The organism is Kitasatospora sp. NPDC059146 (genome assembly GCF_042786665.1).
Taxonomy (GTDB): domain Bacteria; phylum Actinomycetota; class Actinomycetes; order Streptomycetales; family Streptomycetaceae; genus Kitasatospora.
In genome coordinates, this window is sequence record NZ_JBHZCY010000022.1 from 1 (window position 1) to 55,476 (window position 55,476).

General features: G+C 73.1%; 47 protein-coding genes and 2 pseudogenes. 14 read left to right on the forward strand and 35 right to left on the reverse strand.

What is annotated here, in order from left to right; all coding sequences use genetic code 11:
- A partial coding sequence (locus tag ACFXPX_RS12605; RefSeq protein WP_380640956.1) for an ATP-binding protein occupies positions 1–280 on the reverse strand: 280 nt, incomplete at its 3' end.
- 229 nt (positions 281–509) lie between these two features.
- Here ACFXPX_RS12605 and ACFXPX_RS12610 point away from each other — a divergent pair.
- The 12 genes and pseudogenes from ACFXPX_RS12610 (at position 510) to ACFXPX_RS12665 (ending at position 12,999) form a co-directional block, all read left to right on the forward strand.
- Positions 510–1,328, forward strand: a complete 819-nt coding sequence (locus ACFXPX_RS12610) for a hypothetical protein (RefSeq protein ID WP_380528380.1) — start codon at positions 510–512, stop codon at positions 1,326–1,328.
- A 181-nt stretch (positions 1,329–1,509) separates the two neighbouring features.
- Positions 1,510–2,265 carry a YcnI family protein gene (locus ACFXPX_RS12615; protein ID WP_375895249.1) on the forward strand — a complete coding sequence of 252 codons (756 nt, stop codon included), beginning with the start codon at positions 1,510–1,512 and terminating at the stop codon, positions 2,263–2,265.
- 73 nt (positions 2,266–2,338) lie between these two features.
- A complete protein-coding gene (locus tag ACFXPX_RS12620; protein WP_380640958.1) occupies positions 2,339–3,007 on the forward strand; it encodes an SCO family protein in 669 nt (222 codons plus the stop codon).
- Positions 3,007–3,504 (forward strand): copper chaperone PCu(A)C, encoded by a 498-nt coding sequence (locus ACFXPX_RS12625; RefSeq protein ID WP_375895254.1) that lies wholly within the window; start codon positions 3,007–3,009, stop codon positions 3,502–3,504. Before ACFXPX_RS12620 ends, ACFXPX_RS12625 begins: the two co-directional genes overlap by 1 nt.
- A gap of 13 nt (positions 3,505–3,517) precedes the next feature.
- On the forward strand, positions 3,518–5,584 hold the full coding sequence (locus ACFXPX_RS12630) for a FixH family protein (RefSeq protein WP_380640963.1): 2,067 nt from the start codon (positions 3,518–3,520) through the stop codon (positions 5,582–5,584).
- Positions 5,581–6,861 carry an iron uptake transporter deferrochelatase/peroxidase subunit gene (gene efeB / locus ACFXPX_RS12635; RefSeq protein WP_380640965.1) on the forward strand — a complete coding sequence of 427 codons (1,281 nt, stop codon included), beginning with the start codon at positions 5,581–5,583 and terminating at the stop codon, positions 6,859–6,861. The genes ACFXPX_RS12630 and efeB overlap by 4 nt, the downstream gene beginning before the upstream one ends.
- Positions 6,862–7,000: 139 nt before the next feature.
- Positions 7,001–7,936 (forward strand): prephenate dehydratase, encoded by a 936-nt coding sequence (pheA, locus tag ACFXPX_RS12640; RefSeq protein ID WP_375895263.1) that lies wholly within the window; start codon positions 7,001–7,003, stop codon positions 7,934–7,936.
- Between the two features lie 550 nt (positions 7,937–8,486).
- Positions 8,487–8,860: pseudogene (locus ACFXPX_RS12645) on the forward strand (serine--tRNA ligase); the annotation flags it as partial.
- Positions 8,861–8,959: 99 nt separating this feature from the next.
- Positions 8,960–9,907, forward strand: a pseudogene (gene serS / locus ACFXPX_RS12650) (serine--tRNA ligase); the annotation flags it as partial.
- Positions 9,904–10,737 carry an HAD family hydrolase gene (locus ACFXPX_RS12655; RefSeq protein ID WP_375895269.1) on the forward strand — a complete coding sequence of 278 codons (834 nt, stop codon included), beginning with the start codon at positions 9,904–9,906 and terminating at the stop codon, positions 10,735–10,737. The pseudogene serS and the gene ACFXPX_RS12655, both read left to right, overlap by 4 nt.
- Before the next feature lie 111 nt (positions 10,738–10,848).
- Positions 10,849–11,580: a FadR/GntR family transcriptional regulator gene (locus ACFXPX_RS12660; RefSeq protein ID WP_375895271.1), complete on the forward strand. Its 732-nt coding sequence runs from the start codon at positions 10,849–10,851 to the stop codon at positions 11,578–11,580.
- Positions 11,581–11,733: 153 nt separating this feature from the next.
- On the forward strand, positions 11,734–12,999 hold the full coding sequence (locus ACFXPX_RS12665; protein ID WP_380528393.1) for a CynX/NimT family MFS transporter: 1,266 nt from the start codon (positions 11,734–11,736) through the stop codon (positions 12,997–12,999).
- A gap of 68 nt (positions 13,000–13,067) precedes the next feature.
- Here the strand turns inward: ACFXPX_RS12665 and ACFXPX_RS12670 are convergent, their stop codons facing one another.
- The 7 genes from ACFXPX_RS12670 to ACFXPX_RS12700 form a co-directional block, all read right to left on the reverse strand.
- On the reverse strand, positions 13,068–13,784 hold the full coding sequence (locus ACFXPX_RS12670) for an ABC transporter permease (RefSeq protein WP_375895275.1): 717 nt from the start codon (positions 13,782–13,784) through the stop codon (positions 13,068–13,070).
- Positions 13,785–13,836: 52 nt separating this feature from the next.
- Complete coding sequence (locus tag ACFXPX_RS12675; RefSeq protein ID WP_375895278.1) at positions 13,837–14,754, reverse strand: ABC transporter ATP-binding protein; 918 nt, start codon at positions 14,752–14,754, stop codon at positions 13,837–13,839.
- A gap of 9 nt (positions 14,755–14,763) precedes the next feature.
- The gene (locus ACFXPX_RS12680; RefSeq protein ID WP_375895281.1) at positions 14,764–15,663 is read right to left on the reverse strand and encodes an ABC transporter permease; all 900 of its coding nucleotides are present in this window, start codon (positions 15,661–15,663) and stop codon (positions 14,764–14,766) included.
- The gene (locus tag ACFXPX_RS12685) at positions 15,647–16,696 is read right to left on the reverse strand and encodes an ABC transporter ATP-binding protein (RefSeq protein WP_375895284.1); all 1,050 of its coding nucleotides are present in this window, start codon (positions 16,694–16,696) and stop codon (positions 15,647–15,649) included. Before ACFXPX_RS12685 ends, ACFXPX_RS12680 begins: the two co-directional genes overlap by 17 nt.
- Positions 16,697–16,848: 152 nt before the next feature.
- A complete protein-coding gene (locus ACFXPX_RS12690) occupies positions 16,849–17,430 on the reverse strand; it encodes a hypothetical protein (RefSeq protein WP_375895287.1) in 582 nt (193 codons plus the stop codon).
- 108 nt (positions 17,431–17,538) lie between these two features.
- On the reverse strand, positions 17,539–18,426 hold the full coding sequence (locus tag ACFXPX_RS12695; RefSeq protein WP_380592117.1) for an LLM class flavin-dependent oxidoreductase: 888 nt from the start codon (positions 18,424–18,426) through the stop codon (positions 17,539–17,541).
- A gap of 55 nt (positions 18,427–18,481) precedes the next feature.
- Positions 18,482–18,670, reverse strand: coding sequence for a hypothetical protein (locus ACFXPX_RS12700; protein ID WP_375895290.1), 189 nt, complete (start codon positions 18,668–18,670; stop codon positions 18,482–18,484).
- 198 nt (positions 18,671–18,868) lie between these two features.
- Here ACFXPX_RS12700 and ACFXPX_RS12705 point away from each other — a divergent pair, with 198 nt between their 5' ends.
- Positions 18,869–19,723, forward strand: a complete 855-nt coding sequence (locus tag ACFXPX_RS12705; RefSeq protein WP_375895292.1) for an HAD family hydrolase — start codon at positions 18,869–18,871, stop codon at positions 19,721–19,723.
- Between the two features lie 5 nt (positions 19,724–19,728).
- On the opposite strand, the gene ACFXPX_RS12710 is transcribed toward ACFXPX_RS12705, so the two are convergent.
- The 23 genes from ACFXPX_RS12710 to ACFXPX_RS12820 form a co-directional block, all read right to left on the reverse strand.
- Positions 19,729–20,505 carry a phosphate ABC transporter ATP-binding protein gene (locus ACFXPX_RS12710; RefSeq protein WP_375895339.1) on the reverse strand — a complete coding sequence of 259 codons (777 nt, stop codon included), beginning with the start codon at positions 20,503–20,505 and terminating at the stop codon, positions 19,729–19,731.
- 154 nt (positions 20,506–20,659) lie between these two features.
- On the reverse strand, positions 20,660–21,556 hold the full coding sequence (locus ACFXPX_RS12715; protein WP_375895294.1) for a sortase: 897 nt from the start codon (positions 21,554–21,556) through the stop codon (positions 20,660–20,662).
- On the reverse strand, positions 21,553–23,325 hold the full coding sequence (locus tag ACFXPX_RS12720; RefSeq protein ID WP_380640968.1) for a substrate-binding domain-containing protein: 1,773 nt from the start codon (positions 23,323–23,325) through the stop codon (positions 21,553–21,555). Before ACFXPX_RS12720 ends, ACFXPX_RS12715 begins: the two co-directional genes overlap by 4 nt.
- Before the next feature lie 65 nt (positions 23,326–23,390).
- On the reverse strand, positions 23,391–24,680 hold the full coding sequence (gene pstA / locus ACFXPX_RS12725; protein WP_380640970.1) for a phosphate ABC transporter permease PstA: 1,290 nt from the start codon (positions 24,678–24,680) through the stop codon (positions 23,391–23,393).
- A 127-nt stretch (positions 24,681–24,807) separates the two neighbouring features.
- A complete protein-coding gene (gene pstC / locus ACFXPX_RS12730) occupies positions 24,808–25,839 on the reverse strand; it encodes a phosphate ABC transporter permease subunit PstC (RefSeq protein ID WP_380640972.1) in 1,032 nt (343 codons plus the stop codon).
- A gap of 417 nt (positions 25,840–26,256) precedes the next feature.
- Positions 26,257–28,833 (reverse strand): hypothetical protein, encoded by a 2,577-nt coding sequence (locus tag ACFXPX_RS12735; protein ID WP_380640974.1) that lies wholly within the window; start codon positions 28,831–28,833, stop codon positions 26,257–26,259.
- Positions 28,834–29,094: 261 nt separating this feature from the next.
- A complete protein-coding gene (locus ACFXPX_RS12740; RefSeq protein WP_380528411.1) occupies positions 29,095–29,691 on the reverse strand; it encodes a hypothetical protein in 597 nt (198 codons plus the stop codon).
- A 46-nt stretch (positions 29,692–29,737) separates the two neighbouring features.
- Positions 29,738–30,784: a substrate-binding domain-containing protein gene (locus ACFXPX_RS12745; RefSeq protein WP_380640976.1), complete on the reverse strand. Its 1,047-nt coding sequence runs from the start codon at positions 30,782–30,784 to the stop codon at positions 29,738–29,740.
- Positions 30,785–30,869: 85 nt separating this feature from the next.
- A complete protein-coding gene (locus ACFXPX_RS12750) occupies positions 30,870–31,904 on the reverse strand; it encodes a PstS family phosphate ABC transporter substrate-binding protein (RefSeq protein ID WP_380640978.1) in 1,035 nt (344 codons plus the stop codon).
- Between the two features lie 383 nt (positions 31,905–32,287).
- Entirely contained in the window at positions 32,288–32,692 is a 405-nt protein-coding gene (locus tag ACFXPX_RS12755) for a hypothetical protein (RefSeq protein ID WP_375895314.1), read from the reverse strand.
- The gene (locus ACFXPX_RS12760; protein ID WP_380640980.1) at positions 32,682–33,239 is read right to left on the reverse strand and encodes a DUF1508 domain-containing protein; all 558 of its coding nucleotides are present in this window, start codon (positions 33,237–33,239) and stop codon (positions 32,682–32,684) included. The genes ACFXPX_RS12755 and ACFXPX_RS12760 overlap by 11 nt, the downstream gene beginning before the upstream one ends.
- 91 nt (positions 33,240–33,330) lie before the next feature.
- On the reverse strand, positions 33,331–35,184 hold the full coding sequence (locus ACFXPX_RS12765) for a GAF domain-containing protein (RefSeq protein WP_380528417.1): 1,854 nt from the start codon (positions 35,182–35,184) through the stop codon (positions 33,331–33,333).
- 49 nt (positions 35,185–35,233) lie between these two features.
- The gene (gene cydD, locus ACFXPX_RS12770; RefSeq protein ID WP_380640982.1) at positions 35,234–38,752 is read right to left on the reverse strand and encodes a thiol reductant ABC exporter subunit CydD; all 3,519 of its coding nucleotides are present in this window, start codon (positions 38,750–38,752) and stop codon (positions 35,234–35,236) included.
- A gap of 4 nt (positions 38,753–38,756) precedes the next feature.
- Positions 38,757–39,794, reverse strand: coding sequence for a cytochrome d ubiquinol oxidase subunit II (cydB, locus tag ACFXPX_RS12775; protein WP_375895323.1), 1,038 nt, complete (start codon positions 39,792–39,794; stop codon positions 38,757–38,759).
- A 46-nt stretch (positions 39,795–39,840) separates the two neighbouring features.
- Positions 39,841–41,385 carry a cytochrome ubiquinol oxidase subunit I gene (locus ACFXPX_RS12780; RefSeq protein WP_375895324.1) on the reverse strand — a complete coding sequence of 515 codons (1,545 nt, stop codon included), beginning with the start codon at positions 41,383–41,385 and terminating at the stop codon, positions 39,841–39,843.
- A 378-nt stretch (positions 41,386–41,763) separates the two neighbouring features.
- Complete coding sequence (locus ACFXPX_RS12785; RefSeq protein WP_380640984.1) at positions 41,764–43,131, reverse strand: oxygenase MpaB family protein; 1,368 nt, start codon at positions 43,129–43,131, stop codon at positions 41,764–41,766.
- Positions 43,124–43,705, reverse strand: a complete 582-nt coding sequence (locus tag ACFXPX_RS12790) for a Uma2 family endonuclease (protein ID WP_380526190.1) — start codon at positions 43,703–43,705, stop codon at positions 43,124–43,126. Before ACFXPX_RS12790 ends, ACFXPX_RS12785 begins: the two co-directional genes overlap by 8 nt.
- Positions 43,706–43,970: 265 nt before the next feature.
- Complete coding sequence (locus ACFXPX_RS12795; RefSeq protein WP_380640986.1) at positions 43,971–44,900, reverse strand: LAETG motif-containing sortase-dependent surface protein; 930 nt, start codon at positions 44,898–44,900, stop codon at positions 43,971–43,973.
- Between the two features lie 185 nt (positions 44,901–45,085).
- Complete coding sequence (locus ACFXPX_RS12800) at positions 45,086–46,597, reverse strand: sensor histidine kinase (protein WP_380526186.1); 1,512 nt, start codon at positions 46,595–46,597, stop codon at positions 45,086–45,088.
- An 11-nt stretch (positions 46,598–46,608) separates the two neighbouring features.
- A complete protein-coding gene (locus ACFXPX_RS12805) occupies positions 46,609–47,397 on the reverse strand; it encodes a response regulator transcription factor (protein ID WP_375895337.1) in 789 nt (262 codons plus the stop codon).
- A 269-nt stretch (positions 47,398–47,666) separates the two neighbouring features.
- Positions 47,667–48,143, reverse strand: coding sequence for a carboxymuconolactone decarboxylase family protein (locus tag ACFXPX_RS12810; RefSeq protein WP_375895897.1), 477 nt, complete (start codon positions 48,141–48,143; stop codon positions 47,667–47,669).
- An 88-nt stretch (positions 48,144–48,231) separates the two neighbouring features.
- Positions 48,232–48,975 carry a helix-turn-helix domain-containing protein gene (locus tag ACFXPX_RS12815; RefSeq protein ID WP_375895900.1) on the reverse strand — a complete coding sequence of 248 codons (744 nt, stop codon included), beginning with the start codon at positions 48,973–48,975 and terminating at the stop codon, positions 48,232–48,234.
- Positions 48,976–49,271: 296 nt separating this feature from the next.
- Positions 49,272–51,440, reverse strand: a complete 2,169-nt coding sequence (locus tag ACFXPX_RS12820; protein WP_380640988.1) for an alkyl/aryl-sulfatase — start codon at positions 51,438–51,440, stop codon at positions 49,272–49,274.
- Between the two features lie 215 nt (positions 51,441–51,655).
- Here ACFXPX_RS12820 and ACFXPX_RS12825 point away from each other — a divergent pair, with 215 nt between their 5' ends.
- On the forward strand, positions 51,656–51,961 hold the full coding sequence (locus tag ACFXPX_RS12825) for a hypothetical protein (RefSeq protein WP_375891969.1): 306 nt from the start codon (positions 51,656–51,658) through the stop codon (positions 51,959–51,961).
- Positions 51,962–51,978: 17 nt separating this feature from the next.
- Here the strand turns inward: ACFXPX_RS12825 and ACFXPX_RS12830 are convergent, their stop codons facing one another.
- The 4 genes from ACFXPX_RS12830 to ACFXPX_RS12845 form a co-directional block, all read right to left on the reverse strand.
- Positions 51,979–52,464, reverse strand: coding sequence for a DUF3995 domain-containing protein (locus ACFXPX_RS12830; RefSeq protein ID WP_380526177.1), 486 nt, complete (start codon positions 52,462–52,464; stop codon positions 51,979–51,981).
- Between the two features lie 96 nt (positions 52,465–52,560).
- Positions 52,561–53,460, reverse strand: a complete 900-nt coding sequence (locus ACFXPX_RS12835; protein ID WP_380640990.1) for a DUF1963 domain-containing protein — start codon at positions 53,458–53,460, stop codon at positions 52,561–52,563.
- A gap of 82 nt (positions 53,461–53,542) precedes the next feature.
- Positions 53,543–54,571, reverse strand: a complete 1,029-nt coding sequence (locus tag ACFXPX_RS12840) for a methyltransferase domain-containing protein (protein WP_380640992.1) — start codon at positions 54,569–54,571, stop codon at positions 53,543–53,545.
- Positions 54,568–55,368, reverse strand: a complete 801-nt coding sequence (locus ACFXPX_RS12845; RefSeq protein WP_380640994.1) for an ATP-dependent carboxylate-amine ligase — start codon at positions 55,366–55,368, stop codon at positions 54,568–54,570. The genes ACFXPX_RS12840 and ACFXPX_RS12845 overlap by 4 nt, the downstream gene beginning before the upstream one ends.
- Between the last annotated feature and the right edge of the window lie 108 nt (positions 55,369–55,476).

Consider the following 55,476-nt stretch of genomic DNA (forward strand, 5'->3'; position numbering starts at 1 on the left):
GTGACGGTGACGGCGGTGCCGCTGCGGCGCACCTGGTGCGGCGAGCCGACGGAGTACGAGGCGAGCGCGAGCCCGGCGCTGGGGCCTGGAAGCCGTCGTCGGGCCGGCCGGTGGCGCCGTGTTCGACGGCGTTGGCGCAGGCCTCGGTGAGGGCGACGCCGAGGTCGTCGGCGATCTGGGGGTCGACGCCCGCGGTCGCCATGGCACCGAGCAGGATGCGCCGGGCCAGCGGAACGCTGGCCGGGTCGCGCTTGAGGTGCAGAGTCCACCAGATGTCCACGGGAGGTCCCTCCTGGCTGCGGCTCCACATACAACTAGGTATCTCCGGGCGATTCGGCGGTGAACCGTGCCCGGGGGCGGCTACCGCCCGTTCGGCGGATGGACTGGGGACGGGGTCTGTGCCGAAGGGCGCATGCGGTGGGGTGCACGCCGCGGCCGAACGGGGCATTCGTAGGGATTTCCCACCCTGCCCGTGTCGGCGGTGTACGCGATGAGATGATGGCCCGGCCATGACTGCCCTCCCCGCCGCCCCGTTCCAGGGCACCCCTGTCTTCGAGCGAGCGCAGCCGGCTCGGCCGGTGGGGGCCGCCTGGGACCTGCGGCTTGCCCGGGCGGTCCCGTTCGCGCTGGTGTGCACGCTGATAGCGGCCGCCGGGCACGCGCTGGCGGGTGGCGGGAACGTGCCGCCGGTCGCGCTGGCGACGGGCTTCGCCGCGGTGCTGGTGCTCGCGGTGGCGTGCGGCGGGCGGGAGCGTTCGCTGGTGGCCATCTCCGGTGCGCTGGGCGCGGGTCAGCTGGGGCTGCACTGCCTCTTCCACGGCCTGGGCGGCCACGGGATGCACGACGGCGTGCCGATGAGCGTGCCGCAGGCGGCCGGGCGGCTGATCTGCAACGAGGCCCGGCCGGGCACCCTGGTGGGCCTGCCCGCCGGCACCTCGCCGGAGCAGCTGGTCTCCTCGGCGGGTCTGGACCCGCACGCGTACGCCGCCGTGCCCTGGTGGCAGCAGGGCGGAGTGCTGGGGATGACGCCGTCGATGCTGGCCGGGCACCTGGCCGCCGCGCTGGTGGCGGGCTGGTGGCTGCGGCGCGGCGAGGCGGCGCTGTGGCGGCTGCTGCGGGTGGCGGCGTCGGCGGCCCGGGAGCACTGGGCGGAGCCGCTGCGCTCGGCGCTGGTGCTGGTGGCCGCGTTGCTGGGCGGTCTGTTCGGCGTGGCCGGTCCGGTCCGCCGGTTCGGTGCGGGGGGCGGCGGGAGCCGGCTGCCCGCGGGCGCGGTGCTGCGGCACAGCGTGGTGCGGCGCGGGCCGCCGTGCGGGGCCTTCGCGTACTGATCCGGCGTTGGCGCGCACCCCGAGGAGGGGTGTCGGCCGACCGGGTGCGGTGCGCGGTGTCCGGGCCGTTCCGTCCGTCCACGGCGACGGCGGCCCCTGGTCCTGCCCCCCACGTCCGCGCGTGCAGCCCGCCGCCGAGAGCGGCGGTCACGTGCCGAGCTCCGATCGGAGACCCCCCATCATGCGTTCCCTTCCCACCCGCCGTCTCGCCGCCGTCGCCCTGACCGCCGCCGCCTCGGTGGTGGCGCTGGCCGGCCCCGCCTTCGCGCACGTCACCGTGAACCCGGGTTCGGCCGCGCAGGGCGGCTACACGGCCGTCGACTTCCGGGTGCCGAACGAGAGCGACACGGCGAGCACGGTGAAGCTGGAGGTCAACCTGCCGCTGGACCACCCGCTGGCCTCGGTCCGGACCCTGCCGCTGCCGGGCTGGACGGCCGCCGTCGAGAAGGCCAAGCTCGACAAGCCGATCAAGGTGCACGGCAGCGACGTCAACGAGGCCGTCTCCAAGATCACCTGGACCGCCGACCCGGGCACCAAGATCGCCCCCGGCCAGTTCCAGGAGTTCCGGGTCTCGCTCGGCCCGCTGCCGACCGACGCCGACAGCATGGTCTTCAAGGCCCTGCAGACCTACGACAACGGCGACGTGGTCCGCTGGATCGACGAGGCCGCGGCCGGCCAGCCCGAGCCGGCCCACCCGGCCCCGGCCCTCAAGCTCACCAAGGCCGCCGGTGACGACCACCACGGCGCCTCCGCCACCGCCTCCCCGGCCGCCGGCGCCCACGGCGACAGCTCCGACCACGCCGCCTCCGCCGGCGACGCCAAGTCCAGCGACGGCACCGCCCGTACCCTCGGCGTGGTCGGCATCGTCGTCGGCGTGATCGGCACCGCCGTCGGCGTGCTCGGCCTGCGCCGCAGGAACAGCGGCTCCGCCTCCTGACCCCTCGCCGGCGGGGCCGTACCCCTCCCGGTACGGCCCCGCCGGCGGTCCACCGCGTCCGATCGGAACCACCATGCCCCGCACCGCCCGCTCCACCCGACTGGCCGGCGCCGCCGCCCTCGCCTTGGCCGCCGCGCTGACCCTGTCCGCCTGCGGCTCCTCCGGCGGCGGTTCGACCGCCGCCAAGGTGACCCAGCAGAAGGAGGACACCCCGTACCAGGGCACCAAGCTGGCCAGGAACTTCGAGAAGCCGGACCTCCAGCTGACCGACACCTCCGGCCAGCCGTACGACCTGCGGCAGCAGACCAACGGCAGGGCCACCCTGCTGTTCTTCGGCTACACCAGCTGCCCGGACGTCTGCCCGACCACCATGGGCGACATCGGGGTCGCGATGAAGGCCCTCCCGGCGGAGGACCGGAAGAAGGTCAACGTCGTCTTCGTCTCCACCGACCCCCAGCGCGACACCCCCAAGGTGCTGCGCACCTGGCTGGACTCGATGGGCACCGACTTCATAGGCCTCACCGGCGACCTGGCGAAGGTGAAGACCGCGGCCAAGTCGCTCGGCATCATGATCGAGGACCCGGTGGTCAACGCGGACGGCACCGTCACCTCCACCCACGGCGCGCAGGTGCTGGCCTTCCTCCCCTCGGACGACAAGGCGCACGTGCTCTACATGAGCGGCACCGAGGAGAAGACCTACGAGCACGACCTGCCGCTGCTCGCCAAGGGGGTCGCGGCGTGATGGCGGCGAACCGACGGTTCCGCCGCTCGGCCCTGGCCGGGGCGGTGCTGGCGACGGTCCTCGGCGGCGGCGCGATACTCGCCGCCTGCGGGACGGGCGGCCCGGACGGCGGCCCGTCGGACGCCGGTCCGGCGAAGCTGAGCGTGGCCGACTCCTACATCCCGCTGCCCCCGGCGGGCGGGATGGGCGCCGGCTACCTGACCGTCCGCAACGACGGCGGGCCGGACCAGCTGCTCAAGGTCACCAGCCCCGCCGCCGGGTCGGTCACCATGCACCGCTCGACCGCCTCGACCATGGAGCAGGTCAACAGCCTGGACGTGCCCGCGCACGGCGCGCTGCAGCTCGCCCGCGGCGGCACCCACCTGATGATCATGGACTGGCAGAAGGCCCCCGCCCTGGGTGACGAGCTGGAGCTCGACCTGACCTTCGCCAAGTCCGGCACCATCTCCGTCAAGGTGCCGGTCAAGGAGCTCACCTACCGCCCCGGCCAGAGTTAGGGGACCCGCCAGCATGGAGAAGGCCGCCCACCCCCGCAGCGCGTCACGGCCGCCGGCCGCGCGCCGCCGGAGCGTCCCGCTGCGCATCGCCGCGGCGCTGGGAACGCTCGGCACGCTGCTCGCGCTGATGCTCGCCGGCGCCGCCCCGGCGTCCGCGCACGCCACCCTGGACTCCACCGACCCGTCGCAGAACTCGGTGGTCGCCACCGCCCCGCCGGCGGTGACCCTGACCTTCAGCGAGGCGGTGTCGCTGTCGAGCGACTCCGTCCGGGTGCTCGACCCGGCCGGCAAGGCCGTGGACACCGGCAACCCGGCGCACGCCGACGGCAAGGGCAACACCGCCCGGGTCGGCCTCAGCAGCGGCCTCGCCAACGGCACGTACACCGTCGCCTGGCGGGCCGTCTCGGAGGACTCCCACCCGGTCGGCGGGGCGTTCACCTTCTCCATCGGCGCACCCTCGGACACCTCGGTGTCCACCACCGCGCTGCAGGGCGCCAAGGCCGACGGCTTGGTCGCCGCCCTGTACGGCACGGGCCGCACCGTCGCGTACGCCGCCTTCGCGCTGCTCGCCGGGGTCGCCGCCTTCGTCCTGGTCTGCTGGCCGGCCGGCGCCGCCCGGCGCCCGGTGCAGCGGCTGCTGATGACCGGCTGGACGGCGCTGCTGGCCTCGACCGTCGCGGTGCTGATGCTGCGCGGCCCGTACGAGCGCGGCTCCGGCGTCGGCCAGGCCCTCGACCTGTCGCTGGTGCGCGCCACCCTGGACGAGCGGATCGGCACCGCACTGGCGGCCCGGCTGCTGCTGCTCGCCGCGGCCGGGATCTTCCTGTCGCTGCTGGTCGGGCAGTTGGGGCAGCCGCCCAAGCCGGTCGCGACCGCGGGCTCGGGCTCGGGCTCGGGCTCAGGCACGGACGCGGACGCGGAACCGCACGACGACGACACCGAGGCCGCCGAGCTGCACGAGCTGGAGCAGCGGGCCGCCGCACGGCCGCAGCGCGAGGCCCGGATCGGCCTGGGCGTGGCCGGACTGGTGCTCGCGGTGGCGCTCTCCGCGACCTGGGTCGGCGCCGACCACGCCTCGGTGGGCATCCAGGTCTGGCTGGCCCTGCCGTTCGGCATCCTGCACCTGATCGCGATGGCGCTCTGGCTGGGCGGGCTGGCCTCGCTGCTGGTCGCGCTGCGCGAGGGCGTCGGCGCCGAGGTGGTGGACCGCTTCTCCCGGATCGCCTTCGGCTCGGTGGCCGTGCTGGCCGTCACCGGGGTCTACCAGTCCTGGCGGGGCCTGGGCAGTTGGAGCGCCCTGACCGGCACCGAGTACGGGAAGCTGCTGCTGGTGAAGACCGGCTGCGTGGTCGTGATGCTGGGCGTCGCCTGGATCTCCCGCAGCTGGCTGGCCCGGCTGCGCTCGGCCCCGGCCGAGGCGGCGGAGGTCGAACGGGCCGAGGTGCCCGAGCCGGTCGGCGCCGTCGCGCACGGCGAGGACCCGGTCCGGCGGGCCCAGTTGGAACGGCAGCGGGCCGCCGCGCGCACCGCCGGCCGCGAGCGCGGGCTGACCCCGACCAGGGCCGGGCTGCGCCGCTCGGTGCTGGTGGAGGCGCTGGTCGCGGTGGCGGTGCTGGTGGTCACCACGATGCTCACCAACTCCCCGCCCGGGCGGGTCGCGGGCGAGGTCAAGGCGGCCGGCAACGCCGCCCCGGCGGCGGCCGGATCGGCGCCCGCCCCGCAGACCGAGCCCGGCCGCACGGTGGAGCTCAAGCTGCCGTACGACACCAAGGGCCGGACGCCGAACGCCAAGGGCACCGCGACCGTCACCCTCAACCCGGCCCGGACCGGCCCGAACGAGGTCAAGCTCGCGCTGGACGGCGCGGACGGCAAGCCGGTGGACGTCCCCGAGGTGCAGCTGGCCTTCACCCTGCCGGACCGCGACCTCGGCCCGCTGCCGGTCGCGCTCACCGCGGAGGGCACCGGGCGCTGGAGCGGCACCACCCAGCTCCCGCTGGCCGGCACCTGGGTGGTCTCGGTGCAGATCCGCTCCTCGGACATCGACCAGACCACCCCCACCCAGCAGTTCAAGATCGGATGAGCGCGGTGGAGCACGACGAGACGACGAGCCCGGCGGGCTTCACCCGCCGCGCCCTGCTCGGCACGGCCGGCGCCGGACTGCTGGTCGGCACCGGGGCGGGCGCGGCCGGGGCGGTCGCCTACGACGACCGGCCGGGCGCCGGGGCGGGGGCGTCCGGCGGCGCGGCCGGCGCGCTCGGCGCGGGCCGGGTGCCGTTCCGCGCCGAGCACCAGGCCGGCATCCTCGAACCCGCCCAGGCCCGCGTCCAGTTGGCCGCCTTCGACCTGGTCGACGGGGCCGGCCGGGACGGGCTGCGCGCCCTGCTGCGGCGCTGGACCGGGGCGGTCGAGCGGCTGACCGCCGGGGAGCCGGCCGCGGAGTTCGACAACCAGGTCGCCCTGGACGCCGGGCCCTGCTCGCTCACCGTCACGCTCGGCTTCGGCGCCGCGCTGTTCGACAAGGCCGGGCTGGCCGACCGCCGCCCGGCCGCCCTCGAACCGCTGCCCGCCTTCACCGGCGACGCGCTGGACCCGGCGCGCGGCGACGGCGACCTGTTCGTCCAGATCGGCGCCGACGACGCGCTGGTGACGCTGCACGCCCTGCGGACCCTGCAGAAGCTGGCGGCCGGCACGGCGGCCCCGCGCTGGCAGTCGGCCGGCTTCGCCCGCACCCCCGGCGCCGCCGCCCGCCCGGTGACCGGGCGCAACCTGATGGGCCAGATCGACGGCACCAACAACCCCAGGCCCGGCGAGGACGGCTTCGCCGCCAAGGTGTTCTGCGCCCCGGGCGGGGACCAGCCGGCCTGGCTGGCCGGGGGCTCGTACCTGGTGTTCCGGCGGATCCGGATGCTGCTGGACCACTGGGAGGAGCTGCCGGTGGACCGCCAGGAACGGGTGATCGGCCGGCGCAAGTCGGACGGTTCGCCGCTGAGCGCGCCGGCCGGCTCGGGCGAGGGCACCCCGGTGGACCTCGCCGCCCAGGGCCCGGACGGCGCTCTCGCCGTCCCCGCCGACGCCCACGTCCGGGTCGCCGCCCCGGCGGGCAACGGCGGGGCGGCGATGCTGCGGCGCGGCTTCTCGTACCACGACGGGGCGCTGCCGGACGGCTCGCCGGACGCCGGCCTGCTCTTCCTCGCCTTCCAGGCCGACCCGCGCAGGGGCTTCACCCCGGTGCAGCGCAAGCTCTCCCGGGGCGACGGGCTGTCCCGCTTCCTCCGGCACGAGGCGAGCGGGCTGTACGCCGTCCCCCCGGGGGTGCCGGCCGGGGGCTACCTGGGGCAGCAACTCCTGGACGGGTAGCGCCCGCGCGCGAGGAGCGGTCCCGGCCACCGGAACGCGGTCATGCCGGGGCCGCGGACTCGTTATGGTGACTGCTTCGGCACCACCCCGCTCGGGCAGCACCCGGCTCGGGCACCACCCCCCTGGCAACGGAGGCGTCATGTCGGCCACCCGCTACACCTACCTCGGCCCGGCCGGCACCTTCACCGAGGCGGCGCTGCACACCCTGCCCGAGGCGGCGACCCGGGAGCTGGTGCCGCTGTCCTCGGTGGCGCTGGCGCTGGAGGCGGTGCGCGCCGGGGAGGCCGCCGGGGCGTTCGTGCCGATCGAGAACTCGGTGGAGGGCGCGGTCACCGCGACCAACGACGAACTGGCCGCCGGCGCACCGCTGATGATCTACCGCGAGGTGCTGCTGCCGATCACCTTCGCGCTGCTGGTGCGGCCGGGCACCGAGCTGTCCGGGGTCAAGACGGTGACCAGCCACCCGGTGGCCCAGCCGCAGGTGCGCAAGTGGCTGGCGGCCAATCTGCCGGACGCGGTCTGGGAGTCGGCCGCCTCCAACGCGGACGGCGCCCGGCTGGTCGCCGAGGGCCGGTACGACGGGGCGTTCGCGGGCGAGTTCGCGGCGCCGATCTACGGGCTGGACCCGCTGGTCAAGGAGATCGCGGACGCCCAGAGCGCGACCACCCGGTTCGTGCTGGTCGGCCGTCCGGGGCGGGTCTCCTCGCCGACCGGGGCGGACAAGACCTCGATGGTGGTCTGGCTGCCGGACGACCACCCGGGTGCGCTGCTGGAGCTGCTGCAGGAGTTCGCGGTGCGCGGGGTGAACCTGATGCGGATCGAGTCCCGGCCGACCGGCGAGGGGCTGGGCAGCTACTGCTTCCTGATCGACTGCGAGGGGCACCTGTCGGAGCGGCGGGTGGCCGAGGCGATGATGGGGCTCAAGCGGATCAGCCCGCAGGTCCGGTTCCTCGGCTCCTATCCGCGCGCGGACCGGCAGGTGTCCAAGCACCGGCGGCCGGGCACGTCGGACGAGGATTTCACCGCGGCGGCGGACTGGCTCTCCCGGGCACTCGACGGGCGCGGGGACATCTGATTCCCCGAGGTGGGCCGGCTCCGGACAGCCGAGCGTCATCTCGTGTCTTTCCGACCTTTTCCGACCGTTATCGACCGGCCCGACCGAACGCGGCGGGTGACCGTACCGTCATCCACAGGAACGCCGCGCTCCGGGGGCCACTGTCCACAGGCGTCCCCGCTGTCCACAGCCGGAAGTTATCCACAGGCCTGGGGATGAGTCGACAAACCGGTATAGCCATTGCCCAGAACTGGTCGGACCATCGGTTTGCGTCGCAGAGATGACTTATCGGACCAGAGTCACCCGCTTGCCTGCAAATCACCCGTGCGAGTGCTTCAATTCCCTCACCCGAGAAGGTTCATTGAGGTTTGAAACCTCAATTCCCTGGTTTCGATCAGCGGATCCCGATCCCCGCCCCCCATCCACAGGCCCGGGGCCGGGCCTGTGGATAACCCGCCCCCGGCCTGGGGGCGGACGGTTCTCCACCGGAGTTATCCACAGGAACCGGTGGGTTATCCCCAGGGGAAAACCGGTACCGGTGGAGGAACGGCCGCCCGGTACGCTTGGGCCTGTGATTGACCTTCGCCTGCTTCGTGAGGACCCTGACCGAGTGCGCGCCTCGCAGCGCGTCCGTGGCGAGGACGTCGACATCGTCGACGCCCTCCTCTCCGCCGACGAACGGCGCCGGTCCTCGGGCAGCCGCTTCGACGAACTGCGCAACGAGCAGCGGGTGCTCGGCAAGCAGGTCGCCCAGGCCAAGGGCGACGAGAAGACCGCCCTGCTGCAGCGCACCAAGGAACTGGCCACCGAGGTCAAGGCCGCGGACGCCGAGCAGAGCGCGGCCAAGGAGGAGGCGGACCGCCTGCTCCGCTCCCTGGCGAACCTCATCGACCCGGCCGCCCCGGTCGGCGGCGAGGAGGACTTCGTCACCCTGGAGGTCGGCGCCGCACATCATCGAGGGCCACCTCTGCTTCGCGTCCGGCGTGCTCGGGTTCGTCCAACCGGGCTTGCCGGCCGCTGACGGCGAAGTCCATGAGCCCGGCCGCCCCGGTCGGCGGCGAGGAGGACTTCGTCACCCTGGAGGAGATCGGCACCCCGCGCGACTTCGCCGCCGAGGGCTTCGAGCCCCGCGACCACGTCGAGCTGGGCCAGCTGCTGGGCGCGATCGACACCGAGCGCGGCGCCAAGGTCGCCGGTGCCCGCTCCTACTACCTGACCGGTCCCGGTGCGCTGCTGGAGCTCGCCCTGGTCAACATGGCGATCGCCCAGGCCACCGCGGCCGGCTTCATCCCGATGATCACCCCGGCCCTGGTCCGCCCGGCCGCCATGGACGGCACCGGCTTCCTCGGCCAGGCCGCCGAGAACGTGTACCACCTCCCCGAGGAGGACAAGTACCTGGTCGGCACCAGCGAGGTCCCGCTGGCGGCGTACCACATGGACGAGATCATCGAGGCCGACAAGCTGCCGCTGCGCTACGCCGGCTACTCGTCCTGCTTCCGCCGCGAGGCCGGCACCTACGGCAAGGACACCCGCGGCATCATCCGGGTCCACCAGTTCGAGAAGGTGGAGATGTTCGTCTTCACCACGCCCGAGGACGCGGAGAACGAGCACCGCCGCCTGCTCCAGTGGGAGAAGGACTTCCTCAACGCGCTGGAGCTGCCGTACCGGGTGATCGACGTCGCCTCCGGCGACCTCGGCTCCTCGGCCGTGCGCAAGTTCGACATCGAGGCCTGGATCCCGACCCAGGGCAAGTACCGCGAGGTCACCTCGACCTCCAACACCACCGAGTACCAGGCCCGCCGGCTGTCGATCCGGATGCGCGAGGACGGCAAGACCCGCCCGCTCGCCACCCTGAACGGCACCCTGGTCGCCGTGCCGCGCACCATCGTGGCGATCCTGGAGAACCACCAGCAGGCCGACGGCTCGGTCGTCGTGCCCGAGGCGCTGCGTCCGTACCTCGGCGGGCGGACCGTCCTCGAGCCGGTCAAGTGACCTCCTCCACCCACCTGATCGGTGGCGACCTGCCCTACCGGCTGGTCGCCACCGACCTCGACGGCACCCTGCTCACCAGCGCGGAAACCGTCTCCGAGCGCACCCGCGCCGCGCTGGCCGCGGCCACCGGCGCGGGCGCGCTGCACATCGTGGTGACCGGCCGCTCGGCCGTCTGGGCCCGTCCGGTCTTCGACGAGATCGGCTACACCGGGATAGCGGTCTGCGGCCAGGGCGCCCAGGTCTACGACGCCGGCGCCCACAAGCTGCTCACCTCGCTCACCCTGGACCGCCGGCTCGCCGCGGTCGCGATCGAGAAGATCGAGGCCGAGACCGGCCCGCTGGCCGTCGCCGCCAACCAGGACGGCCTGGACGGCCAGGTGCTGGCCGGCCCCGGCTACGAGCTGCTGATCGGCTCCGACCTCCCGGTCGTCCGGGCCGAGCGCGGCGAACTCTTCGCCTCCCCGCTCAGCAAGCTCTACATCCAGCACCCCGGGCTGACCGACGACGGCCTCGCCGAGGCCGCCCGGCGCGCCGCCGGCGACCTGGTCGGCGTGGTGATGGCCGGCCCCGGCGTGGTCGAACTGCTGCCGCTGGGCCTGTCCAAGGCCACCGGCCTGGCCGTCGCCGCCCGCCGCCTGGGCGTGCGCGCCGCCGACACCATCGCCTTCGGCGACATGCCCAACGACGTGCCGATGTTCGGCTGGGCGGCGCACGGCGTGGCCATGGCCAACGCCCACGAGGAACTGCTCGCCGTCGCCGACGAGGTCACCGCGGGCAACGACGAGGACGGCGTCGCGGTCGTCCTGGAGCGCCTCTACCCGACGCGCTGAGCGCCCCCCGGGACACGTTCACGGACGGTTCACCCCCAGTTGTAGGATGACCGGGCACGTGGTTGTAGGATGACCGACGACCGATGAGCGGTGTGCGAAGGGAGGCCCGGCATGAGCGGCGACGGCAACGGCCTGCAGGCGGCCGGGCGGCGTTCCCTGGTGGACACCGCGATCGACCGGCTGCGCGAGCAGCTGGCCGGCGGAGCCTGGCCGGTGGGGTCGCAGATCCCCACCGAGCACGAGCTGGCCGAGCAGCTGCAGGTCGGCCGCAACACCGTGCGGGAGGCCCTCCGGGTGCTGGTGCACGCCGGGATGCTGGTCTCCCGGCAGGGCGAGGGCACCTTCGTACGGTCCACCAGCGACCCGGCGGCGGTGCTCCGCGGCGTCCAGCGCTCGGGCATCCGGGACGTCCTGGAGGTCCGCGCCGCGCTGGAGACCGAGGCCGCCCGACTGGCCGCGCTGCGGCACACCCCCGAGGACGTCCGGCGGATGCGGGCCGCGCTGGCCCGTGAGGCCGAGGTCTTCGCCCAGCACTCCGAGCGGGCCGGCCGCCAGGCCACCGTCGAGCACGACCTGGAGTTCCACACCGCCATCGTCGAGGCCGCGCACAACCCGGCGCTGGCCGAGGTGTACCGCTACTTCGGCGCCTCCGTGCGCGAGGCGATGACCTCAGCCTTCGGCGACCACGAGATGCCCGAGGCGGTCGTGGCCACCCACGAGGCGCTGGTGGACGCCATCGAGAGCGGCGACCCGGACCGCGCCGAGGCGGCGTGTCGGGCGCTGCTCGCCGAGCCCACCGCGGCCGTCGAGCAGCTCCTCGCGGCCATCGCGGCCCGGAAGTAGGACGGCGCAAGCCCCGCTTCCGCACGCAGCCCCGCTGCCTGCTCCCTCCCGTCCTGCCCTCCCGTCCTGCCCTCCCGTCCTGCCCGCGGCCGGTGGAGGCCTCCTCCCGCCGTGCCCGCGCCACCCCCGAGCCCCGGAAAGAACAGCACACCCATGGCCGTCACCCGCGCCCCGCAGCCGGTTGTCACCACTGCCGCCCCGCTCCCCGTCCGCAGCCGGCTGGCCCACCCCGCGCTGCTGCTGACCGGCATCCTGCTGGTCGCGCTGAACATGCGCGCCTGTCTGGCCGCGATCTCCCCGATGGTCGGCGAGATCCAGCGCACCTTCGGGCTGTCCGCCACCGCGGGCGGGCTGATCACCACCATCCCGGTGCTGTTCCAGGGCGTCGGCGCCCCGCTCACCCCCCGGCTGACCCGCCGGTTCGGCACCGAGCGGGTGGTGCTCGGCGCGGTGCTGGTGCTCGGCGCCGGCGTGCTGCTGCGGGTGCTGCCCTCGGTGTTCGCGCTGTACGCGGGCTGCGTGGTGATCGGCGTGGCCATCGCGGTGCTGAACGTGTCGATGCCGGGCCTGGTCAAGCGGGAGTTCCCGGACCGCGCGGCCACCATGACCGGCGTCTACTCGACCACCATGCTGGTCGGCGCCACCCTCGCGGCCGGCACCTCCGTCCCGCTGGAGCACGCGCTCGGCGGCGGCTGGCGGGCCTCGCTCGGCGCCTGGTCGCTGCTCGCGCTGATCGCCGCGGTGGCCTGGCTGCCGCAGGTGCTGCGCTCCCGGCAGGCGAAGGCCGGGGCGGCCGCCCCCGCCCGGGACGACCGGCCCGGAGGGGCCGCCAGGGCCGGCAAGCCGATCGAGGGCATCTGGAAGTCCCCGCTGGCCTGGCAGATCAGCCTGTTCATGGGCATCTCCTCGCTGCTGGTCTACACCCTGGTCGCGTGGATGCCGACCATCCTGGCCGACCACGGCATGGACCGCGGCCGGGCCAGCCTGGTCTTCGCCTACTCCAACCTGGTGCAGGTGGCCGGCGCCTTCCTGGTGCCGCTGATGGCCGGCCGGATGACGAGCCAGCGCGCCCTCGCCGTCACCATGGCCGTCCTGAACGGGCTCGGCATCGCCCTGCTGCTGGTCGCACCGGTCTCCGGCGCCTGGGTGTCGGCGACCATCCTCGGCCTGGCCCAGGGCGGCTCGCTCGGCCTCGGCCTGGCCTTCATCGTGCTGCGCACCGGCACCGCGGCCGGCGCCGCCCAGCTGGGCGGCATGTCCCAGGCGATCGGCTACCTGGTCGCGGCGGCCGGCCCGGTCGGCGCCGGGGCGCTGCACCAGCTCACCGGCGGCTGGGACGCCACCCTGGTGCTGATGCTGGTGCTGGTCCTGGTGGTCGGCGCGGCCGGTCTCGGCGCCGGACGGAACCGGACCCTGTAGGACGCCCCCGCAACGCCGACCGGGCCCGGACTCCGTGGGAGTCCGGGCCCGGTCGCGCGAGGCGCGGCCTACTCCTCGGCGGCCAGGGTCAGCCCGGCCAGCTTCACCGAGGCCAGCACGGTCGCCCCGACGGCGACCACCAGCAGCAGCGGGACGGCCGCCCCGAGCGACACGTCGGCGCCGATCGCGTTGTCCCCCGCGACCGCCTCGGCGACCGCCCGGCCCCACTGCTGGACGCTCAGCGTGCGGGCGCCCTCGACGAAGTTGCCGATCAGCGACTCCCAGATCAGCGCGTACGCCAGCCCGGCCACCACCGCGTGCCGGGTGACCACGCCGAGCAGCAGGAACAGCGCGCTGTACACGGCCCCGGCGACCAGCACCGCGACGGTGTAGCCGAGCGCCACGCCGTCCTTCGTCCCGTACAGCAGCAGCCCGGCGAGCAGCGTCGGGACGGCGGCGAACACCCAGGTGGTGCCGATCGCGACGGCCAGCTTGGTGGTGATGATCTGCCAGCGCGGCAGCGGCTTGGCCAGCAGGTAGACGATCGAGCCGTCGTCGATCTCGGTGGCGATCACCCCGGTGCCGATCACCAGGCCGAGGATCGGCAGCAGGGTGCCGAGGTCCAGCTGGCCGAGGATCTTGACGGTCAGGCTGTGCGCGTCGCCGCTCGACCCGGCGGCGATCGCCGCGACGATCAGCAGCAGGGCCGGGGCCACCAGCAGCAGCGCGCCGCGGCGGCGGCCGAGCAGGCCGCGCAGGGTCAGCCTGGCGACGGTCGGGTTCATGGTCGGTCGACCCCTTCCTGGGTCCGGTGGGTGGCGCGGGTGGGGCCGGGGGTCATGCCGAGACCAGGTAGGAGAAGACGCTCTCCAGCGACTCGTCCGCCGGGGACACGGTGTACAGCCGGATGCCGGCCTCCCGGGCGACCCTGGGCAGCAGGGTGGTGAAGCCCTGGAAGTTCACCGCCTCGATCCGCAGTGCCCGTTCCCGCTCGTCCACCTCGATGCCGGTGGTCGAGCCGTCGGCGATCAGTGCGGCGGCGAGCCGGCGGTCGTCGCTGGAGCGGACCAGGTAGCGGTGCGGCCGGTCGGTCATCAGCCGCCGGATCCGCCGGAAGTCGCCCGAGGCGGCGTGCCGTCCGGCCACCACCACCTCGATGTGCCGGGCCAGTTGCTCGACCTCCTCCAGGATGTGGGAGGAGAACAGCACCGTCCGGCCGTCCGCGCCGAAGCGGCGCAGCAGCTCCATCAGCTGGAGCCGCTGGCGCGGGTCCATGCCGTTGAAGGGCTCGTCCAGCAGCAGCACGGCCGGGTCGTGGACCAGCGCCGAGGCCATCTTGACCCGCTGCTTCATGCCCTTGGAGTACGTCCCGGTGCGGCGGTCCTTGGCGGGCGCCATCTCGACCAGGTCGAGGGCGCGCCGGGCGGCGGCGCCGGGCTGCGGCAGGCCGTGCAGTTCGGCGTTGGCGAGGACGAACTCCCAGCCGGTCAGGTAGTCGTACATCGACTCCCGCTCGGGCACCAGGCCGATCTGCCGGTACACCTGCTGGTTGCGCCAGATCTGCGCGCCGTCCAGGGTGACCGCGCCGCTGGAGGGGGCGAGGAAGCCGCTCATCATGTGGATGAGGGTGGACTTGCCCGCGCCGTTCGGCCCGAGCAGCCCGGTGATGCCGGGGCCGATCGACATGGAGATGTCGTTGACCGCGACCACGTTCCCGAACCAGCGGGAGACCTTGTCGATGGTGATGGTGGCCATGCCGCCCTCTCAGACCTTCTCGTAGCGGCGCAGCAGGAGGCGGTAGGAGCCCGCCACCATCGCCGCGGCGACGAGTGCGAACACCAGCGTGCCGAGCGCCCCCGGGGCGTGCCGGCGGTCGATCCCGGACCCGAGGTCGAAGACCTGGTTGACCAACGCCTCCACCAGGCCGTTCGGCGAGATCAGCGACGTCCACTGGGCCGCGTCCGAGCCGCCCGGGCCGGGGCTGCTGATGCCGACCACGACCGCGGCGAGGGTCGAACTCACCACCAGGTAGCCCATGATGGCGGCCACCCCGAAGCCCCGGCGCGGGGTGCTCGCGGCGATCACCAGGGCCACCGAGGTGGGCACCAGGGCGTAGAGCACGGCCGCCACCAGGCCGTAGAGGAACTGGCCGGTGTTGTGCCCGAAGTCCATCCCGGCGAGCAGCGCGCCCGCGTACAGCACCAGCAACGGGGCTGCCATCAGCAGGAACTGGGCGCAGGCCATGGCGCCGAACTTGGCCCGGACGTAGTCGGCGCGGGTGATCGGACGGGAGAAGTACAGCGGGACGGTGTGGTAGCGGAGGTCCCGGGAGAGCAGCACCGGCGCCTGGGCGGCGAGGAAGATCGACACCACCAGGCCGAGGCTGGAGAGGTAGCCGGCGTACTCGACCGGGAGTTCGTCCCGCTTGAGGTAGACCGCGCCCGCGACGAAGATCATCGCCGGGACGGTGACCACGCCCAGCAGCAGCATCGGCAGCACCTTGGACTTGCCGGAGCGGCCCAGGCCGTAGGCGGCGCGCAGGCTCTGGGTGAAGAGCGAGCGGGTGGCGTAGGCGCGGCCGAGGCGCGGACCGGTGTAGCCGCGGTAGCCGATGTCGTGGATGACACCGGTGTCGGCGGCCCTGGTGTCAGGAGGCTGCGGCATCGTCCGTCCCTCCCCTGCTGCTCCGGTCGTCGCCGTGGGGCGCGTCGTACGCCATGGCATCGGCTTCCTCGTGGTCGGTGAAGAGTTCCGCGACCCGGTGCCGGCGCTGCTCCAACCGGACCAGGCCGAGGCCGAGTTCGGCGACCGTGTCGCGGATGGTGTCGTAGGTGTCCTCGCCGTCCAGCCGGACCAGCAGCAGGTGCGAGCCCTCCGCCCGGACGTCCAGCCCGGTGGCGGCGAGGCGCTCCCGGACGGTGGCGCCGGGCTCGGCGGCGGTGTCCTGCGGGAAGTCGGTGACCTCCACCGCGAGGACGGCGGTCGCCTCGGTGAAGGAGGCCGTGGAGGAGGAGCGCAGCAGCTTGCCGCCGTCGATCACCACCAGGTGGTCGCAGGTCCGCTCCAGCTCGCCGAGCAGGTGGGTGGTGACCAGCACCGAGATGCCGAAGTCGGTGTGCACCCGGCGGATCAGGGCGAGCATCTCGTCCCGGCCGGCCGGGTCCAGGCCGTTGGTCGGCTCGTCCAGCAGCACCAGCTTCGGGTCGTGCACCAGCGCCTGGGCCAGCTTCACCCGCTGCTTCATGCCGGTCGAGTAGCCGCCCATCGGGCGGTACCGCTCCTCGTACAGGCCCACGTGCCGCAGCGTGTCCGCGGTGCGCTCCCGCGCGGCGGTAGCGGGCAGCCCCGCCATCCGCGCCATGTGCACCACGAACTCCGTCGCCGAGACGTCCGGTGGCAGGCAGTCGTGTTCGGGCATGTAGCCGACCTGTTCGCGGATCTCCGAGCCCCGGGTGGCGATGTCCAGGCCGAGCACCTCGCCGCGGCCGGACGTCGCCGGGGCGAGCCCGAGCAGGATCTTGATCAGGGTGGACTTGCCCGCCCCGTTGGCCCCGACCAGCCCGACGACCCCGGGCTGGACCTCGACGGTCAGCTGGTCGAGCGCGGTGACCCGGGGGAAGCTCTTGGTGAGGCCCTCGGTCTTGATGACAGCAGTGGACACGCCCTCAACGTAACGGTCCCGCGCCGCAGGGGCCATGAGCTGGAATGACGAGGCTTCCCGGGGGCGTCTGCTGCTGCGGTATGACGTGGGGACCGATCTCCCCTAAGGGTCGCGGAGCGGGGGTGTGCCCGGGGCGCCGGGGCGCCCACCGTTGAGGCGGGCGGCCCGGCGCCGGGCCTGGCGTCGGCTCAGGAGCTGGGGCGCTCCCACATCTCGACGACCTTGCCGGAGGCGTCGAGGGCGACCTTGTAGGTGCCGCTGTTGCAGGGGTACGAGCCCTTCTGGTTGCCGGGCGTGGCGATGCACTCGTTGATGTGCTTCACCAGCTCGGCGACGACGACGTCCTTCGGGGCGGCCACGACCGACTTGAGGTGGCCCTTGGCGCCGGGGGCGAAGGTCGCGCTCTTGTCGGCGCCCGTCGGTTCGAGGGCGACGTCGTTGACGCCGCAGGCGTCCTTGGTCTCCTTGTAGACCAGCGTCGTCGCGCTGGTGCCCTTCACCGGCTCGATCCACTTCTGCCCGGCGGGCAGCGGCTCGTGGGTGCAGAAGCCCTCCGGGCCGCCGTCGGTGGGCTTGCCGGCCGGGGCGGGCTTGCCCGTCCCGGTGGCCGGGGCCGCGGTGGGCGAGGCCGCCCCGCCGCTGGCCGGGGCGGCGGTCGCGGTGGAGGCGCCGGCCCCCTGGGTCGACGGGTCGTCCGGGCCGCAGGCGGCGAGGCCGAGCGCGGCGGTGGCGACCAGAGTGGCGACGAGCAGTCTCCTGGATGCGGACATGATGAATGAACCCCCGTTTAACGCATGATCAGATAAAGGTGCGGCGGACAGATTAGCGCCTCCCCCGACCGCACCCGTCCTGACGGCGTCCGCGACCGGCCGTACCGCTCAACCCAGCTGGGCCAGGCCCTCGGTGGCGATCCGCTCGAACACGGAGAGGTCGTTGGCGAAGATCGAGTCCGGCACCGGCCAGTGGATCACCAACTCGGTGATGCCCAGCTCCCGGTAGGTGCCGGCGAAGTCCACGAAGGCGTCCAGCGACTGGAGCGGCTTCTCCGCCGTGGAGCCCTGGAGCAGCATCTTCTCCAGCGTCGCCACGTCCCGGCCCTGCGCCTCGCAGGCCGCCGTGAGCTTCCCGATCTGCGCGGCGATCACGCCGGGCGCCTGCTCGACCGGCACGTCCGCCGGGCCCTTCGGGTCCCCGTAGGTCACCCAGCCCTGCCCGTACTCGGCCGCCAGCCGCATCCCCCGCGGACCGGCGGCGGCCACGTAGAACGGCACCCGCGGGGTCTGCACGCAGCCCGGGATGTTCCGCGCCTCGACCGCCGAGTAGTACGTGCCCTCGCGGGTGGTGGCGTCGGTGGTCAGCAGCTCGTCCAGCAGCGGCAGGAACTCGCCGAACCGGGCCGCCCGCTCCTTGGGCGACCACGCCTCCTGGCCCATCGCCGTCGCGTCGAAGCCCGTCCCGCCCGCACCGATGCCCAGCGTGAGCCGCCCGCCGGACACGTCGTCCAGCGTGATCAGCTCCTTCGCCAGCGTCACCGGGTGGCGGAAGTTCGGCGAGGTCACCAGCGTCCCCAGCCGGAGGCGCTCGGTCGCCGTGGCGGCGGCCGTCAGCGTCGGGACCGACCCGAACCAGGGCTCGTCGCGGAAGGACCGCCAGGACAGGTGGTCGTAGGTGTACGCGGCGTGGAATCCGAGGTCCTCGGCCCGTCGCCAGATCTTCTGTCCCTCGCTCCACCGGTGGATGGGGAGGATCACGGTGCTCAGACGCATGCCACCGACCCTAGCCGGACGGGCTGCCCCTGCGCTGGTGGCCGGTAGGAGGCCGTCAGGGGTGCGGGCGGGTGCGTTGGGCCGGGAAGGCCGGGGCCGGGGCCTGGTCCGGGGTGCGGCGGGCGAGCTCGGCGAGGGTGTGGAACAGCACCTCGCCGAGCAGCACCGGCTCGCGGGAGGCGGCGGGGGGATCCGGGGAAGGGAGGGTCGGGGGCGGCTCGTCACGGAGCTGGCGAGTGGGCATGGCTCTTCCTGCCGACGGGGTGACCAGGGGGTTCCTGCCCGTCGGCCCGCCGCGACACCCCGGACGGGGGCGGATCGGCCGGAAAGCGGCGCAGGAAGGGCCGGAACCCGTCCTCACGGTCGGTCGGCCGCGGGCACCGCCACCGGGCCCGCCGCAGGCCCGCCGCGGGCCGCCCGCGGCGGTGACCGGGCGGCGGCGATGGGCGAAGATGGACCGGTGACCGAACCCCGCACCGCTCCCCGCCTCATCGCCACCGACCTGGACGGCACCCTGCTGTGCCCCGGCGGCACCGTCAGCGATCGCACCGCCGCGGCCCTGGCGGCGGCCGAGGCGGCCGGGGTGCAGGTGGTGTTCGTGACCGGCCGGCCGCCGCGCTGGATGCAGCAGGTGAGCCCGCACATCGGCGGTCACGGGGTGGCGATCTGCTCCAACGGCGGCGCGATCGTGGACGTGCGGCGCGGCGGCGAGCTGATCGAGTACTTCCCGATGCCGGCACCGACCTCGCTGGCCGTGGTCGAGGCGCTGCGGGCCGAGCTGCCCGGCACCTCCTTCGCCTTCGAGTACGCGGACGGCTGGGCCCGGGAGCCGGGGTACGAGGTGCTGATGTGGGGCGACACCGAGGTGCGGGCGGTCGGCCCGGCCGAGGAGCTGCTGGCGGACGGCGGCCCGGTGCGGGGCCTGTTCAAGCTGCTGGCCAAGCACCCGGACCTCGACCCGGACACCTTCCTCGCCGAGGCCCGGACGGCCGCCGGACACCTGGCGGAGATCACCCGCTCCTCGCCGATCGCCCTGCTGGAGATCAGCGCGCCCGGCGTCACCAAGGCCAGCACGCTGGCCCGTTGGTGCGCCGAGCACGGGATCGACCGGGCCGAGGTGGTGGCCTTCGGCGACATGCCGAACGACCTGGAGATGCTGGCCTGGGCCGGCACCGCGTACGCCGTCGCCAACGCGCACCCGCAGGTGCTGGCGGCGGTGCCCCTGCACACGGTGAGCAACGAGGAGGACGGCGTCGCGGCGGTGCTGGAGCGGCTGATCACCGACTCCGGCCGGTAACGCCCCTATCCGAAGCGGCCGTTGACGTAGTCGGAGGTCCGCTGGTCGCGCGGGCTGCCGAAGAGCCGCTCGGTCGGCCCGGCCTCGACGATCCGGCCCGGGGTGTCGTGGGTGGCGAGGAAGAACGCGCAGCGCTGGGAGACCCGCTGGGCCTGCTGCATGTTGTGGGTGACGATCACGATGGTGAGCCGCCCGCGCAGTTCGGCGATGGTCTCCTCGACCCGGCGGGTGGAGGTCGGGTCGAGCGCGGAGCACGGCTCGTCCATCAGCAGGATGTCCGGTGAGACGGCCAACGACCGTGCGATGCAAAGGCGTTGCTGCTGCCCGCCGGAGAGGGAGCCGCCGGGGGCGTGCAGCCGGGTGGCCACCTCGTCCCACAGCCCGGCGCGGCGCAGGCTGGTCTCCACCAGGTGCTGGCGCTCCTCCTTGGAGACCTTGATCCCGGCCAGCTTGAGCCCGCTGGAGACGTTGTCCTGGATGGACATCGCCGGGAACGGGTTGGGCCGCTGGAACACCATGCCGATCCGGCGCCGCACCTCGGCGGGGCGCCGGCCGGGCCGGTAGACGTCGTCCCCGTCCAGCAGCACCTCGCCGGCCAGGGCGGCGCCGCGCACCATCTCGTGCATCCGGTTGAGGATCCGCAGGTAGGTGGACTTCCCGCAGCCGGACGGGCCGATCAGCGCGGTGACCTCGCCGGCCGGCATCGCCAGCGAGACCCGCTCCAGCACCTTGCGGCTGCCGAACCAGGCGGAGACGTCCCGGGTCTCCAGCCCGGCGAGCACCCCGTCGGGGCCCTGGGCCGGGACGACCGGCGGGGCGGGGGCCGGCGGGACCGGCGGGAGGGTGAGGGTGTCGGCGGCCGGGTCGACCGCCGCGTCGTGCGGCTGGTGCGTGGTGTCGGCGGTGTCGGTCATCGGTACGTCCTCCGGGCGCGCGTCAGTAGAGGTTGGGCAGCAGGGCGGCGGCGTTCTCGTAGACCGCCCAGAGCAGGGCGCCGACCACCGGCGCGGCGCTCAGGTAGGCGGGCGAGCGGCGCCAGTACCGGGCCAGCAGCAGCGCCCCGGCCACCGCGCAGAGCAGGGCGAGCGACCAGAGCTGGAGCGTGGCCAGCGCACCCTTGTCGGCGGCCAGCGCCTTGTCGTAGGGGACGGTGGCGGGGCGGCCGCCGGGGTTCTGCTGCGGGTCGCCCTCCAGCCGGGCGCCGATCAGCACGGTGGAGCCGGGGATCCAGTCGGAGTCCCCGGTGACCAGGACCAGCCGGTTGCGGGCCGGGTCGGTGATCGGGTGGTCGCCGTCGCCGTACACGTTGACCACGTAGGTGAACGTGCCCTGCCCGGTGGTGGTCTCGATCCGGTCGCCGACCCGCAGCCCGGACAGCCGGGCGAACGGCGCGCCGAAGGTCGCGCCGCGGCCGAACAGCACCGCCACCCCGCTCTGTCCGGGCAGTGCGGTGTCCCGGCGGTGGCCGGGGCCGCGCATCAGGTCCCGGCCGGTGGTGCCCTCGACCACCACGGCCTGGTGCAGGCCGATCGCCGGGATGTCCACCAGCGCCACCGGGTCGCCGTCGGCGGCCGCGCCGGTCGGGGCGACGGCCCGGGCCAGCTGGTCCCGGAAGGTCTTGTACGCCGTCGACTGGTAGTGCCGCTCCTGGACGTGCGAGAGCGTGAACAGGAAGCCGACGAAGCCCAGCACCAGCGCGGCCGCCAGGCTGGCCGCCCAGGCGCCCTGGAGGAAGCGGCGCCGGGCGGGGGTGACGGCGGCGGGCCGGGCCGGGGGCGCCTCGGCCGCGGGCGCCGGCCGGACCGGCGGCTTCTCCAGGACCGGTGCCGTCACGAGGCACCGCCCGAGCCCTTGCGCCGGCGCAGCAGCCGGCGGCCGAGCAGCGGCGGGACGAGGACGACGGCGAGCAGCTCGACGGCGGTCAGCGTGGACAGCGTCCAGTCCTCGGGCCTGCCGCTCACCTCGACCACGTTGGCCGCGAACTCGGTGGCGCCGCCCCGGCCGCGCGCGACCACCTGGCCGGTCTGCGGGTCGACCACGTCGCCGGAGCCGTCGCCCGCGGCGGGGTCGCCGGCCGCGGCGGCGTTCGGGTCACCGCCGCCGGCCGCGGCGCCGCCGGTGCCGGCCGCGTCGGCGCCGGTGCCGCTGCCACCGGAGCCGCCCGAACCGCCGTTGCCGTGGCCGGTGCCGCCCGTTCCGCCGGAGCCGGCGGCCGCGCCGCCGGTGCCACCGGAACCGCCGGAGCCGCCCGAACCGGTCTTGACCGCCTGGCCGTTCTGGACGGTGCAGTCCAGCGGGGCGCCCTGCTTGTCGCAGGGGCTCGGCTGCGGGGCGTTCTTGAGGACGGTCAGCTCACCGGCGGAGTTGAAGGTCGGGTTGGCGCAGTTGGCCAGGGTGTCCGGGTTGACCGGGCTGGCGTTGCCGGGGATCGACTTGGTCTGCAGCAGCCCGCCCTTGACCAGGCCGCGCGGGATCGGCGAGTAGCCCAGGCCGTCGGCCTCGCCCTGGCCCTCGCACAGCACGTAGGCGAGGAAGCGGCTGAGCGCGGCGCCCTTGTCGTTGTTGAACCGGCCCGGCGGGGGCAGCGCGGCGCCGGCCCGCGGCACGATCACGTAGCTGTAGCTGGAGATCGGGTACGAGCGCGGGTCGTCCATGGTGTAGACGCCGTCGAGGTTCTGCTGGAGGTAGTTCGGGTCGGACGCCGGGGTGTCGTCGTCCACACCGCGGATCTTGGCGGCGGTGAGCGCGATGGCCACGTTGGAGGCGGTCGGCAGCGAGTAGTAGCCGGCCTGGTTGAGCACCTTCACGACCGGCCAGTTGCTGCGCTTGGCGAAGGCGTACTCGTCGTAGCCGATGGTGCCCAGGCCGGCCGCGGCCTTGATGTAGCCGGCGACGACGTCGGAGCCGTTCTGGGCGACCATCCGGCCGGACGGCGGGAAGAACTCGGTGTAGTCACCGCAGGTGGTGCCGTTGACCGAGGAGCAGTAGGCGTCCCACTGGTCCTTGTGGGTGTGCTCCATCCAGCGGGTGAACTGCGCGGTGGCGCCGGAGCCGTCCGAGCGGACCACCGGGGTGATCGGCAGGTTGGGCAGCTGCTTGCCGTAGTCGGCGGTGATCTTCTGGTCGTTCCAGTTGGTGATCTTGTTGGTGAAGATGTCCACGACGGTCTGCGGGGACAGCCGCAGGTCGCGGACCTGCTTGCCGCCGACCACCAGGTTGTACATGAAGGTCGTGCCGCCCGCGGTGATCGGCACGTAGGAGAAGCCGTAGACCGGGTTCTCCCTGGTGCCCTGACCGCTGGTGCGGGCACCGGAGTTGAGGCCGGTGTCCTCGGCGCTGCGGAACGGCACGTCCGAGGCGGTGAAGTCGTCCTGCCCGTTGCTCCAGGCGGTCCGGCCGGCCGCCGACCCCACCGGGTTGAAGCTGATCTGGATGCCCTGCGGCCCGACGTCCTGGCGCCACTGGTCGATGGCCGGGCCGGCCCAGCTGGAGCCGTCGGCGCTGAGCGCGACCGAGGCGGCGAAGGCCGGAGCGGCCTGCCCGAACAGCAGGGTGCCCGCGGCGAGCAGCAACGCGGACAGGCACGCCAGGACACGGGCCACGGAGCGCCTTGCGGCCTCCCATGACATGAGAACTCCTCTGGTACGGAGGGTGGTTGGACGGTTCATCAGCTGTTCCCGGGCAGTGCGACGGGCGGGTGGGCGACGGGCGGATGGGCGACGGGCGGATGGGCGACGGGCGCGTGGGCACCGGCCCGGGCGGCCCGGGCGGCGCTCTCGGCCCGCCGCGCCTCCCGGTCGATCCGGCGCCGCTGACCGCGCGTCAGCTCACCCGGGCGGCGGCCGCCGAGCACCCGCGCGGTGACGAAGAGGACCAGCACCAGCGCCATCAGGGTCAGCCCCGCCGCGAAGGCCCGGGCGACCATCTCGGGGTAGGGCTGCTTGACGTAGTTCCAGACGTACAGGGGCAGCGACACCTGGTGCTCGTGGAACGGGTCGGCGTTGAACTGCGGGGTGAAGCCCGAGGTCAGCAGCACCGGCGAGGTCTCCCCGATGCCGCGCGCCACCCCGAGCACGACCGCCGTGACGAGGCCGGGCCGGGCGGTCGGCAGGACGACGTTCCACACCGTCCGCCACTGGCTGCCGCCCAGCGCGTACGAGGCCTCGCGCAGGGTGCCGGGCACCAGGCGGATGACCACCTCGGAGGCCCGGGTGACGATCGGCATCATCATCACCGTGAGGGCGAGCGAGGCCGCGAAGCCGCTCTTGTCGAAGCCGAGCGTCAGGATCACGATGCCGAGCACGAACAGCCCGGCGACGATCGACGGCAGTGCCGTCATCGCCTCCACCAGGGTCCGCACCGGCTTGGCCATCCGGCCGCCGACCTCGGACATGAAGATCGCCGCGGCGATGCCCAGCGGCACGGCGAACAGGGTGGCCAGGCCGACCTGTTCGAGCGAGCCGACGATCGCGTTCAGCGCGCCGCCGGAGGTGATCGGGGAGAGCGCGGCGGTGCGCTCCATCGACTCGGTGAAGAAGTTGAGGTGCTGGGCGGCCTCGTAGCCGCGCACCGCCAGGTAGCCGACCTGGTCGACGATGAGCGCCAGCACCAGCAGGCCGGCGCTCCACGCCACGACGGAGACCAGGCGCTCGCGCACCAGCAGCGGGCCCCACTGGAGCCGGCCGAGCGTGAAGTAGGCGGCCAGGAACAGCAGGTACCAGCAGACCAGGAAGCCGAAGGCGCCGCTGAACGGCAGCACCCGCTCGTACAGCGTCCAGTTCAGGGCCAGCGAGCCGATCGACGAGCCGGCCACGGTGAACACGTCCTCGCGGGTGACGCCGCCGAGCTTCACCCGCTTCTCCGGGCGCGGCTCCGCCGGGCCGGCCGGGGGCGCGGCAGGCCCCTGGGCGGCGGGCCCCGGGACGGCGGCGGCCGGAGGCAGGTCGAGCGTGGTCATCGGGTCGTTCCCTTCGACAGGGTCTCGGCCGGGGGCCCGGCGGGGGTGGCCGGCGGGAGTGCGGCCGACGGGGCCGCCGGGGGTGCGGCGGGGGTCTCAGCGGGACCGGTCATGTCCGTGCGCCGACTCAGTCGGCGGTCGAGGCCCCGGAGCGGGACCGGTTGATCACGAAGCCGGCCGCCACGTTGACCAGCAGGGTCAGCGCGAACAGCACCAGGCCGGCCGCCATCAGCGCGGAGAGCGAGAGCGCGTCCGACTCGCCGAAGCGCAGCGCGATGAGCGCCGAGATCGAGTTGGCGCCGTTCTCCAGGATGTGGCTGATGGCCTTGAAGTTCGGGGAGATGATCAGCGCGACCGCGATCGTCTCGCCCATCGCCCGGCCGAAGCCCAGCATGACCGCGCCGATCACACCGCCGCGGCCGAACGGCAGCACCACCGTGCGCACCATCCCCCACCGGGTCGAGCCGAGCGCGTAGGCGCCCTCCCGCTCGCCCTGCGGGGCCTGGGAGAAGACCTCCCGGCTGAGCGAGGTGACGATCGGGATGATCATCAGCGAGACGACGACGCCGGCGATGAACGTGGAGGAGGTGTAGGAGGTCCCGATGTCGCCGGTGCGCACCTTGAGGAAGGGGACCGTGTCCCCGAGGTGGTTGGAGAGCCAGCGGCTGAAACCGATGATCCTCGGCTGGAGGAAGAACAGCCCCCACAGGCCGTAGATGATGCTCGGGATCGCCGCCATCAGGTCGACCAGCGAGACCAGCGAGGCGCGCAGCCGGACCGGCGCGTACTCGGAGATGAAGACCGCCGTGGAGAGCGCCACCGGGACGGCGATGACCAGCGCGATCACGGCGATCAGCAGACCGTTCGGCAGGACGGCGGCGATGCCGAAGGTGTGCGCGGCGGTCTGCCACTTCTGCTCGGTCAGGAAGGACCAGCCCACGGCGCGCAGCGCGTCCGAGCCGCGCAGCAGCAGGAAGAACGCGATCAGGCCCATGATCGCGAACACCGAGAGCCCGGCCACCCGCAGCACCCCGCGGAACACCCGGTCGCCGGGGGTCGCGGGGGAGGTGATGACGCGCGGGACGTCGGTGTCGGCTCCGCGGTCGGGTCTGCCCGGGGCCCCGGCGGACGAGGCCGCGGGCTCGGCGGCGGCTGTCATGCTCTGCTCTCCGTGCTCGGGTGCGGATGGCCGGGCTGCGCCCGGACCGGACGGTGGCGCGACGTGGCGCCGGTCGCGCTCGGCGGCTCCGGTGGGGGCTCGGCGGCGCGAAATCGTTGTGGGGGCGGCCGGTTGGCACGGGGCCGCGGTTCCGGTGCGTACCCATTCGGCCATCCGGAGGTGTCCGCCCTGGGTCGCACGCGTGTACGGGGCCCCAACGAGCCAGTTTGGTGCTGGAGTTGACCGCCACCGGTGGCCGGATCCTTTCCGGCCACCGGTACGGTGACGGTCAACTCGGCCTTCCTGCGGGAGGGTTGGGCCATGGGCCCGACGGCTCGGCGGGCCGGGACGGCGGCCTCGCCGAGCCGTCAGCCGTCAGCCGTCAGCCGTCAGCCGTCGGCCGTCGGCCGTCGGCCGTCAGGGGCGACGGCGCAACCGCGCCCAGCCGTTGCGCAGCCCCGCCAGCGTCCGCTCCCCGGCCGGTGTCCCGCCCAGGACCAGCGCCGCCGGCCCGCCGACCAGCAGCACCAGGCCGCCGATCAGCGCGATCGGGAGCAGCAGGCGCGCGGCGCCGGAGCGGTCCGCGGCCGGTGTCCCGGCCGCGACGGGCGCGGCGCTCAGCGACTTGCCGGGCGTGCTCGGCGAGGCGCCCGGGGTCTTGCCCCCGGCGGTGGCCGCGGCCGCGGCGGCGCCCCCGGTGGTCGCGGCGCCCTCCCCGAGGCCGCCGGTCGAGGCCCCACCGAGGCCGCCACCGCTCGTGCCGTTGTCGGTCCCGGCGCTGACCGGCGTGGTGCCGCCCGCCGAGCCGGAGCCCTCCGCCGGGGTCCCCCCACCGGTGCCCCCGTCGCCGGGGGTGACGGCCGGCGGGTTCGGCGGCGCGGCCTGGTTGCCGGGCAGCTTGGCGTCCTGGGCCGCCACGTGGGTGGCGGCGTCGGCCGCCTGGGCCCGCTGGGCGCTGGTGAGCGCCAGGAAGCCCGGCGCCAGGTGGCCCGGCTCGTTGCCGTAGACCTGGCCGCTGCTCGTGGTGGTCCGCAGGAACGTGGTGATCGCGGCGGCCTTGTCGGCCGGGACGCCCTGGGTGGGCACCATCGCGTACTGCACGGTGGTCAGCGGGTAGGCCCGCTGGTCGCGCGAGTACGCCGTGTCGGCGGTCCCGTACGGCAGCGACTGCACGCCCGTCGAGGCGTCGACGGTCATGTCGGCGACGGAGGCCTGGAAGCCGGTGGTCCCCGGGGAGACGAAGGCGCCGGCCGGGTTGAGCAGCTGGGCTTCGGGGAGGGAGTAGGCCTTGGCCTGGCCGGTGTCCATGATCGCGATCAGCATCCGCTGTCCGACGTCCACCGGCGCGCACTGGTCGTGCCCGCCGGTTCCGTTGAGCCCGGGGTTGACGCAGGTCGCCTTGTTCTGCAGGAACCCGCGCGCGACCTGGCCCAGTCCGCTCGTGACCGGGTTCCACTCGTACTGCATCAGGTGCTGGTAGGCGTCGACCTTGCTGCCGACGATCCCGGAGGAGTCCTGCCGGGAGAAGGAGTCGACCGGGTAGCCGGAGAACGCGGGCCGGAGGTAGTAGGTGTTCACGTGCATGCCCCACGGGTCGGACTCGCCGTCCAGGAAGCGGGCGGCGTCCGGGTCCGAGGCGATCCACGAGGTCAACTGGTACGTCAGGTCGGTCGTCCCGCCCACCACGGTCGGGCTGAAGTCGAACATGTCGCAGAACCTGGGCCACTTGAGCCCCGAGGTCGCCGGCAGCTGGTTCAGCTGGAGGAACTCGGGATCCGCGAAGAGGCAGGTCGGATTGCCCTTCACCGAGGTGACCACGCCGCCGCGGGGCGCGTAGGACTGGGTGAGCAGCTTGGCCATCAGCCGCGCGTTGAGCTTCATGTCGCGGATCTGCCGACCGGTGTCCTGGTCGTCCACCGAGAACACGACCGAGATGCCCGAGGTCGCCAGCGGCGCGTAGACGTAGGGCCGGGCCGGTGGTGAACCGTCCGCCCGCGCGGTCAGCGCCACGTCCGTGGATCCGCCGAGGAAGCGCGAACGGGCCTGCGGCTCACCGCCGGCCGACACGTACCGGACGGCCATCGGCGAATCGCTCAGGCACAGGCCCGCGCGCCACTGCTGCATGGCCCGGTTGAACATCTCCAGGCCCTCCGCGTCGAACGAACCGTTCTGCGACGCACAGGCCTGGGCCACCGGCGCGAAGGACAGCGGGATCACGATGCCGTTCTCCCACGCGCACTGCTCGCCGCTCGACATGCCGTTGGCCGCGTAGCTGAACAGCACCGCGTCGCTCGCGAGCGAGCTCGAACTGTCGAGCGAATGGTTCAGGCAGTCGACCGAGGCCGTCGGGGTGGTCCGGCCGAGGCTGTCGCCACCGTAGTTGGCCTCCACCACGAGGGAGCACGGGTGGGTGTCGTCACAGCCCAGCGTCGGGGCCTGGGCCTGGGTGTAGAGCTCGATGTTCGCGGCGCCGGTGCCGTCCGCACCGGTCGGGGCGATCGCCATGTTGCTCGGGAAGTCGGGCGCGGTGCTCGACCCGGGCGGCAGGGTCTGCTGGAAGCCCGCGTTCGCGTCACCGCCGAACAGCGAGCTGTTGTAGCAGTCGGTCACCTTCGGAGTGGCGCCGCGGCACTCGTAGATCCGCACGGGGTAGAGGTACTTGGCCTCGCCGACCCGCGCCAGGGTGACCTGTTGGCCGCTGGTGGTCTTGGTGGGCGTGAAGCCGCTCCAGGAGACCTGCACCACCTGGTTGACCAGGTTCTTCGTCTGGGAGACCGTGATCTTGCCGGCCCGGCCGCGCGTCCCGGTCGCCGGGTCGAGCACCTTGGGCCCCGCCACGGTCACGCTGGAGGACTCCGCCACCGCCTGCGGCCCGGCCCCCAGGCCGATCGGCACCACGCCGAGCGCCACCACCACCGACCACACCAGCGCGATCGCCGGAAGTCGGCGGCGCCATCTCCCCGGATCCCTCCGGTCGGGCAATCGGACTCTCATGGTGGGCACCTCCGTGCGGATCCGCGCCGCCCAGCACGCGGCGCAAGGTGGGATCGGGCATGCCGACGGCCGGGCACCCCCAGTACCCACCATTCGGCCAGCCGGACGTGTCCGGATCCGGTCGACAGGATGTACGAGAACACAACGCGGCGCCCCTGGAACGGAGTTGAGTGCTCCCATTGGCACACGAGCGGGCCCGCGCCGAGGCGCGGGCCCGCGGGGCACCCGGGGTCGTCCGGGACCTTCCGACGAGGAGCCGGATCAGCTGCCGGGGGTGTAGGTCAGCGCGAAGGAGCCGAGCGACTGACCGCCCGTGAAGTACGTGGTGCCCAGCGCGCTGTCGAGGTACTGCGCGCCGGCCGGGTCCAGCTGCAGGCTGGAGGCCGAGAGCGACTGGGTGGTGCCCGTGCGGCCGATCTGGGTGTCGCCCAGCGGGTCCAGCAGGGCCACCGGCGCGGTGCCGCCGTTCGGGACCGCCGAGACGTTCCAGTCACGGACCTTGAAGCCGAGCTGCTTGAACGTGACGGTCTTGCCGTTGTTCAGGTTGACGAAGAGCAGTCCGCCACCGAGCTGCACCTGCCCGGAGAACGACGGGATGTTGGCGACGCCGCCCGTCACCGGGAAGGTGCTGGTCACGACGTTGTTGGTGACGTCCGCCGTGGCCGGCGTCAACGGGACGACGGCGATGCCGCCGAGCAGGGTCTTGGCCAGGAACTGCTGGTCGACCGTGACCACGGCACTGCCGGTGGGCGCGGTGGTGGTGGCCGTGGTGTCGGCCGCGGCCACACCGCTGAATCCGGTGATCGCGAGGACCACGGCGATCCCGGTGGCGGCGAGACGGACGCCGGTTCTTGCCATGTCGTACTCCCTGGGAGAGGTGGGATGGTGCGGTGGTGACAGTTGGTCAAGGGATGAGCACGCCGCCGCAGGCGCCGGCCGGGAGCGGCAGGAAGCCGTAGGTCCTGGTGTCGGCGGCTGCCGTGGAACTGGTGCAGATCCAGCCGTCAGGCCCGAAGACGCCGCGCAGCGCGGCTCCGTGTGCGTCGGTCGCCGCCCAGTCCGCGTCGCGGACCACGACGTAGACCGTTTGCCCGTGGAGGGTGAGGAAGTCGGTGTTGATCGCCCGGCCCGTCGCGTCGACCGGGGCCGTTCCGTCGATGCCGCGGATGGTCAGGAGCCCCTGGGTGTCGGCCCCGCTGCCCCGGCCGTAGTACGCCTGGCCGATGTAGTGCCCCACGGAGTAGGGAACCAGCACGTCCGGGTCGTTGAGCTTCGGGTCGCTGCCCTGGCCTTCGGTCACCGTCCGGTCGTCGATACAGCTGTTGACCGTGTGGATGCCCAGCGCGGCGAGGAAGGACGCCCGGGTTCCGGAGCCCGCCTTCGGGAGGAAGGGCTTGATGGTGCTGCCGGGAAGGGCGGGGTCGATCTGCTTCCACGTGGTGACGTCGCAGTCGTAGATGTCCTTGAGGTTCTGCGTCGTCAGGTTCGCCGGCGCGTTGCCGTTGCCCGGCGCGGCCCAGGACAGCGCGTCGTCCGCGTAGTTCACGAAGTCGAAGTACCGGGGGTCGGTCGGCAGCGGGCCGCGCGAGGAGCGGGCGAAGTCGACGGTCGCGCCGGTGCTGTTCTTGAGGGCCGAGATGCCGACCTCCGCGCCGTTCGGGCGCGCGATCGTGGTGGCACCGGTCTTGGTGGTGATCGTCGGCGCCCCGGTCGCGTCCCAGCTGTACAGCCGGGGTGTCGTGGTGTCCGAGCCCGGGATCGTGGCGTTGTAGTCGGCCGAGAACTGGTTCAGCACGGCCTGGCTGTCGGCGTCCCCCACCCCCACGAGGTCCTGTGCGGCCGGCAGCGCCGGCCCTGCCGGGTCCGCCACGGCCGGGCCGCCGCCGGGGGCCACCACGACCGAGGCCGCCAGGACGGCCGTGACGAGCGACTTCCGCCACGTCCTGTGCATCGTTCTCCGGTTCCCTTCGGTCGGCTCCCGACGGCCGACGGCCACGGGCGGCGGGCCCGTGGCCGTCGGATCGTGCGGGGTGTGATCAGGAGTGGATGGTGCTGCCGCAGGCGCCGGCGTTCAGCGGAAGGAAGCCGAAGCTCTTGAGGTCGGCCTTCGCGGTGGCGTTGGTGCAGACCCAGCCGGTGGTACCGAAGATGCTGCGCAGCGCGGTGCCGTGGGCGTCGGTCGCCTTCCAGTCCGCGTCACGGACCACGTTGTAGACCGTGCGGGCGTAGGAGGTGGCGGCGAAGTCGCCGTTGATCACCTTGTTGGTGGTGTCGACCGGCGCGGTGTTGTCGATGCTGCGGATGGTCAGCGGACCCTGGACGTCGGAGCCGCTGCCCTTACCGTAGTACACCTGGCCGATGTAGTGGGCGACGGAGTACGGGACCAGCGCGTCGGGGTCGGACAGGTTGGTGTCGCTGCCCTCGTTCTCCTGGACGCCCTCGGTGACGCACGGCTTGATGGTGGAGATGCCGAGCACGGAGAGGAAGAACGACCGGGTGCCGGAGTTGGCCTGCGGCAGGTACGGCTTGATGGTGTTGCTGGGCAGGCTGGGGTCGATCTGGTCCCAGGTGGTGATGTTGCAGTTGTAGATGTCCTTGAGGTTCTGCGTCGTCAGGTTGGCCGGCGCGTCACCGTTGTTCGGCGCGGCCCAGGCCACCGCGTCCGTCGCGTAGGCGACGAAGTCGAAGGTGTTCGGGTCGGTCGACTGCGGGCCGCGCGAGGAGCGGGCGAAGTCGACGGTCGCGCTGGTGTTGTTCTTGAGGGCCGAGATGCCGGCGCCGGAGCCGTTCGGGCGGGCGATCGAGGTCGCACCGGTCTTGGTGGTGATCGGCGAGGAACCGGTCGCGTCCCAGCTGTACAGGTGCGGCAGGGGGGAGCCGGCGCCCAGGTACGCGTTGTAGTCGGTGGAGAACTGGTTCAGCACGGCCTGGGTGGTGTCCGAGCCGACGCCGACGATGTCCTGGGCGGCCGGGGTGCCGGTCGGGTCGGCCAGGGCGGAGCCACTGGCGACGGTGACCAGGGAGGTCGCCAGGGCGGCGACGGTGAGCAGCTTGGCAGCGGTCTTACGCATGTTCCTCTTCCTCCGAGGGAGAGACGTCCATCGCGTGAACCCGTGCTCCGGGGGGAGTCCGGGGCCGGGGGCCGTGTCTGCTGCGGCCGCTCCGGCAGTGCCGATCCTGTCCGGCCGGGAGGTTCCGTCGGAAGGGCCGTCGGGGCCGGGCGGCGAATGTCGACTCATCGGTTCGACGAGGTTTAGGCACTGGTCAACGCGGATGTGACAGGGGCGGAACAGGGGTGACGAACCCGGTCGACGTTCTTCTCCAGGAGGCGGCTCGGGGTGTTGCCGGAAACCTGCGCTTCACCGGAACAGCACGAAGCGGAACGGCCCGGAGCAGAACCGTACGGAGCTGTACGGAGTAGGACGGAGCCGGACGGTACGAAGCGGAGCCGGCGCTACAGCGGCCAGCGGCCGTCGCGGCCGGACCGCCGCAACTCCTGCCCGACCCACTGGAGTCCGGCCAGGAAGCCCTCGACGCCGGCCTGGCACTGGTCGCGCCGCAGGTAGCCGCGGGCGCTGCGGGCGACCGGGACGGCGGGGGTCGCGCCCGGCCGGGTGGTGCGCACCGGCAGGTGGGCGGACCAGACCCACTGGCGGCCCTCGGCCTGGACGGTCGAGCAGCGCAGGGCGGCCCGTTCGATGATCAGTTCGCGCACCGCGTCGGCGAGTTCCTCCTCGCTGCGGTACGTCCGCACGCCGACGCCGAGCGGCCGCCCGTTGGCGGCGCGCAGCGCCCAGCCCACGCAGCGGTCGGCCGCGGGCACGATCAGCAGCCGCGGTCCGCGCCGCTCAGCTGCCATCGGGGCGTCTCAACGACACTGCTCTCCTCGGGAGTTCACGTGCGGGCGCGTCGCGGAAGGGCACATCGCGCACGGACCGCTCGCGCACCGACCCCTCGCGGCCGGGAGCCTCGCGGACCGCCGGCTCGCGCGGCGGCTGCTTGGCGAGCAGCACGACGAAGCGGCGGAAGGCGTTCTGGCACGTCGCGTACCGTTCGTACGCGCGGCTGGAGCGCACCTCGGGCAGGCTGCGCGATCCGGGGACGACCCAGATCCAGCCGAGCCCGTCGCGGACATGGGTGATCCGCGCGGTCAGTCCGTCGGCGCCGGCGCGCAGTCCGTCGAAGCCCCGCTCGGCCTCGCCCGCCGTCTCGAACAGCGCGGAGGTGATCGCCACCACCCGGCCGTTGGGTGCCTTCAACTGCCAGCGGTAGCGCCCGTCCGGTGCACGCTCGGTCCGGAACCCCCCTCGGCTCGCCCCTGCTGCGGTGTGACCGCGGCCGGAACCGTCCACTGCCCCCTCCGTCCGGTTTCCCCTCCGGGACGGAGCCAAGCTATGTGTGCACACGGAACCGCCGAAAGCCCAGAACGTTCACAACTTGCGCCGTTGGTCGGGAAGTTCTCCCTCGTTCAGCTTTCATCTGTCGGTACCGGAACGGTCACAGCCGGGCCGTCCAGCGGACCACGGCGCCCTTCCGGTAGGGCCCGCGCTCGTGCCACGCGGCGCCGCCGAGGGCCTCGGCGCGCCGGGTGAGGTTGAGCAGTCCGCTGCGCCGGCCGCCCTGGGGGATGCCGACGCCGTCGTCGGTGACGGTCAGCAGCACGCCGGGCCGCCCGCCCCGGTCCAGCGACTCCGGGTCGCCGCCGACGGGCCGTCCGGCGTCGTCCAGGTGGACGGTCGCGTCGATCTCGACCCCGACCCGGGAGGCGCGGGCATGCCGGGCCGTGTTGGAGAGCATCTCGCGCAGGGCCGCGAGGAGTTGGCGGCCGGTGTTCTCGCCGACCAGGCTCTCGACCGGGCCGACGAAGCTCACCGAGGGCTTGAAGCCGAGGGCGGCGGCGGCCTGGCTGGCCTCGCGCAGCACGCGGGTGCGCAGGGTGTCGGGGGCGTCGCCGTGGTTGTCGTGCTGGAGCGCGTAGATGGTGGTGCGGACCTCCTGGATGGTGGCGTCCAGTTCGTCGACCGCCTTGCCGATGCCCACCTTGACCTCGGGGACGACGGACCGGCGGGCGGCGCTCTCCAGCATCATCCCGGTGGCGAACAGCCGTTGGATGACGAGGTCGTGGAGGTCGCGGGCGATCCGGTCGCGGTCCTGGAAGACGGCCAGCCGCTGCTGGTCGCGCTGGCCCTCGGCGAGCCGCAGGGCCAGCGCGGCCTGGGAGGCGAAGGTCTCGGCGAGCTGCTTCTCGGAGTCGGTGAAGGGCAGGGCGCCGCGCGAGCGCCAGACGCAGAGCCCGCCGAGCACCCGCCCGGCGGCGACCATGGGCACGGCCAGGGACGGGCCGAAGCTGCGGGCGAGCCGCATCACCACGGTGGGGTCGCTGGACATGTCGTCGAGGTGGACGCTGTCGCCCTCCAGCAGCTGGGCGGCGAAGCTGTCCTTGGGCAGCAGTTCGCCGCGGACGAACTCGGCGGCCTCGCCGGAGGCGTGGGCGACCCGCATCTGCCCGTCACCCTCCGCCGAGGAGCCCGAGGAGCCCGCCGAGCCCGCCGCTCCGGGCGGGCCGGCCGGACCGGTGGGCAGCAGGATCATGCCGAGCGCGGCGCCCGCCAGCTCCCGGACCTGCTCGGCGGCGACGGTGAGCGCGCCCTCGGCCTGCTCGGTGGAGAGCAGCGCGGTGGTGACGGCCGCGGCACCGGCGATCCAGCGTTCCCGGCGGCGGCCCTCCTCGTACAGCCGGGAGTTCTCGATGGCGACGCCGGCGGCCGCGGCGAGCGCGTGCACGACCTGTTCGTCCTCGGGCGTGAAGGCGCCGCCGCCCTTCTTCTCGGTGAGGTAGAGGTTGCCGAAGACCTCCTCGCGGACCCGGATCGGCACGCCCAGGAAGGTCTTCATCTGCGGGTGGTGCGGCGGGAAGCCGGAGGAGCGCGGGTCGGCGCCGAGGTCGGCGAGCCGCAGCGGTTCGGGGCGGTCGATGAGCGCGCCGAGGATGCCGCGGCCGGCGGGCAGTTCGCCGATCTCGGCGGCGGTGCCGTCGTCGATGCCGACGTGGATGAAGTCGGCCAGGCCGTGCCCGCCGGGGGCGATCACGCCGAGGGCCGCGTACCGGGCGTCGACGAGTTCGGCGGCGCCGGTGGCGATCCGCTGCAGGGTGGCGTGCAGGTCGAGTCCGGCCCCGATGGAGACCACCGCCTCCAGCAGGCGCTGCATCCGGTCGGTGACGGCGGCGGCGGACTGCAGCCGCTCCGCGACCTCGGTGACCAGGGTGTCCAGCCCGAGCGAGGCGATCTCGGGCACCCGGTGGGGGGTGGGCTCGGGGGCGGTCTCGGGGAGGTCCGGCGTGGGGTCCATGGAGAAAGCCTACTTTTGTACGGTTTTCAGCCGAGGGACGATGCGGCCATCAGTGCCCCACCGCCGCCAACGGTGCCTCCGCCGCCAGCAGACCGTCCGCCTCCCGCTCCCGGCGCCACAGCGCGTGCAGCCGCCCGTCCGGATCGGCGACCAGCTCGGACCAGCGGCCGCGCTCGGCCACCCGGCCGGCGTCCAGCACCAGCACCTCGTCCACGGTGGTGTCGTCCAGTCCGGCCAGCCGGTGGGTGATCAGCACGGTGGTGCGGCCCGCGGTGGCGGCCAGCAGGTCGGCGGTGAGGGCGTCGGCGGTGGGCAGGTCGAGGTGCTCGGCGGGCTCGTCCAGGACCAGCACGGGGAAGTCGGCGAGCAGCGCCCGGGCGAGCGCGAGGCGCTGGCGCTGGCCGCCGGAGAGGCGGGCGCCGTGCTCGCCGACCATGGTGTCCAGGCCGTCCGGCAGGCCCTCGGTCCAGTCCAGCAGCCGGGCGGCGGCGAGGGCGGCGCGCAGCTCGTCCTCGTCCGCGTCGGGGCGGGCGAGCCGCAGGTTCTCGCGCAGCGAGCTGTCGAAGACGTGGGCGTCCTGGGCGCAGAGGCCGATCACCCGGCGGACGTCCTCGCCCGCGAGCGCGCGGCTGTCCACAGCCTGTGGACGACCGGCGGCGAAGGTGACGGACCCGGCGCCGGGCTCCAGGAAGCGCAGCAGCGCCTGGGCGAGGGTGGTCTTGCCGGAGCCGGAGGGGCCGACCACGGCGATCCGGCGGCCGGGCGCGAGATCGAGGTCGACGCCGGTGAGCGCGTCCACGGCCTGCCCGGGGTGCCGTACGGTCAGCCCGCGCACCGCGACGGGCAGCGGCCGTCCGGGCAGTGCGGCCGGTTCGGCGGGTTCCGCCACCACCGGCGGCGTCGTCAGCACCTCGTCCAGCCGGGCCCGGGCGGCACTGCTGCGCCGGCGGGCCTGGACGGCGAGCGGCATCCCGGTGACGGCCTCGAAGGCGGCCAGCGGGGTGAGCACCACGACGGCCAGGCAGACCGGGGCGAGGGCGCCGTCGCGCACCCCCTGGATGCCGACGGCGGCCGCGGCGACCACGGTCAGCCCGGTGAGCAGGGTGATCAGCCCGGTGCCGAGCGCGGTGGTGGCGGCGGAGCGGGCGGCGAGGCCGGTCAGGGCGGCGTCGGCGCTGCGGACGGCGGCCAGCCGGGCGGGCAGCGCGCCGGCCACGGTGAGTTCGGCGGTGCCGGTGAGGCCGTCCACCACGGCGGTGGCCAGGCGGCCGCGGGCGGGGGCCTGGCGCTGCTCGGCGCCCGCCGACCAGCGGGCGGCCAGCGCGGGCACCAGCACTCCGGCGAGCAGCAGTCCGAGGCCGAGCACCAGCCCGGCGGCGGGCAGGAAGGCGCCCATCGCGACGGCCGAGGCGAGCGCGACCACGGCCGCGACGGAGGCGGGCAGCCGCCAGCGCAGGTGGTGGTCCTGGATCGCGTCGACGTCGGCGACCAGCCGGGAGAGCAGGTCGCCGCGCCGGAAGGCGGGCAGTCCGGCGGGGGCGAGCACGGTCAGCCGGCGGTACACGGCGGCCCGCAGGGTGCCGAGGGTGCGCAGCACCGCGTCGTGGGAGACCAGCCGTTCGGCGTAGCGGAAGACGCTGCGGCCGATGCCGAAGGCGCGGACGGAGGTGACGGCCATCATCAGGTAGAGCACCGGGGGCATCTGGGAGGCCCGGGAGATGAGGTAGCCGGAGGTGGCCATCAGGGCGACGGCGCTGCCCAGGGCGAGCGCGCCGAGCAGCACCGACAGGGCCAGCCGGGGGGCGGCGGGTTCGGCCTCCGGCTCCTCCGGCGCGGCGGGGGCGGGGGTGGGCTCGCCGGTGTGGGCGAGCGGCACGACCGGGGCCGGGGCGCCGGCGGCGGAGGCGGAGGCGGCGACGGGCCCCGCCAGCCGGATCCGCTGCTCGGCGACCGCCAGCAGCGCCGGCCGGTGGGCGACCACCAGCACGGTGCGCGCCGGGTCCTCGGCGAGGGTCCGGACGGCGTCCACGACGGCCGCCTCGGAGTCGCCGTCCAGGTGGGCGGTGGGCTCGTCGAGGAGCACCAGCGGCCGGTCGTCGGCGAGCAGGACCCGGGCGAGGGCGAGGCGCTGGCGCTGGCCGGCCGAGAGCCCGGCGCCGTCCTCCCCCAGCTCGGCGTCCAGGTCGGTGACGAAGTCGAGCGCGTGGGCGGCTCGCAGCGCCGTCCACAGCTGCGCGTCGGGGGCCTCGGGGCGGTGCAGCCGCAGGTTGTCGGCGATCGTCCCGGCGAACAGGTGGGGGCGCTGGGGCACCCAGGCGATCTGCCGTCGCCAGCTGTCCGGCTCCAGGTCGGCGAGGTCGTGGGTGCTGCCGTCGGCGGCGGTGATCCGGACGGTGCCGGCCTCGGGGGCGGTGAGGCCGAGCAGGACGGCCAGCAGGGTGGACTTGCCGGCCCCGCTGGGCCCGGTGAGGGCGGTGCTGGAGCCGGGGCGCAGGGTGAGTGCGGCGCCGTCCAGGGCGGGCAGGGCGCGGCCGGGGTGGCGTACGGTCAGGCCCTCGGCGGTGATCACGGCGCCGGTGAGGTCGGGGGCGGGGCGGGTGCCGGCGGCGGGCAGCGGGGTCTCCAGCACCCGGAAGATCTCGTCGGCGGCGGTGAGCCCCTCGACGCTGGAGTGGTAGAGCGCGCCGACCTGGCGGATCGGGAAGTACACCTCGGGGGCGAGGACCAGGATCAGCAGCCCGGTCTCCAGGTCCATGCTGCCGTCGACCAGCCGGAAGCCGACGGTGACCGCGACCAGGGCGACGGAGAGGGTGGAGAGCAGTTCCAGGGCGAAGGAGGAGATGAAGGCGATCCGCAGGGTGCGCAGGGTGGCCTTGCGGTAGTCGGCGGTGATCCTGGCGATGGTGGCGGCCTGGGTGCGGGCCCGGTTGAACACCTTGAGGGTGGGCAGGCCGGCGACCACGTCCAGGAAGTGGTGGGAGAGCCGGGCCAGGGTGTTCCACTGCCGGTCCATCCGGGACTGGGTGGCCATCCCGATGAGCACCATGAACAGCGGGATGAGCGGCAGCGTCCCGGCGATGATCGCGGCGGAGGTGAGGTCGGCGCCGCCGATCCGCAGCAGCACGATCACCGGCACGACCACGGCGAGCGCGAGCTGCGGCAGGTAGCGGGCGAAGTAGTCGTCGAGGGCGTCGATGCCGCGGGTGGCGAGGGTGGTGAGTTCGCCGGTGCGCCGGCCCGCCAGGTAGGACGGGCCGAGCGCGGTGGCGTGGTCGAGCAGCCGGCGCCGCAGGGTGGACTTCACCCGGGCGACGGACCGGTGCGCGGTGAGTTCGGTGAGCCAGCCGACCAGCCCGCGGCCGACGGCGGTCAGGGCGAGCAGGACCAGCGGGGTGGTCAGTTCGCCGAGGCCGGCCCCGCGCTGGAAGGCGCGGACCACGATCTCGGCGATCAGGCTCGCCTGGGCGACCACCAGGACCGCGCCCGCCCCGCCGAGGAGCACGGATCCGGCGAGGAAGGCACGGGTGGTGCGGGCGTGCGCGAGCAGGCGCGGGTCGACCGGCTGCACGGCGTCAGGCCCGGTCGGCCGGGGCGGCGGGCTGCTGACCGGCCTGGTGGCCGGGGATGTGCTGGACCCCGATCCGCTTGCGGAACACCCAGTAGGTCCAGCCCTGGTAGAGCAGCACCAGCGGGGTGAAGACGGCGGCCACGATGGTCATCAGCTTGAGCGTGTACGGCGAGGAGGCCGCGTTGGTGACGGTCAGGCTCCAGTCCGGGTTGAGCGTGGACGGCATGACGTTCGGGAAGAGCGCCAGGAAGAGCATCGCCACGGCGGCCACGATGGTCGCCCCGGAGAGGATGAACGCCCAGCCCTCGCGGCCGAGTTGGTTGGCCGCCAGGGCGCCGGCCAGGGCCAGCACCGCGACCACCAGGGCGGCCAGGCTGCGTCCGTTGCCGCTGTCCGCCTGGGTCCAGACCAGGAAGGCGAGGGCGAGGACGGCGGCGGCCAGGCCCGCGTACCGGGCGGCCCGGCGGGCCCGCTCACGGATCTCGCCGACGGTCTTGAGCGCCGCGAACACCGCGCCGTGGAAGGTGAACAGGGTGAGCGTCACCAGCCCGCCGAGCAGCGCGTACGGGTTGAGCAGGTCGGCGAGGCCGCCGACGTAGTTCTTCTGCGCGTCGATGTCCACGCCGCGGACGATGTTGGCGAAGGCCACGCCCCACAGGAAGGCCGGCAGGAGGGAGGTCCAGAAGATGGCCTCCTCCCAGTTGCGCTGCCACCGGGCGCCGTCCCGCTTGGCCCGGTACTCGAAGGCCACGCCGCGGACGATCAGGCAGACCAGGATGGCCAGCAGCGGGATGTAGAAGCCGCTGAACAGGGTCGCGTACCAGTCCGGGAAGGCGGCGAAGGTGGCGCCGCCGGCGGTCAGCAGCCAGACCTCGTTGCCGTCCCAGACCGGGCCGATGGTGTTGATCAGGACCCGCCGCTCGGCGGTGTCGCGGGCGAGCGGCTTGGTGAGGATGCCGATCCCGAAGTCGAAGCCCTCCAGGAAGAAGTAGCCGATCCACAGGACCGCGATCAGCACGAACCAGACGTCGTGGAGTTGCATGACCCTAGGTCTCCTTTCCGTGGGTCAGTACGGGTTCAGTACGGGTTCAGTAGGCGAAGGCGAGCGGCTTGTCGGCGTCCTCGTCCGCGGCCGGGCCGCGCAGCGACGGGTCCTTGGCCGGGGGCTGCTCGGTCACCACCGGGCCCGCCTTGGCGTACTTGACCAGCAGCCGGACCTCGACGACGGCGAGGATCGCGTACAGCGTGGTGAAGGTGGCCAGCGCGCCGATCTGGGTGCCGATGCCGACGTTCGGGGAGACGGCGCTCGCGGTGGTCATCAGGCCGAAGACGGCCCAGGGCTGACGGCCCATCTCGGTGAAGATCCAGCCGAAGCTGTTGGCGATCAGCGGGAAGCCCATGGTCAGGATGCCGATCCGCCAGCTCCACTTGGTGAGCAGCGGCCCCATCTCCTTGGACGGGGTGAGCATCAGCCGGGGCACCTCGGTGTCGCCGGTGCGGAACTCGGGGCGCAGCAGGAACTTCCGGCGGGTGGTCCAGAGTCCGATCAGGGCGGCGACGAAGGAGGTCATCCCGAAGCCGATCATGAAGCGGAAGCCCCAGTACGTCACGAAGACGCTCGGGATGTAGTCCTTGGGGTCGCCGCCGTGCGCGGCGGCCTCGGCGGCCGCGGTGTCGTTGATGCCGGGCACGGAGGAGCTGAAATCGCTGTGGGCGAGGAAGGAGAGTATCCCGGGGATCTCCAGCTCGACCGAGTTGTGGCCCTTGCTGACGTCGCCGACCGCGAAGATCGAGAACGGCGCGGGCGACTGGGTGTCCCACAGTGCCTCGGCGGCGGCCATCTTCATCGGCTGCTGCTCGAACATGACCTTGCCGAGGGTGTCACCGCTGAGCGCGGTGCCGGCGCCGAAGACCACGGCGAGGACCAGGCCGAGCCGCAGCGAGGTGCGCATCACGGCGGTCTTCTTCGGGTCGGCGCCCTCGGGCTTGCGCTTGGCCTTCCAGAGGTGGAAGGAGGAGATGCCGACCATGAAGGCGGCGCCGGTGAGGAAGGCGGCGGTCAGGGTGTGGAAGACGACGGTGAGGGTGGTGTTCTGGAACAGCACCGCGGCGATGTCGGTGAGCTGCGCCTTGCCGGTGGCCGGGTCGATCGCGTAGCCGACCGGGTGCTGCATCCAGGAGTTGGCGGCCAGGATGAAGTAGGCGGAGAGCACGGTGCCCAGCGCGACCATCCACATGCAGGCGCAGTGGATCTTCTTCGGCAGCTTGTCCCAGCCGAAGATCCACAGGCCGATGAAGGTGGACTCGAAGAAGAAGGCGATCAGCGCCTCCATCGCGAGCGGGGCGCCGAAGACGTCACCGACGAAGCGGGAGTAGTCGGACCAGTTCATGCCGAACTGGAATTCCTGGACGATTCCGGTGACGACGCCCATCGCGATGTTGATGAGGAAGAGCTTTCCCCAGAACTTCGTCGCGTGGAAGTACTTCTCCTTGTTCGTACGCACCCAGGCGGTCTCCAGCCCGGCCACGATCGCGGCCAGGCTGATGGTGAGCGGTACGAAGAGGAAGTGGTAGACGGTGGTGACTCCGAATTGCCATCGCGCGATCGTCTCGTGAGCGATTGCCAGTTCCACGTCGCCCTCTCTCCCAACCGGCCCTTTCTCAGGGCGTGTTCCGGACAAACTTCATCTATAGCCGTAGACCGCCGCACACCCGTGCAAGCTTGTCCGCTTGTGAACGTGAACACGTTCACAAGCACAGTATCCACCATCCTTACGGGGGAACCGCAGGTGGGGTGGGGTTGACATCCCTGTGCGGTGCGTCACGGTGTGTGCGGGCGGTGCGCACAGTCTGCGGACCGGCCGGGCCCGGGGCAACGAACGAGCGGGCGGACGGCGCGCCGCTCTTGGCCGAACCGGCGCTTGACAGCGGCACGCCCCGCTCGCGGTCGCGGGCGGGGCGTGCTAGGCGCCGAGCGCCTGCTCGGCTGTGGGCTTGTGGGCGGACCTCGGCTACGGACGGCCGAGGAGCTGGGCGCCCGAGGTCGAGTCGGCCCGGGCGGTGAAGAACTCGGTGAAGCCCCCCACGAACTCCTCCACCGTGATCCGCCCGTCCCCGTCCGTGTCCAACTGGCGGAAACCGTGCGACAGCTCGGCCGGGTGCACCCGCGGGCCGCCGAACACCGCGCGGTACTCGTCGAACTCCAGGAAGCCGCTGCCGTCGGTGTCGGCCGCGGTGAACACCGCCCGCAGAGCGGGCAGCAGCCCCTGCTCCAGGTACGCGTCGTCCCGGTCGCAGCCCGCCAGCGTCCCCGCCACGAACTCCTCCCGGCTCACCTCGCCGTTCCCGTCGGCGTCCATCGCCACCCGCAGCTGCTCCCACCACCCGTCGAAGGCCGCGTACACCCGGGCCTCCGCGGCCTCGTCCAACTCCAGCTGCCAGCACACGTTGTGGGCCATCGCCCGCAGGTCGTGCACGGTGATCACGCCGTCCCCGGTCTGGTCGAGCACCTCGCGGAAGAACCGGTCCACCCGGGAGCCGCGCGCGTCCCGGCGCTGCGGCCGCAGCCGGCGCGGCGGGGCCTGCTCCTCCGGGGCCCGGTAGCGCAGCCGCTCCGGGAGGCGCGGCACGACGATCCCGGCACCGCGGTGCAGCAGCACCGACAGCAGGGCACCCCGCCGGGTCCGGACCAGGCCGAACCGCTCCCGCACGGCCGGCGGCAGGTCCGCCACCGTCAACTCACGGACCAGCCGGGCGACCAGGGACCGGGTGACCCGCCACCCGGCGTCCCCGAGGAACCACAGCCGGCGCGGGCGGGGCGCCTCGTGCAGGATGTCGTCCAGGAGGTAGCGGGCGGCCTCGGTGAACTCCAGCTTCTCGGCGGCGTACCGGGCGAAGTACCCGGGCAGGTCGGCGGCGGTCTTCGGGAGCTCCTCCTCCGGCAGCTCGAAGGCCGCGATCGCCTCCCTGAACTCCGCGTACACCAGCTCCAGTTGGTCCGCGTCGTAGCCGTCCCCGCCGAGCCGCCGCATGGCCGCCACGCACTCGAACAGCGTCAGCAGCACCCACACCCTGGTCGCCGCGTCCCGGGCGTCGTACGCCTGGCCGTCCGGCATCGTGCCGCTGATCCGCTTGTGGGCGCGGTTCAGCCGGGCCACCTCCCGGCGCAGGGCGTCCGCGTCCGCGTAGAACAGCCGCCGGCCACTGCCCAGGGTGTGCTCGATCCGCCGCCACGGGTGTGCCCGGTAGGTGGAGTGCTCGTGCATCCCGGCGCCCACCACCGGATCCGCCGCCTGGAGGATCAGCAACCGCCAGGCGACGAGGGCGATCCGCCACTCGGAGAGGTCCCGCTTGAAGGAGACGGACGTCGGATCAACCACGGGGCTCTCCGGTGATCCCGGGGCCGATCACGAAGCCCTTGGCCGGGCCCTCGGGGATCACGGCCTCCTTGCCGTACGGGATCCGGGCCGCGTACTCGTACGCGCGGCGCTCACGATCCGGCCCGGTGAGGATGGTCACCACGCCGCCGTTCTCGTGATCGTCGATGATCACGTACACCGGGATGCCGGCACGGGCGTAGGCGCGGTGCTTGAGGACGTGGTCGCGCGTGCGGTTCTCAGAACCGGGCGAGACGGTCTCCACGACCAGCGCGACGCTGGAAGCCAGTACGCCCTTGCCCTCGGGATGCTCGACCGATTCGATGTCCTTCGGTGCGACGAACACGTCGGGGATCAAGACCTTGAGTCCGTCGATGACGTTGCAGTCGTTCCCGGGCCTCCATTCACTGCCACGCAGGTGGAGGAAGAGATCCTCCAAGACCCGGTTGTTCACATCGAAATGACGGCTGCTGCCCGTGGGTGACACCGCGAGGGTCTCCTCGATGATCTCCAGGCGATAGCCCTCAGGCAGTTCCGAGGACTTCCACACGTCCCAAAGCACCTGGTCCAGGTTCACGACGGCCACCTCAGCAACTAGCACGCTCACGAGACACCTCTTCTCCGGTCCAGTGTGATGAGCCTGCGCGATCTCGCACAAGCGACGGCAGCACGGTCGCACACGACCGGAGGGCTGATCGGGTGAATGGCCCGGGGTTCACCCGAACGGGGCGTTTGGGGTGCGGAAACGCGAAACCGCAGGGCAGGCCGGAAGGGGCCTGCCCTGCGGTGGCGGGGGTGCCGGGGTCCGCGTCCTCCTCCCGAGCGGGCGCGGACCGGGTGGGTCAGGAGGTGGGGCGGGCGCCCTTGCGGCGCGAGACGTAGAGGGCGGCGGCGCCGAGGCCGATGGCGGTGGCGGCGCCGAGGGCGAGGTACGGGGTGGCCGGGTTGGAGCCGGTCTCGGCGAGCTCGGCGGCCGAACCGGTGGTCGCTGTGGTGGTCGCGGTGGTGGTCGCGGCGGCGGCCTTGGTGTCGGTGGAGCTCGAAGTCTTCACCGTAGTGGTCGACTTGTCGGTGACCGGGGTGACGGTGCCGGGCTGCTGGGCGCCCTGGTCGGCGGGCTTGTCGGCCGGCTTCTCGGCGGGCTTGTCCGCCGGCTTCTCGACCGGCTTCTCGGCGGGCTTCTCCGCCGCGGCCTTGGCGTCGGCGAGGGCCTTGTCGGCGGTGTTCTTCACGGCGAGAGCGGTCTCGACCGCCTTGTTGGCGGCGTTGATCTTGCGGTAGAGGTCGACCTTGGCGTCGTCCGCCGCCGTGCCGGTGGCCGCGGCGGCCGCCTGGGCCTTCTTCTCGGCGGCGATGGCGGCGTTGGCCTTGTCCATCGCCTTCAGCAGGTCCTGCCGGGCCTTCTCGCGCTCGGCGTCCGACGCCTTGTCGTAGACGGACATGGCCTGGTGGAGCTCGTCCTCGGCGGCGGTCCGGGCCTCGGTGGCCTTCTTGGCGGCGGCCTGGGCCTCGCGGTGCTTGGCGAGGTAGGGCTCCGGGTCGAAGGCTTCGAGCTTGGCCGCGATGTCGGCCTGCTCGGTCTTGGCCTTCTGGTAGGCCTTGGCCGCGTCGGCGGCGGCCTTCTCCAGGGCGGCGATCGAGCCGGTGTCGTTCTGGGTCGGGGCCGCCGGAGCCGACTCCGCGAAGGCGGGTGCCGCGGGGAGGACGGCGGCGGGCGAGAGCACGGCGGCGACGAGGGCGGCCGAGACCAGCGTACGGCGGAGTTTCACCATGACCCCTTTCGGGTCGAAAAGGAAAGCACATGCCCTTGCCGGGGCGCCTTCTGACGCTCCGGCAGTGCCGATCATAGGCATACGGATTCTTTGCTCTCCATGCCGGTTTCCGGCAATGGGAGGGACGCCGTAATTGCCCGGTCCGCAGCGGAATTGACGAGTCGACAAAGACGGTCGACAAGGGCTCAGGAAACCCGGTCGCCATTCGTGGGCAGTTCGACCCGGAACGTAGCGCCGGCGCCCGGGGCGGTGTCCAGGGTGAGGGTGCCGCCGTGGGCGCGGGTGAGGGCGGTGGCGATGGCGAGGCCGAGTCCGCCGCCGCCGCCGTTGTCGCGGCTGCGGGAGGCGTCGACCCGGTAGAAGCGGTCGAAGACCCGCTGGGCCTGCTCCTCGGTGAGGCCCGGCCCGGTGTCGGCGACCTCCAGCAGGCAGACCCCGTCGGGCCCGCCGCCGACCCCGATCCGCACCGGGGTGCCGGGCGGGGTGTGCTTGACGGCGTTGCCGACCAGGTTGGTGACCACCTGCCGCAGCCGCGCCTCGTCGCCGAGGACGGGCGCCGCTCCGGGCGCGCCGGTGCCGGCCGGGCCGGTGAGGGCGACCGGGCGGCTGGGGTCGAGCGCGGTGAGGTCGTGCAGGGCGTCGGCGGCGAGGGTGCGCAGGTCCATCGGGGCGAGGTCGAGCGGGCGTTCCTCGTCGAGCCGGGCGAGCACCAGCAGGTCCTCGACCAGGGTGCCCATCCGGACGGCCTCGCTCTCGATCCGGCTCATGGTCCGGGTGACGTCCGCCCCGGTGGGCAGCGCGCCCATCCGGTACAGCTCGGCGAAGCCGCGGATGCCGGCCAGCGGGGTGCGCAGTTCGTGCGAGGCGTCGGCGACGAAGCGCCGCATCCGGGCCTCGGACTCGGCGCGGGCCGCGAAGGCCGCCTCGATCTGGGTGAGCATGCCGTTGAGCGCGACGGACAGCCGTCCGACCTCGGTGCCGGGGGAGAGTTCCGGCATCCGGTGCGAGAGTTCGCCGGCCGCGATCCGCGCGGCGCCCTCCTCGATCCGCCGCAGCGGCCGCAGTCCGGCCCGGACGGCGAAGAAGCCGAGCGCGGCGATGAGCAGCAGGACGCCGCCGCCGATGGCCAGGAAGGAGGTGCTCAGCCGGCCGACGGTGGTGTCGATGTCCTCGCGGGAGACGGCGACCATGACGTAGGTCGGGGTGCTGACCGGGGAGGCGAACACGCCGGGCCCGGGGGTCGGCGTGCGCGGGGCCTGGATCGGCAGCACCAGGACCCGCCAGCTGTGGTGGCCGCGCTGGTCGGGCAGGTCGAAGGGGGTGTCGGGGGCGGTCTGGGTCGGGTCCAGGCCGCCGAGTTGGGGAGCCGGGTCGGTGTCCGAGACGGGCTGGCGGAGCGAGGTCTGGACCTTGCCGTCCGCGGACAGCCACTGCACCAGGTACTGGCTGGGCAGGCTGATCCGGCGCCCCGAGACGACCGGCTTGCTGCTGCCCGGGGTACTCACCTGCATCGGCGCCTTGCGGGACAACGGCACGCCGTAGCGCTGGAGTTGCTCGTCCAGCTGCTCCACCAGCTGGGCCCGCACGGCGCCCAGCACGAAGGTGTCGCTGACCGCGAGCCCGGTGGTCACCAGCACGAGGGCGAGGACCAGGAGCCGGGCGCGCAGCGACAGCCGGGAGGTGAAGCGGGTGAACACGGGCCGGCCCGTCAGCCCTGCGGGGGGCGGCGCAGCGCGTAGCCGATGCCGCGCACGGTGTGGATCAGCTTGGGGCCGTGCGCCGGGCCGGAGTCGAGCTTGCGGCGCAGGTAGGAGATGTACGACTCGACGATGGAGAGGTCGCCGCCGAAGTCGTAGGCCCAGACGTGGTCGAGGATCTGCGCCTTGGACACCACCCGGCCGACGTTGGCCATCAGGTAGTGCAGCAGCTTGAACTCGGTCGGGGAGAGCGCGACCGGGGTGCCGGCCCTGGTCACCTCGTGGGCGACCGGGTCGAGGCTGAGGTCGGCCACCAGCAGGCGCCCGTCCTCGGCGGGGCCGCCGGCCCGGCGCAGGATCGCCCGGATCCGGGCGATCAGCTCCTCCAGGCTGAACGGCTTGGTGACGTAGTCGTCCGCGCCCGCGGCCAGGCCCTGCACCTTGTCGCCGACGCCGTCCTTGGCGGTGAGGAACAGCACCGGCAGGTGGTCGCCCGGGTGTCCGTGCGCGGGCCCGGCTATCTGGCCCCGGTTGGTGCGCTCGCGCAGCTTCTCGACGACGGTGAAGCCGTCGAGGTCGGGCAGCATCACGTCGAGGACCACCAGGTCCGGACGTTCGACGGCGATCAGTTCCAGCGCTTCCGTCCCGCTCGCGGCGGAGGCGACCCGGAATCCGGAGAAGCGCAGCGAGGCTGCGAGCAGTTCGCGGATGTTCGGCTCGTCGTCCACGACGAGGAGGAAGGCCTCGCCCTGGCCCCCGGCCACGGCGGGGCCGCCCGGTGTGGTGACAGTGCCTTGCACGGGGGTTCCGCCTCCCGGTCGGACGATGACGTTCAGCATGAGGCTAGCCCCCGGAGGCTATGCGGCATGGATGAATGTTGGATTAACACCTTAACGGTCGGTTTTGCGGTGACAAGCCCCCTGGGGTGGGGCTCGGTGGTGTGCGCACGGGCCGGTCACGCCCCCACCCGCCCGCGGCGGCCGCGGACGGCGGCGGGCGGCGGCGAACCGCGGCGGGCGGCGGCGGGCGGTCGGACGGGGTGCCGCCCGACCGCGCACACACTCTCGGCTCAGTGCTGGGCGAACTGGCCCGGCCGGTAGTCCCCGGCGGGCTGGCGGATCATGACGTTGCCCCGGTTGAAGGCGTTGATCAGCGCGATGACGCAGACCAGCGCCGCGAGCTGCTCCTCGTCGTAGTGCTTCGCCGCGTTCGCCCATGCCTCGTCCGTCACCCCGCCCCCGTCGGCGAGCCGGCTGCCCTGCTCGGCCAGCTCCAGGGCGGCCCGCTCGGCGTCGGTGAAGACGGTGGCCTCGCGCCAGACCGCCACCAGGTTCAGCCTGGTCGCCTCCTCCCCCGCGTGCACGGCGTCCTTGAAGTGCATGTCGACGCAGAACCCGCAGCCGTTGATCTGGCTGGCCCGCAGCCGCACCAGCTCCTGGGTCGCGTACGGCAGCGTCGAGTCGGCGATCGGCTGGTTCGCGGCGATCAGGTGCTTGTAGACCTTGGTCATGACCGGGTTGGCGAAGGGGTTCAGTCGGGCTTCCACGGTGTGCTCCCTCGGGTTCGGCACTTCCTTGTCGTTCTCTTGGACAAGGTGGCCGGGCGCCGTGTGACACGCCTGACGGTGACCCCCGTCACACCTCCGCGCCCTCCGCGTCCTCCCCGCCCAGCGGCTTCGCGTGCAGCACCTCGCGGCCCTGTTCGGCGGCGCGGGCGATCGACTCGGAGACGAAGTCCAGGAAGCGGGCGATGTTCTCCAGCCGGTTGCCCGCCGGGGTCCCGCCGCCGAGGATGCCGACGCCCTGCCGGGCGGTGTCGACGAGCTGGGCGGTGGCCTGGGCGCTGACCATCATCGAGCGGTACCAGATGTCGTCGTCCACGAAGTAGCGCTCGCGGCGCCGCTCGTCGCGCTCCCGGGTCACCATGCCCTGGCTCTCCAGGAAGGCGATCGACTTGGAGATGGTCGCCGGGCTGACCTGGAGGCGCTCGACCAGCTCGGCGGCGGTGAGGCTGCCCGCGTCGGTGAGGTAGAGGCAGGCCAGCACCCGGGACATCATCCGGGGCATGCCGGACTGCATCAGGACGGCGGTGAACACCTCCTCGTACGCGTGCACCGCCTCGGCGTCCCGGCCGTGCGGCTGCGGGGTGGCGCCCGGCCCCTGGGGCGCGGACTGCCGCCGGCGCTGGGCGCGGTGTCCGGTGGCGCGGTGGGCGAGGTCGGCGCGGTAGGTGGCGGGGCCGCCGTTGCGCATCACCTCGCGGGTGACGGTCGAGGTCGGCCGGTCGAGGCGCCTGGCGATCTCCGCGTACGCGAGGTCGTCGGCCAGTCCCAGCGCGATCTGCTGGCGTTCCTGCTGGGTGAGCCTGCCGCCCGGCATCGCGGCCTCCTTCGGGATCGATGGTCTCTGCGCTCTCCGTCCACGATAGCGTCCACCGTCAATCCATTGCAACGAAAGGCGGCCCGGGCTCGTTGCATTCCCCGCAGGTCTCTGGCGCTGATCCCTGGCAACCTACCTGCGAAAATAGGATTCTCTTGCCGCGATGCGATGAGCAGAACGATGAACGCAACGTAGCTTTTCCTACGTCAGAAACCAAGGGGCCAAGAGTGGTCCCGCAGCGCCGGCGTCCGGGGCCCGGGGGGGGGCGCGGGGGCCCCCCACGCCGTATCACCGCGTCACGGGGTGACGATCGGGAACTTCGGGTCCGGCAGGGTCAGCGTGCCGAAGACGCTGTCCGCCGCCTGCTGGGCGTACGTGCCGGCCAGCGTGATCCTCCCGTCCTGCACCGCCCGGTCGAAGTTCCGCTGGAAACCGGGGGTTTCGGCGATGTCGTCGAGCGTCCGGCGGGTGAGCGTGATGGTGGCGTCCGGGACCTCGACGAAGCGGTCGCCGCCCGGCACGAAGACCAGCACGCCGTTGCGCAAGGTCGTGGTGCAGCGGTCGCCGGTGTCGGTGAACTCCCAGTTGAGCGCGATCGGCACGCGGTGCTGCTCGGCGGCCGTCGGCCCGTCCACGCTGCGGGCGAGCGCCGAGAAGAACTGGTCCAGGGTGGTGCTGCGGATCAGGTCGGCGGAGGACTGGCTGGTGATCAGCGGCTGCGGGCCGTGGACGACCTCCTGGGCGCCGGTCAGGTAGGCATTGCGCCAGGTGCCGTTCTCGGCGCCGTAGCCGAGCTGGGTGAACACCTTCGCCTGGAGCTCCTTGGCCTGCTGGAGCACGTCCGCGGGGACCGGCGTGCCGGCCGTACCGGTCGTGCCGGTCGTGCCGGTCGTGCCGGTCGTGGCGGCGGCGCCGAAGACGACGTGGTTGAGGAGTTCGGCGGCCCAGCGGAAGCCGTCCGGGGTGTCGGTGTCGTAGGCCTGCCGGGCCTGGGTAACGACGGCCTCCGCGCCGCCCATCGCCTGCACGTAGTTGGCGCCCGCCTGCACCGGCGGCAGCGTCCACAGGTGCGCCGGGTTGGCGTCGTACCAGCCCATGTACCGCTGGTAGACCGCCTTGAGGTTGTGGCTCACCGAGCCGTAGTAACCCCGGTTGTACCAGTGGTCGTCGAGGCCGGGCGGGAGGGTCGCCAGCTCCTCGGCGATCTCGGTGCCGGTCTGCCCCGCGTTGATCAGGCGCAGCGTCTGGTCGTTGAGGTAGCCGTACATGTCGCGCTGCTTGTTGAGGAATTCGAGGATGCGGGCGTTGCTCACCTTCTCGCCCGGCCCCTCCTGCTCCACCTCGGCCCACACCGGCCAGTGGTGCGAGGCGAACAGGACGTCCGTCTCCTTGCCGAAGGTCTGGATCGACTCGGTGAGGTACTTCGACCAGGCGTGGGCGTCCCGCACCTGCGCGCCGCGCAGGCTGAGGATGTTGTGCATGGTGTGGGTGGCGTTCTCGGCGATGCACAGGGTGCGGGCGTCCGGGAAGTAGATGTTCATCTCCGCCGGGGCCTCGGTGCCCGGGGTGAGCTGGAACAGCATCTGCACGCCGGCCAGGGCGAACTCGTACAGGCCCGGACGCCACGGGATGACGTAGCCGTCCCGCCAGCTCTGCTCCGGCACCGCCGGGTGGGCCGGTCCGCCGATGTACTCGGTCGGCGGGACCAGCGTCACCTCGCCGGTGGAGATGGTCAGACCGAGGCCCGAACCGACCTGCCCCGTCGGGCCCTTGTCCAGCTGCGCCGCATACATGTACTGCGCGCGCCGGGCCATCGCGGGGCCGGCGTAGATGTTCTCGCTGACGGCGTGTTCGAGGAAGCCCTCCGGCGCGACGACGGGCACGCCGGGCTCCAACGGGTCGCCGAGCTCGTGGAACAGGCCGCGGGAGCCGCCGAAGTGGTCGACGTGGCAGTGGGTGTAGACGATGCCCTTGACCGGCCGCTGCTCCTTGCTGAGCTCCGTCTTGTCCCGGAACAGCCGGAGCGCGGCCTGCGCGGTCTCGTAGCAGGCCAGCGGGTCGATGACGACCAGGCCGGCGTCGCTCTCGACGATCGTCATGTTGGACAGGTCGTAGCCGCGCACCTGGTAGATCCGGTACTCGCGACAGCTGGTGACCTGGAACAGGCCTGCGATCGCCGTCAGTTCGCCTTGGCGGTGGAGGCTGCCGTTGACCGTCGGGAACCCGGAACGGTTGTCGGGGTCGAGGAACTCGTAGGCGGTGAAGTCCCAGACCACCTTCTCCCGGTCCTTGCGGGAGACGATGACGGGCACGTCCGGCGGGGCGATCAGGAACCGGCTCGCGTCGGCGAAGTCCCGGCCGTCCTTCTCGTCGGCGGCCGTGGCCGCCTCCGCGGCCCGCCGGTTCGCCGCCGCGACGGCGGGGGTCGGCCCGATGGGCTCGGCGTACTCGGGCGTTCCAGGCATGGCGAAGCCACCTCCACGTCGTTGTGCGGGAGCCGCGATGCGGCGGAGGTGGTCACGCTACGAACACGTCCGGTCACCCACAAGGGGCGATCGCGCCAAGGCGCGGGGCCGAAGAGGCCGAATGACGACGTTTGGTGGGTGGGCGAAGCGTCCGACCACGGCGGGGACGGGGAACCCCCTGCGCTCGCACCGTCCGGCCCGGGCAGGATGGGCCGATGAGCGATGAACAGTTGCGGGTTTCCCTCGATCAGGTGCGCGATTCGTTCGAGGTGCTGATGCGGCACCTGGAGGCGCACGGGGCGGGCGGTGAGGCCGCCCTGCCGAACGACCTCTTCTGGACCGTGCCACCGCCCGAGCTGTACGACATGACCGCGAAGCCCGACGTGCTGACGATCGGACAGGTGTCGGAGTCCTGGGCGCAACTCCAGGCCCTGCTGGCCGACCCGGACCGCGCCATCGGCCACCACCTGGTGTGGCTCGCCGACGTCCTGCGCGCCATCGGCCTGGAGCACCCGGCGTAGCCCCTCAGCCTCGGCCCTCAGCTCCGGCGGGGGCGGCGGCGGGCGAGGGTGGCGAGGCCGAACAGCAGCCCGCCGGCCAGGAAGAAGGGCTCGTAGAGCAGCGTCGCGAACCGTCCCATCGCGTCGAAGTCGCCCGTCGTCCGGGAGCCGGTGGCCAGCGCGAACCAGTCCGGCACGGACGGCAGCGAGTGCACCAGCAGGACGGCGGTGATGCCCCACAGCGCGACGCCGAGCAGCTTGGCGGGCAGCCGCCCGCCCCACGGCCGGACGATCGCCAGCGCGAGCACCGCCGCCACGGCACACCCCGGGATCGCGAGGATGTCGATGATCAGCAGCGGGGTGTTCCCGGTGACGGACAGCCCGTCCGGGAGGCCGATCCGGCCACCGAACAGCCAGTAGAGGTGGACGAGCGAGAACGCGCCGGCCCACACGGCGGCGGCGTACGCGGCGGAGGCTGCGTGGACGGCGGGGGCGGCGGCGGGGCGAAGGAGGGTCGTCTTCATGCCTCCACCGTCCCGCCGTGACGACGGTCGGCGGATCGTCCCGGCGGCCCGGCCCCCTCCCCCGCCCAGGGGAGGGGGCCGCACCCCGCTCGTCCGTCAGGAGCAGTCGAAGCGGTGCGCGAGGGGCCGGTCCGGGCAGTCCGGGCACTCGAACAGGTAGACGCCGCCCATGTCGCCGATCGTGAGGTCCGGCGGACACTGGACCAGCTTCCGCTCCTCGTACGGGAGGTCCCAGATCTCGCCCTCCGCCGGGGTGTCCTCAACGGCCAGCCAGGTACGCCAGCCCTCACCGTCGAACTCGCGGCTGTTGACGGTCAGCAGGTGCCGCATGGTGCGGTCGCAGGACGGGCAGTCGGGCCAGTCCGGTTCCTGCGTCCAGGTCGGATAGCCGCCGACCTTGATCCCGCTGGACACCGAGAGGTGGTACCAGTACGACCAGCCGGTCTCCTCCTCCACCTGCTCGAACCTGGCCCTCAGCGCGTCGGCGACCTCGTCCGGCAGGTCCCAGTTCGGGTAGTCGGTGACGACCTCCGGGTGCAGGACGCACGGATCCGGCAGGTAGTCGTCGTCCGCACCGTCCGGGCGGGAGGGCGCCACCGGTGCGAGGTCCGGGCAGGCACTGTCCCACCGGAACACCTCCGGGCGGGGCACGAAGTCCGGATCGTGCTCCAAGGGGCACCACAGCAACTGCAGCAGGTCGGTGCCGGGCGGCAGTTCGAGCCCGGGCAGATCAGCGGCGAACAACTGCAGGACGGGCACCAGCGGGACCGGGCCCTCCGTGGTCCTCGGCGGGGAGTACGCCGTCCGCGGATGCTCGTCCGCGCAGTGCGGCCACGGCTCGGAGGACGGCCACAGCACCGGCCCGCCCATCGAACTCTCCCGGGGCCCCGGCTCGCCGGGCCGCGGATGCAGCCGGGTGGCCGACTTCCGGAACGCGGCCACCTCGGGGAACAGCGCCTCCACGTCGAGCGGACGCGGCGGGGTCGTACGAGCCATCGAACGGCCTGTCTACGGGGGAACAAAGATCCACCCGTGTCTACCGCCGCCCCTCACCCGACGCAAGGGCCACCTGCCGCGCTCAGAGCACCCAGCGGAACGACGTCCCGTCCGGGGCCGCGTAACTCACCACGTGGCCGTCCGGTCCGGCTTCGATGGTGAACCACTCACGCCGGGGGCGGTTCTGGTCGAGCCAGCTCCGGTGCGCGGCCTCAACGGTCTCCCGGAAGTCGCGGGAGCCTCCGAGATGGAGTCCCACCCAGAAGGAGAACCCGGGGTCGTCCAAGGCGGGGAAGCTGATACCCGTGGGCCGCTCCCTCTCCCACTCCGGCGCCTCCGGGCCCGGGCCGGCCCCGGAACGCAGCGGCATGAAAGCGGCCGGGCGGTGCAGGAACCGCCCGACCGCCCGCCCGTCCGACAGCTTGGTCAGCCGGGCCACCGCGCCCCTGATCGGGGCGACGATGAGGCCGCCCGGCGCGCACTGGTCCAGCCAGGCCCGGGGGAGCCGCTGGATGCCGCAGGTGGCGATGATCCGGTCGTAAGGGGCTCCGGCCGGATGCCCGTCCGCGCCATCGGCCCGGAGGACGGTGGGTTCGAAGCCCACGGCACACAGCCGCGCCCGGGCGGTGGCCACCAGTCGCTCCGTACGATCGATCGTCGTCACCTGGGCCCCGCCCGCGAGGTGGCAGAGCAGAGCGGTGTTGTAGCCCGTGCCCGTCCCGACCTCCAACACCCTGTCCCCGGGCCGGACATCCAGTGCGTCGAGCATGTCCGCCATCAGGCTCGGCAACGTGGACGAGGAGGTCGGCACCCCGCGTTGCCCGTTCGGCGACCCGGCTTCCGCGTGCACCTCGTCGACCTCGGTCACCAGGACCTGATCCGTGTACACCTCCCGCAACCACCCTTCATCCGCCGGTTCCCCTGCCCACCACGGCCGGTGAAGGCCGTTGGGATCCTCCCGGTAGAACACCGGAACGAACGGATGCCGGTCCACATTGAGGAACGCCTCGACCACCCGCGACGGCAGCGCCACGCTCCGCCTGTCGATCTCCGACGCCAAGGCGACACGCGCTCGGAGGAGTTGCCCATCGGAGTAGCGGACGGTCGTCATGCCTCGTCGCTCCCTTCCAGGTAGTCACAGATGGCGGCCGTGATCGGAAGACCGGTCTCCTGCTCGATGAACCCGTACTGCCCGTTGGGGTTCACTTCAAGGAACGTCCACTCGCCCGAGGGCGACACGACGAAGTCGAATGCCCCGTAGGGGAGCTCGAGTTGGTCCAGCATCCGGCGAGTCCCCTGTGCCACGGCGGCCGGCGGATCACAGACGCGGTAGGTCAGATTGTCGTAGTCGCTGCGCCAATCGACCTTCGAGGATGCCGAGTTCGCATGGATCTCGGCGGCGAAGAGTTGTCCGTCGATGGCGGTGAGCCGCACCTCGTAGGCCTTCGGCACCCACTCCTGGAACAGGTGCGCCGTGGTGGCGACCGATGGGTCGTCGACGTCGTCGGCCGCCACCACGCTCGCGTAGACGGCGACCGACCTGCCGTCGAGCGTCCCGCGGATCGGCGCGAAGGGCTTGTAGACCAGCGGAGTTCCGACTCCAGCCGCGAAGCCCCGTGCGGCACCCTGACTATTGGTGATCAGCGTCCTCGGAACACGCAGCCCTGATTCGGCCGCCACCCTGAGCTGGAGCGGCTTGTACTCAGCGTCGGCCGCACGCCCGGGTGGCGGCAGCCAGCGGCAGGGCAGCGCGGACAACAGCCCGCCGAATCCCCGTCGCGCTTCGGCAGATGCCACGCTGCGGGCTTCGGCGGACATGCACTCCGGGAACTCCGGTGCGGTCGGGCGCCGGTAGTAGACCGACCGCACCGACGACAGGTCGATCGCGCGTCGCTCCGTCGCCAGCATCCCGCCCCAACCGGCCGCCCCCTCGGGGTTTGGCCCCCGCGGCCAACCCCCCGGGCAACACCCCCGGGGCCCCCCCGAAAACGGGGTGCCCCCCCCGGGGCAGAACAA

What these genes read in the sequence shown, in the direction of transcription:
- ACFXPX_RS12610 (WP_380528380.1), top strand. Translation starts at nt 510, where the DNA reads ATGACTGCCCTCCCCGCCGCCCCGTTCCAGGGCACCCCTGTCTTCGAG.
- ACFXPX_RS12615 (WP_375895249.1), top strand. Translation starts at nt 1,510, where the DNA reads ATGCGTTCCCTTCCCACCCGCCGTCTCGCCGCCGTCGCCCTGACCGCC.
- ACFXPX_RS12620 (WP_380640958.1), top strand. Translation starts at nt 2,339, where the DNA reads ATGCCCCGCACCGCCCGCTCCACCCGACTGGCCGGCGCCGCCGCCCTC.
- ACFXPX_RS12625 (WP_375895254.1), top strand. Translation starts at nt 3,007, where the DNA reads ATGGCGGCGAACCGACGGTTCCGCCGCTCGGCCCTGGCCGGGGCGGTG.
- ACFXPX_RS12630 (WP_380640963.1), top strand. Translation starts at nt 3,518, where the DNA reads ATGGAGAAGGCCGCCCACCCCCGCAGCGCGTCACGGCCGCCGGCCGCG.
- efeB (WP_380640965.1), top strand. Translation starts at nt 5,581, where the DNA reads ATGAGCGCGGTGGAGCACGACGAGACGACGAGCCCGGCGGGCTTCACC.
- pheA (WP_375895263.1), top strand. Translation starts at nt 7,001, where the DNA reads ATGTCGGCCACCCGCTACACCTACCTCGGCCCGGCCGGCACCTTCACC.
- ACFXPX_RS12660 (WP_375895271.1), top strand. Translation starts at nt 10,849, where the DNA reads ATGAGCGGCGACGGCAACGGCCTGCAGGCGGCCGGGCGGCGTTCCCTG.
- ACFXPX_RS12665 (WP_380528393.1), top strand. Translation starts at nt 11,734, where the DNA reads ATGGCCGTCACCCGCGCCCCGCAGCCGGTTGTCACCACTGCCGCCCCG.
- ACFXPX_RS12670 (WP_375895275.1), bottom strand. Translation starts at nt 13,784, where the DNA reads ATGAACCCGACCGTCGCCAGGCTGACCCTGCGCGGCCTGCTCGGCCGC.
- ACFXPX_RS12675 (WP_375895278.1), bottom strand. Translation starts at nt 14,754, where the DNA reads ATGGCCACCATCACCATCGACAAGGTCTCCCGCTGGTTCGGGAACGTG.
- ACFXPX_RS12680 (WP_375895281.1), bottom strand. Translation starts at nt 15,663, where the DNA reads ATGCCGCAGCCTCCTGACACCAGGGCCGCCGACACCGGTGTCATCCAC.
- ACFXPX_RS12685 (WP_375895284.1), bottom strand. Translation starts at nt 16,696, where the DNA reads ATGGCCCCTGCGGCGCGGGACCGTTACGTTGAGGGCGTGTCCACTGCT.
- ACFXPX_RS12690 (WP_375895287.1), bottom strand. Translation starts at nt 17,430, where the DNA reads ATGTCCGCATCCAGGAGACTGCTCGTCGCCACTCTGGTCGCCACCGCC.
- ACFXPX_RS12695 (WP_380592117.1), bottom strand. Translation starts at nt 18,426, where the DNA reads ATGCGTCTGAGCACCGTGATCCTCCCCATCCACCGGTGGAGCGAGGGA.
- ACFXPX_RS12700 (WP_375895290.1), bottom strand. Translation starts at nt 18,670, where the DNA reads ATGCCCACTCGCCAGCTCCGTGACGAGCCGCCCCCGACCCTCCCTTCC.
- ACFXPX_RS12705 (WP_375895292.1), top strand. Translation starts at nt 18,869, where the DNA reads ATGGGCGAAGATGGACCGGTGACCGAACCCCGCACCGCTCCCCGCCTC.
- pstA (WP_380640970.1), bottom strand. Translation starts at nt 24,680, where the DNA reads ATGACCACGCTCGACCTGCCTCCGGCCGCCGCCGTCCCGGGGCCCGCC.
- pstC (WP_380640972.1), bottom strand. Translation starts at nt 25,839, where the DNA reads ATGACAGCCGCCGCCGAGCCCGCGGCCTCGTCCGCCGGGGCCCCGGGC.
- ACFXPX_RS12735 (WP_380640974.1), bottom strand. Translation starts at nt 28,833, where the DNA reads ATGAGAGTCCGATTGCCCGACCGGAGGGATCCGGGGAGATGGCGCCGC.
- ACFXPX_RS12740 (WP_380528411.1), bottom strand. Translation starts at nt 29,691, where the DNA reads ATGGCAAGAACCGGCGTCCGTCTCGCCGCCACCGGGATCGCCGTGGTC.
- ACFXPX_RS12745 (WP_380640976.1), bottom strand. Translation starts at nt 30,784, where the DNA reads ATGCACAGGACGTGGCGGAAGTCGCTCGTCACGGCCGTCCTGGCGGCC.
- ACFXPX_RS12750 (WP_380640978.1), bottom strand. Translation starts at nt 31,904, where the DNA reads ATGCGTAAGACCGCTGCCAAGCTGCTCACCGTCGCCGCCCTGGCGACC.
- ACFXPX_RS12755 (WP_375895314.1), bottom strand. Translation starts at nt 32,692, where the DNA reads ATGGCAGCTGAGCGGCGCGGACCGCGGCTGCTGATCGTGCCCGCGGCC.
- ACFXPX_RS12765 (WP_380528417.1), bottom strand. Translation starts at nt 35,184, where the DNA reads ATGGACCCCACGCCGGACCTCCCCGAGACCGCCCCCGAGCCCACCCCC.
- cydB (WP_375895323.1), bottom strand. Translation starts at nt 39,794, where the DNA reads ATGCAACTCCACGACGTCTGGTTCGTGCTGATCGCGGTCCTGTGGATC.
- ACFXPX_RS12795 (WP_380640986.1), bottom strand. Translation starts at nt 44,900, where the DNA reads ATGGTGAAACTCCGCCGTACGCTGGTCTCGGCCGCCCTCGTCGCCGCC.
- ACFXPX_RS12815 (WP_375895900.1), bottom strand. Translation starts at nt 48,975, where the DNA reads ATGCCGGGCGGCAGGCTCACCCAGCAGGAACGCCAGCAGATCGCGCTG.
- ACFXPX_RS12820 (WP_380640988.1), bottom strand. Translation starts at nt 51,440, where the DNA reads ATGCCTGGAACGCCCGAGTACGCCGAGCCCATCGGGCCGACCCCCGCC.
- ACFXPX_RS12825 (WP_375891969.1), top strand. Translation starts at nt 51,656, where the DNA reads ATGAGCGATGAACAGTTGCGGGTTTCCCTCGATCAGGTGCGCGATTCG.
- ACFXPX_RS12830 (WP_380526177.1), bottom strand. Translation starts at nt 52,464, where the DNA reads ATGAAGACGACCCTCCTTCGCCCCGCCGCCGCCCCCGCCGTCCACGCA.
- ACFXPX_RS12835 (WP_380640990.1), bottom strand. Translation starts at nt 53,460, where the DNA reads ATGGCTCGTACGACCCCGCCGCGTCCGCTCGACGTGGAGGCGCTGTTC.
- ACFXPX_RS12840 (WP_380640992.1), bottom strand. Translation starts at nt 54,571, where the DNA reads ATGACGACCGTCCGCTACTCCGATGGGCAACTCCTCCGAGCGCGTGTC.
- ACFXPX_RS12845 (WP_380640994.1), bottom strand. Translation starts at nt 55,368, where the DNA reads ATGCTGGCGACGGAGCGACGCGCGATCGACCTGTCGTCGGTGCGGTCG.